At 59.7% G+C, this 57671-nt stretch carries 37 protein-coding genes and 2 pseudogenes (1 of these 39 running past the window's edge); 33 read left to right on the forward strand and 6 right to left on the reverse strand.

Annotated features, from left to right (window positions below; translation table 11 throughout):
• Nucleotides 1–25: 25 nt before the first annotated feature.
• The 8 genes from ODQ19_RS23325 to ODQ19_RS23360 all read left to right on the forward strand — a co-directional run bounded on the left by ODQ19_RS23325 (nucleotide 26) and on the right by ODQ19_RS23360 (nucleotide 18050).
• Nucleotides 26–5917, forward strand: a complete 5892-nt coding sequence (locus ODQ19_RS23325) for an Ig-like domain-containing protein (RefSeq protein WP_330211326.1) — start codon at nucleotides 26–28, stop codon at nucleotides 5915–5917.
• Between the two features lie 59 nt (nucleotides 5918–5976).
• Nucleotides 5977–7476, forward strand: a complete 1500-nt coding sequence (locus tag ODQ19_RS23330) for a TolC family outer membrane protein (protein WP_330211327.1) — start codon at nucleotides 5977–5979, stop codon at nucleotides 7474–7476.
• Nucleotides 7473–9638, forward strand: coding sequence for a type I secretion system permease/ATPase (locus tag ODQ19_RS23335; RefSeq protein WP_330211328.1), 2166 nt, complete (start codon nucleotides 7473–7475; stop codon nucleotides 9636–9638). Before ODQ19_RS23330 ends, ODQ19_RS23335 begins: the two co-directional genes overlap by 4 nt.
• A gap of 61 nt (nucleotides 9639–9699) precedes the next feature.
• On the forward strand, nucleotides 9700–10854 hold the full coding sequence (locus tag ODQ19_RS23340) for an HlyD family type I secretion periplasmic adaptor subunit (protein WP_116668795.1): 1155 nt from the start codon (nucleotides 9700–9702) through the stop codon (nucleotides 10852–10854).
• 70 nt (nucleotides 10855–10924) lie between these two features.
• The gene (locus ODQ19_RS23345; protein ID WP_330211329.1) at nucleotides 10925–12094 is read left to right on the forward strand and encodes an EAL domain-containing response regulator; all 1170 of its coding nucleotides are present in this window, start codon (nucleotides 10925–10927) and stop codon (nucleotides 12092–12094) included.
• Nucleotides 12095–12227: 133 nt separating this feature from the next.
• Nucleotides 12228–12854: a response regulator transcription factor gene (locus ODQ19_RS23350; RefSeq protein ID WP_065944100.1), complete on the forward strand. Its 627-nt coding sequence runs from the start codon at nucleotides 12228–12230 to the stop codon at nucleotides 12852–12854.
• Nucleotides 12855–16496 carry an ATP-binding protein gene (locus ODQ19_RS23355; RefSeq protein WP_330211330.1) on the forward strand — a complete coding sequence of 1214 codons (3642 nt, stop codon included), beginning with the start codon at nucleotides 12855–12857 and terminating at the stop codon, nucleotides 16494–16496.
• 348 nt (nucleotides 16497–16844) lie between these two features.
• A complete protein-coding gene (locus ODQ19_RS23360; protein ID WP_330211331.1) occupies nucleotides 16845–18050 on the forward strand; it encodes an EAL domain-containing response regulator in 1206 nt (401 codons plus the stop codon).
• A gap of 47 nt (nucleotides 18051–18097) precedes the next feature.
• On the opposite strand, the gene ODQ19_RS23365 is transcribed toward ODQ19_RS23360, so the two are convergent.
• Nucleotides 18098–18226 (reverse strand): hypothetical protein, encoded by a 129-nt coding sequence (locus ODQ19_RS23365; RefSeq protein ID WP_330211332.1) that lies wholly within the window; start codon nucleotides 18224–18226, stop codon nucleotides 18098–18100.
• On the opposite strand from ODQ19_RS23365, the gene ODQ19_RS23370 reads away from it, so the two are divergent.
• Nucleotides 18215–18508: a hypothetical protein gene (locus tag ODQ19_RS23370; protein WP_330211333.1), complete on the forward strand. Its 294-nt coding sequence runs from the start codon at nucleotides 18215–18217 to the stop codon at nucleotides 18506–18508. The two genes, ODQ19_RS23365 and ODQ19_RS23370, sit on opposite strands and share 12 nt — an antisense overlap.
• 71 nt (nucleotides 18509–18579) lie before the next feature.
• Here ODQ19_RS23370 and ODQ19_RS23375 read toward each other — a convergent pair whose 3' ends face one another.
• The 3 genes and pseudogenes from ODQ19_RS23375 to ODQ19_RS28260 all read right to left on the reverse strand — a co-directional run.
• On the reverse strand, nucleotides 18580–19461 hold the full coding sequence (locus ODQ19_RS23375; protein ID WP_116668770.1) for a hypothetical protein: 882 nt from the start codon (nucleotides 19459–19461) through the stop codon (nucleotides 18580–18582).
• Nucleotides 19462–19718: 257 nt separating this feature from the next.
• Nucleotides 19719–25229, reverse strand: coding sequence for a YadA-like family protein (locus tag ODQ19_RS23380; RefSeq protein WP_330211334.1), 5511 nt, complete (start codon nucleotides 25227–25229; stop codon nucleotides 19719–19721).
• Nucleotides 25230–25442: 213 nt separating this feature from the next.
• A pseudogene (locus ODQ19_RS28260) lies at nucleotides 25443–25559 on the reverse strand (ESPR-type extended signal peptide-containing protein); the annotation flags it as partial.
• 1351 nt (nucleotides 25560–26910) lie between these two features.
• On the opposite strand from ODQ19_RS28260, the gene tssB reads away from it, so the two are divergent.
• From tssB to ODQ19_RS23495, 23 genes are all read left to right on the forward strand, one after another.
• Nucleotides 26911–27414 carry a type VI secretion system contractile sheath small subunit gene (gene tssB / locus ODQ19_RS23385; protein WP_330211335.1) on the forward strand — a complete coding sequence of 168 codons (504 nt, stop codon included), beginning with the start codon at nucleotides 26911–26913 and terminating at the stop codon, nucleotides 27412–27414.
• 33 nt (nucleotides 27415–27447) lie between these two features.
• Entirely contained in the window at nucleotides 27448–28989 is a 1542-nt protein-coding gene (tssC, locus tag ODQ19_RS23390; protein ID WP_065944093.1) for a type VI secretion system contractile sheath large subunit, read from the forward strand.
• Between the two features lie 24 nt (nucleotides 28990–29013).
• Complete coding sequence (gene tssK, locus ODQ19_RS23395; RefSeq protein WP_330211336.1) at nucleotides 29014–30369, forward strand: type VI secretion system baseplate subunit TssK; 1356 nt, start codon at nucleotides 29014–29016, stop codon at nucleotides 30367–30369.
• Nucleotides 30366–31046, forward strand: coding sequence for a type VI secretion system protein TssL, short form (gene tssL, locus ODQ19_RS23400; RefSeq protein WP_330211337.1), 681 nt, complete (start codon nucleotides 30366–30368; stop codon nucleotides 31044–31046). Before tssK ends, tssL begins: the two co-directional genes overlap by 4 nt.
• Before the next feature lie 7 nt (nucleotides 31047–31053).
• Nucleotides 31054–32814: an OmpA family protein gene (locus ODQ19_RS23405; RefSeq protein WP_330211338.1), complete on the forward strand. Its 1761-nt coding sequence runs from the start codon at nucleotides 31054–31056 to the stop codon at nucleotides 32812–32814.
• Complete coding sequence (locus tag ODQ19_RS23410; RefSeq protein WP_116668776.1) at nucleotides 32780–33271, forward strand: Hcp family type VI secretion system effector; 492 nt, start codon at nucleotides 32780–32782, stop codon at nucleotides 33269–33271. The genes ODQ19_RS23405 and ODQ19_RS23410 overlap by 35 nt, the downstream gene beginning before the upstream one ends.
• Nucleotides 33272–33405: 134 nt before the next feature.
• Entirely contained in the window at nucleotides 33406–36063 is a 2658-nt protein-coding gene (gene tssH, locus ODQ19_RS23415; protein WP_330211339.1) for a type VI secretion system ATPase TssH, read from the forward strand.
• A 2-nt stretch (nucleotides 36064–36065) separates the two neighbouring features.
• A complete protein-coding gene (locus tag ODQ19_RS23420) occupies nucleotides 36066–38828 on the forward strand; it encodes a type VI secretion system Vgr family protein (RefSeq protein ID WP_330211340.1) in 2763 nt (920 codons plus the stop codon).
• Nucleotides 38825–39214, forward strand: coding sequence for a hypothetical protein (locus ODQ19_RS23425; RefSeq protein ID WP_330211341.1), 390 nt, complete (start codon nucleotides 38825–38827; stop codon nucleotides 39212–39214). Before ODQ19_RS23420 ends, ODQ19_RS23425 begins: the two co-directional genes overlap by 4 nt.
• 81 nt (nucleotides 39215–39295) lie before the next feature.
• Nucleotides 39296–40069 (forward strand): hypothetical protein, encoded by a 774-nt coding sequence (locus ODQ19_RS23430; RefSeq protein ID WP_330211342.1) that lies wholly within the window; start codon nucleotides 39296–39298, stop codon nucleotides 40067–40069.
• Between the two features lie 59 nt (nucleotides 40070–40128).
• Nucleotides 40129–42273, forward strand: coding sequence for a lipase family protein (locus ODQ19_RS23435; protein WP_330211343.1), 2145 nt, complete (start codon nucleotides 40129–40131; stop codon nucleotides 42271–42273).
• The gene (locus ODQ19_RS23440) at nucleotides 42270–43169 is read left to right on the forward strand and encodes a hypothetical protein (RefSeq protein WP_330211344.1); all 900 of its coding nucleotides are present in this window, start codon (nucleotides 42270–42272) and stop codon (nucleotides 43167–43169) included. The genes ODQ19_RS23435 and ODQ19_RS23440 overlap by 4 nt, the downstream gene beginning before the upstream one ends.
• Nucleotides 43170–43416: 247 nt before the next feature.
• A complete protein-coding gene (locus ODQ19_RS23445) occupies nucleotides 43417–44034 on the forward strand; it encodes a hypothetical protein (RefSeq protein WP_330211345.1) in 618 nt (205 codons plus the stop codon).
• 190 nt (nucleotides 44035–44224) lie between these two features.
• Nucleotides 44225–44509, forward strand: a complete 285-nt coding sequence (locus tag ODQ19_RS23450) for a YceK/YidQ family lipoprotein (RefSeq protein ID WP_330211346.1) — start codon at nucleotides 44225–44227, stop codon at nucleotides 44507–44509.
• A 115-nt stretch (nucleotides 44510–44624) separates the two neighbouring features.
• Nucleotides 44625–44891 (forward strand): PAAR domain-containing protein, encoded by a 267-nt coding sequence (locus ODQ19_RS23455; protein WP_330211347.1) that lies wholly within the window; start codon nucleotides 44625–44627, stop codon nucleotides 44889–44891.
• Nucleotides 44892–44893: 2 nt separating this feature from the next.
• Nucleotides 44894–46054: a hypothetical protein gene (locus ODQ19_RS23460; RefSeq protein WP_330211348.1), complete on the forward strand. Its 1161-nt coding sequence runs from the start codon at nucleotides 44894–44896 to the stop codon at nucleotides 46052–46054.
• 260 nt (nucleotides 46055–46314) lie between these two features.
• Nucleotides 46315–49407 carry an ImcF-related family protein gene (locus ODQ19_RS23465; protein ID WP_330211349.1) on the forward strand — a complete coding sequence of 1031 codons (3093 nt, stop codon included), beginning with the start codon at nucleotides 46315–46317 and terminating at the stop codon, nucleotides 49405–49407.
• The gene (tssA, locus tag ODQ19_RS23470; RefSeq protein WP_330211350.1) at nucleotides 49404–50990 is read left to right on the forward strand and encodes a type VI secretion system protein TssA; all 1587 of its coding nucleotides are present in this window, start codon (nucleotides 49404–49406) and stop codon (nucleotides 50988–50990) included. Before ODQ19_RS23465 ends, tssA begins: the two co-directional genes overlap by 4 nt.
• Nucleotides 50991–51014: 24 nt before the next feature.
• Nucleotides 51015–52784: a type VI secretion system baseplate subunit TssF gene (gene tssF / locus ODQ19_RS23475; protein WP_330211351.1), complete on the forward strand. Its 1770-nt coding sequence runs from the start codon at nucleotides 51015–51017 to the stop codon at nucleotides 52782–52784.
• A complete protein-coding gene (gene tssG / locus ODQ19_RS23480; RefSeq protein ID WP_330211352.1) occupies nucleotides 52748–53845 on the forward strand; it encodes a type VI secretion system baseplate subunit TssG in 1098 nt (365 codons plus the stop codon). The genes tssF and tssG overlap by 37 nt, the downstream gene beginning before the upstream one ends.
• On the forward strand, nucleotides 53826–54362 hold the full coding sequence (gene tssJ / locus ODQ19_RS23485) for a type VI secretion system lipoprotein TssJ (RefSeq protein ID WP_065944078.1): 537 nt from the start codon (nucleotides 53826–53828) through the stop codon (nucleotides 54360–54362). The genes tssG and tssJ overlap by 20 nt, the downstream gene beginning before the upstream one ends.
• A gap of 3 nt (nucleotides 54363–54365) precedes the next feature.
• Nucleotides 54366–54806 carry a type VI secretion system baseplate subunit TssE gene (tssE, locus tag ODQ19_RS23490; RefSeq protein WP_330211353.1) on the forward strand — a complete coding sequence of 147 codons (441 nt, stop codon included), beginning with the start codon at nucleotides 54366–54368 and terminating at the stop codon, nucleotides 54804–54806.
• Nucleotides 54807–54823: 17 nt separating this feature from the next.
• Entirely contained in the window at nucleotides 54824–55555 is a 732-nt protein-coding gene (locus tag ODQ19_RS23495) for a type VI secretion system ImpA family N-terminal domain-containing protein (RefSeq protein ID WP_330211354.1), read from the forward strand.
• 60 nt (nucleotides 55556–55615) lie between these two features.
• Here the strand turns inward: ODQ19_RS23495 and ODQ19_RS23500 are convergent.
• Nucleotides 55616–55853, reverse strand: a pseudogene (locus ODQ19_RS23500) (integrase); the annotation flags it as partial.
• Nucleotides 55854–55954: 101 nt separating this feature from the next.
• On the reverse strand, nucleotides 55955–56869 hold the full coding sequence (locus tag ODQ19_RS23505; protein WP_057702989.1) for a LysR family transcriptional regulator: 915 nt from the start codon (nucleotides 56867–56869) through the stop codon (nucleotides 55955–55957).
• A 268-nt stretch (nucleotides 56870–57137) separates the two neighbouring features.
• Between ODQ19_RS23505 and ODQ19_RS23510 the strand changes: the two genes are divergently transcribed.
• Nucleotides 57138–57671, forward strand: the 5' portion of a protein-coding gene (locus tag ODQ19_RS23510; RefSeq protein ID WP_116668005.1) for a zinc-dependent alcohol dehydrogenase family protein. It continues 489 nt past the right edge of the window; only the first 534 of its 1023 coding nucleotides appear in the window; it begins with the start codon at nucleotides 57138–57140; its stop codon lies off the right edge, out of view.

Consider the following 57671-nt stretch of genomic DNA (forward strand, 5'->3'; position numbering starts at 1 on the left):
CGAAGTACCGTTGCTGGCTCCGCAGTTGGGCACTGTCGATCCAGCCACCGGCAACGTAGTAGTCACAGGCAAGCCAGGCGCGACCGTGCAGGCGCAGGACGCAAACGGCAAGCCAATTGGCAAACCAGTCACTTTGGACGATAAAGGCGAGGGCACTCTCACACTGCCTGGCAATGCCAGTGACCAAAAGGTCGGCGTGGTGCTCAATGACGGCACCAACCCGCCGCTCACAACCAACCTTGACGTGCCGTTGCTGGCACCACAGTTGGGTCCTGTCGATCCTGCCACCGGTCTGTTGCCGGTCATCGGCAAGCCAGGGGCCAGCGTTCAGCTGCAAGACAGTACTGGCGCCCCGATTGGTAATCCTGTCGTCCTGGACACCCAGGGCAACGGCACGTTGACGCTGCCTGCAAACACCGCTGGCGAAAGCGTGCAGGCTGTGCAGACGTTGGACACCATCACATCGCCGACCAGCCCAACGCTGGCCATCCCCACATTGACCCCTACCGTGGGCACAATCGACCCGCAAACCGGCATCCTCGAAGTGACGGGCAAACCAGGCGCGACCGTGCAGTTGAAAGACAGCACGGGCAAAACCGTGGGTACTCCGGTCACCCTGGACGCCGACGGCAAAGGCACGTTGCAAATCCCGACCACCCTGAGCGAGCAGCCTGTGGCGGTCACCCAGACCGTGAACAACAACGAGTCCCAGGCCACCGCTCCACAGAGCGTGCCGTTGTTGAAGCCAGAGCTGGGTGATGTCAACGCCGCCACCGGCGGGTTGACGGTTACCGGCAAACCAGGTGCCACCGTGCAGTTGCAAGACAGCACTGGCCAACCGATCGGTACTCCAATCGTCCTGAGTGACGAGGGCGAAGGCGTGCTGACGTTGCCTGCAAACACCTCAGGCGAAAGCGTGAAGGCCGTGCAAACGTCGGGTACAGCCACATCGCCCGCCAGCGACTTGCTGACCGTCCCCGTATTGACCCCCGTCGTGGGCACAATCGATCCGGAAGGCACCCTCCTGGTGCAGGGGAAACCGGGTGCCACCGTGCAGTTGAAGGACAGCACAGGCAGCACCGTGGGTACGCCAGTCACGCTGGACGCGCAAGGCCAGGGCTCACTGCAAGTGCCGACGACCCTGAGCGAGCAGCCTGTGGCGGTCACCCAGACCGTGGACAACATCGAGTCACCACCCACCACCGCGCTGACCGCGCCGTTGTTGAAACCCGAACTGGGTGATGTCAACGCCTCCGGCCAACTGCTGGTTACCGGTAAGCCGGGCGCTAGCGTGCAATTGCAGGACAGCGAAGGAGCACCGATCGGCGCGCCAGTGATCCTGGATGAGCAGGGCCAGTTCCTGATCACGCTGCCCAAGGAAGCCAGCGGCGAAAATCTGCAGGCCGTTCAAACCTCGGGCACTGTGCAATCGCCCGTCAGCAATACCGTGTTGGCGCCAGTGCTTGCGCCGGTTGTGGGCGCTGTCGATGACGCGAACAATCTAGTGAATGTTCAAGGCAAGCCGAACGCGACCGTGCAGTTGAAAGACAGCACTGGCCTGCCGATAGGCAACCCCGTGACCCTGAATGACCAAGGCGAAGGCCAGATCCCATTGCGCCCGCAATTGAGCAACCTGGATCTGACCGTCACCCAATTGGTCGACAGTGTCGAGTCCGGCCCTTCCGGCGTGGCGGTACCTATGCTGACACCGATACTGGGTCAGGTTGACGGAGGAACGCGAAGTGTCACCCTGGATGGTAAACCTGGGGCCGTGTTCCAGGTATTTAACGACGTAACAGGCGAGGTCTACGTTCGAGGTGTTTTCGATCCGGACGGTAAGGCAACGGTAACGCTACCCTTCAACGCCAGCGGGCAAAGCATCACCGCCAGCCAGGAAGACGCTGCTACCACCAGCCGCACGGGTGCGCTTGACGCACAGTTTGACAACCCGGCGCTGCAAACGGTCGAACCGGCCAAGCCGGCCAAGCGCTCAGAAAAGGCCCCATCGATTGAGGTTCCGCTGTTCGAGCCGAAATTGACTTTCAACGAAGACGGCACCGCCCTGGAAATCGTCGGTATGCCGGGTGGGCAGGTAGAGGTCAAGAACGCTGCGGGTGAAGTGGTTGAACGCCTCACATTGGGCAATGATGGCAAGGGCAATCTGGTCCTTTCTCCGGCATTGCGTGGAGAGTCGGTTAGCGTAACCATCAAGGATGGGCAGGAAGAATCGGCGACGGTACAGACTGCCATTCCTTTGCTCAAAGTGGTGTTGGGCCCGGTTGATCCAAAAACCGGCCTGACGGCGGTCGAAGGCAAAGCGGGCGCCAGCGTGCAGTTGCAGGACAAGGACGGCAAGCCGGTGGGGTCACCTGTGACGTTGGATGCCCAAGGCAAAGGCGTGATCTCGATCCCGGCCTCCCTTGGCGCAGAGACTCTGCAGGCGGTTCAAACCTTCAAGGAGGCCAAGTCGCCTGTCAGCGATGCCCTGGTGGTTCCGCTGCTTGCGCCAACGCTGGCATTTGATGCGGCTAAAGAGGAGTTGTCGGTCACTGGCAAACCGAACGCTACTGTTCAGTTGCAGGACAAAGACGGCAATCCGGTTGGTGCGCCGGTACAGCTGGACGCACAAGGCCAGGCCGTGATCAAGCTGCCCCAGGCTCTGGGCGGTGGGGAAGTGGGCGTGGTTGCCCAAGCGGCAGGTATTACGTCGCAGGCCGCGACGCTCGAGGTGCCGTTGCTGGCGCCGGTGTTCGGTGCTGTCGATGCGGTCACCGGGCAGGTGAGCGTAGAAGGTAAGCCCAACGCTGTTGTGCAAATCAACACCCCGGACGGCACAATCGTTCGTGTGCCTCTGGATGCAAATGGTAAGGGCAATGTGCTGTTGCCTTCCGGCGCGAGCGGTGAAGACCTCAAGGCGACGGTCAGCCTGGGCAGCCTGGAGTCGGCGCCTGCCACCCTGTCGGTGCCTGTGCTGGCGCCCCGTGACGCGGTGATCAATGACACCGGCAGCGCGGTAACGGTCAAGGGCAAGCCGGGCGAAATCATCAAGGTCATGGATGCCAGCGGCAAGGAGCTGGGCAGTGGCGTGGTCAACAAGACCGGTTCTGTCGAGATTGCCTTGAGCACTCCTCAGAAGACCGGCGCCATCTTGAGCGTGACGGCCTACGACGAGGGGAAGGCATCGCCAAGCGTTTCTGTCGTGGCGCCGTTTATCGATGCGGACCTGCCATTGCCACCTACCGACCTGAATATCAACCCCAGCGGCACTCGCGTGTTGGGCAAGGTCAAGCCAGGTGAAACGGTCAAGATCGTCAACCTCGAGACCCAACAGGATCTGGGCACGTTCGCAGCTGGGCCTGACGGTATGTTTTCGGCCAATATCCCCGCGCAGAATGGCGGTGACAGGCTTGCCATCAGTGCGGTCAAGGGTGACAAGGTGTCGGAGCCTGCGCTGTTGCTGGTACCCCTGAGCGCCGAAGACACGCCAGCCAAGCCTTTCGATGTGAGTGTGGACGCCACCGGCACCAACGTGCAGGGCAAGGGTGCGCCGAACACCATCGTATTGATCAAAGCGGCGGACGACACAACCGTGATCGCCAAGGGCATCGTCGGGCCGGACGGCACTTTTGAGGTCACTATCCCCGTACAGCCGGGCGGTCAACTGTTGAATGTCGCGTTGCAGAACAAAGATAAGGTGTCCGCTTCTGAATCGGTCATGACGCCGCACATTGCCTCCAATACGCCGACGGAGGTGCAAGTCGACGAAGCCGGCACCCAGGTGACGGGCAAGGGCAACACGGGCGAAACCATTCGCGTCAAGGATGCCCAGGGCAAAGAGATCGGTTCCGGGGTTGTCCAGCAGGATGGGACCTTTGTGGTCAACATCCCGAAACAGCCCAACGGCACCACCCTGGCGGTGACGGCACAAGGGCAGGGCGTGGAGTCCGCACCGGCCTATGTGAAAACACCGGTCACTGAGGTTGATCGACCTGCACAACCGGAAGCTCACCTGGATGCTGCTGGCACCCAGATCACTGGCAAGACCCTGCCGGGTGCGAGTGTGTCGGTCAAGGACGCCAACGGCCAGTTGCTGGCCGGGCCAATCGTGGCTGGCGAGGACGGGACGTTCGCCGCAACCATCACCAAGCAGCCTGCGGGCAGCAAGGTTTCGGTGGTGGCTGAATTGGCAGGCAAGGAGTCGCTGCCAACCGAACTGATTGCACCTCAGGTAGCAGGTGAGGCAATCCCGGCGCCGCTGAGCGCGATGATCAGTGCCGATGGCAAACTCGTTTCCGGCAAGGCCACGCCCAATACCAAGGTAGTGGTGAAAAATGCCGCAAGCGAGACCCTGGGCGAACAACCTGTCGATGCCGATGGCAACTATGAGGTGCCGGTAAAAGCACAGATGGGCGGGACAGTGTTGCAGGTGACTTCAGCGTCCTTGGATAACCAGTCCACCTCCACAGGCTCAGTGTCGGTAACGGCGCCTTATCAATTGGTGGCGGAACACAATGAGGTCACCGTCAGCCAGTTTATTGATCCAAACATCGCCAATCTGGAGCAGAACAAATCCTCTACCTTCGTCACACCGGTCAGCTCGGGCGTCAACAGCGTTCTTAACTGGTTCTCTAATACGTTGGGTGGCGGGGATCTCTTGCCTACTTCCGCCACTTATCACTTCGTTGTCAGTGACAGTGAGAAGGTCGACATTACGGTCAATAGCTCGGCACCGGTAAACGTTGATGTGGGCAACTTCAATGGCGTGAAGCTGGAGAAGTTGATCGATGGTAAGTGGGTTGACGTGCGCAGCAGCAGCGCAGGCGGCTTGGGCAACCTGTCGGTTCTGCCGATCCTGGCGACCAAGTCGGGTATTTCCCTGGCCTACGAAATGCCGGGTGAGTACCGGGTGACGGTCAATAACTTCGACATTTTGGGGGTCGGGGCCAAAACCTATACCACCAGCATTGTTCATACTTCGTTCATTGGTGGTTTTGCCAACAGTGCGATAAAGAGTGATCTGATTCTGCCAGCAGGTGCAACGTTGTTGAAGGTCAACGACACGACACTTGCCAATGAAGTGCGCACGGTGGTCAAAGGCCAGTTTGGTGACCTGAGCATCGGCGCCGATGGTCAAGCCACCTACAGGCAGAACAGCAATGCCACCCCTTCGGACCAGACCGAGACGTTCTCGTATGAGGCCAGGACTGCTGGGGGAGCCATTCTCACCTCGACCTTCCAAATTGATATCAAGGCGTATTCCGTCTCGGGTGATTTGATCGACAGTGATGATGCCAGCATCGTCAGCGTCGATGGCAAATCGGTGCCTTCGATCAATCAGGAAACCATTGCCGGTAAATACGGTGATTTGAAAGTCGCGGCGAACGGTGACTACACCTACACGCCAAAACTCAGCCTGACGGGTCTGAATGAAGTCGAGACCTTCTCGTATCAGGTACGGCACACGAACGGCGAGACGGTGACCTCCACCCTGGCGGTGAAGATTGCCGACTCCAAGCTCGTCACTGAGCTCAACGAGGTGTCGACCAGTGTGGCCCCCGCGCCTGATCTGGCGGCGCAACTCGCTCAGCCGGAAAGCCAGGTGGAGGCAGACGTCGACAGCGACACTGCACTGCCGTCGTTCAACCTGGGCCAGGGGCCAAACCTGGACGTCAACAAGCTGGTCAGCCTGCAAGCCAAGGACGATCCGGCCAAGCCTGCGTTGACGGTGACCTTGAACGACATCTTGCAAGCCGATGGCACGGTGTCGAAGTCGACATCTGCCTCGACCCTGGACTTGCCGGATTCGTGGAAACCCGATGGCGTCAAGGCGCCGCTGGATGGCCATGAGTATGTGCACTACATCGATGAAACGTCGAAGAAAGACCTCTGGGTCGAGAGTGGTGTTTCCGTCGTTTAAGTCGTAATGACAGAGCCCTGGGCCGTATGGCCCAGGGTTATTTTCCCTGAGTGTCAATTATGTTCCGGATATTCCATCCCCGGCGTGATATTGCCTGCCTGACGATAGCCTTATCGTTCAGTTCGGGCGGTGTGGTCGGGCAGGTCAATGCACCTTCTGTGCATGGCCAACCCCAAGATCAGGTTGCGCCTACCGTGCAACCGATCAAGAACAGTCAAGTGCAAGAAACGGTGCCCGCGCCATCCTTGGTTTCATTGATTGAAGCCGGGCAGTTTCTTCCACCTTCCGCTCCCCAACTGAGCGTGAGCAATTTGGCCACTGCGGGCACCGCGGCGCTGGATATGCGTGCGGCCGTGCGCCAGGCCATAACCTCGTACCCGGATATCCTGCGGGCGCGGGAAGGGGTCAATGAGCAAGTGCAGCGGGTAGAAGTGGCGCAGGCCGGCTACTACCCCAGGATCAGCGGTGGCGTGCGCAGCGGCTACCAAAGTGGTGTGCCTGGCAGTCACAGTGCCCAGGTCTTCGACGTCAGTGCCTCGCAGATGCTGTATGACTTCGGCAAGGTGTCCAGCGCCGTCGAGGCCAGCCAGGCCGGTGTCACCGAGCGCGAGGCAGACGTGCGCCTGAGTGTTGAACAGGTTGCCCTGAATACCGCACTGGCCTTTCTTGACGGCCAGTATTACCAGCGGTTGATTGCGATCACCCAGGACCAGATCGACAGCCTGGAAAAAGTCTCCGACCTGGCGCGCCAGCGTCTGGACATGGGCGCCAGTACCCGTTCGGACTATGTGCAAACCATGTCGCGTATTGAAGCTGCCAAGGTCACGGGCTTCCAGCATCAAGCCAGCCTGGCGCGCACGTTCGCCACATTGTCGAACCTGATCGGGCAACCTCGGGTCGAGGGCGTGTCCGACCATTTCCCGCGGGAACTGGAGCAGTCGTGCCAGCAGGTCGATGCCAAGATGCAGGACAACCCTGAGGTGCAGTCCGCCCAAGCGCGGGTGGCCCGGGCCGAGGCCGAAGTGAGCGCCGCCAAGGCTGCCGGGCTACCGACCCTGTCCCTGGAGCCAACATTCAGCCAACAGCTGGATGGCAGCCCTGGAACGGACCAGGACCGCAGCCGCTACAGCGTCTTCCTCAACGCGAGCATGCCGATCTATCAGGGTAATGCGATCCAGGCCGGCAAGGCGGCCAGCGAGCGGGCCCTGGCGTCCTCCCAGGCCGGCCTCGATACTGCCCGTTTGCGCGCGCGCCAGGAAATGCAGCAGTCGCAAAGCCAGGTGCTGAAGTTGCATGCCAGCCTGGGTGCCCAAACCGTGCGCGAAAGCACGATCAATGAAACGCGCGTGCTCTACCGCCAGCAATACCTTGAGTTGGGCACCCGGCCCTTGCTGGACCTGCTCAATGCCGAGCAAGAGGCCTATTTGTCGCGGGTCGAGCAGCAGACCACGCTCAATAGCCTGCGTCGGTTACAGATCAACTGCCTGTATAGCGCAGGCCATCTCAGTCAGGCGTTTGGTGCTGCCAACGACGCCACTTATCGTGAGCGTTTGCCATGAACCGCCGTGCCCAAGAACCCCTGCAAGCCAGCCCGCCATCTGTTTCCCCGCCCTGGCTGGAAATGTTGTTGCTCGTTGCTGGTCATTACAACCTGAGCTTCTCCCCCGAGGATGCGCGGCTGGCCGCCGCCTGGCAGGGCAGTGCACATTCCGATGACCAGCTGTACGCCATTGCCAAGCACTTGGGACTGTCGGTCAAGATTGATGACGAGTTACAGGCCGAAGACCTGACTCAATGGCGTTTACCGTTGCTGGTGCAATTGGCCGACGGCCAGTTGGCGCTGATCGAAGGCTTGCGCGCCGAGGACTCGCTGCAAGTGCGGCTCAGCGGCGACCATGGCCTGGCCACGGTGTTGTCGCGCCAGGAACTGCTGGAGCAGTGCCGCCGGGTCATCCTGCTGCGCCCGCTGGGTAATCGCGCCGACGTGCGAGTGGACGACTACATCAAGCCGTATGACAAAAACTGGTTCAAGGGCATCGTCCTGCAGGACTTGAAGTCCTATCGCTATGTGCTGTTCGCCTCGCTGGTTGCCAACCTGATGGGGTTGGCCGGGGTGCTGTTTTCCATGCAGACCTACGACCGGGTGATTCCTGCCGGTTCCATGCCGACCTTGTACGTCCTGTTTATCGGGGTACTGCTGGCAGCGGGTATTGATTTCACCATCCGCAACGCCCGTTCCCATGTCACCGACCTGCTGGGCAAGCGTGCGGACACGCGCCTGTCGGACAGGGTCTTTGGCCACGCCATCCGGTTGCGCAACTCGGCCCGGCCGCGCTCCACTGGTACCTTCATTTCCCAGGTTCGCGAGCTGGAACAGATTCGCGAGCTGATCACCTCCAGCACCATCACGGCGCTGGCGGACTTGCCGTTTTTCCTGCTGTTCCTCGGCGTATTCTGGCTGCTGGTCGGCCCGCTGGTGCTGGTGCCGCTGTGCGCGCTGGTGTTGATGGTCACCCCGGGTCTGTTGTGCCAGGCCAAGTTGGGGCGTCTGGCCAATGAAGCGTTGCGCGAATCCAGCCTGCGCAATGCCTTGCTGGTGGAAACCATCCAGGGCATGGAGGACGTCAAGGCGCTGCAAGCCGAGCAGAAATTCCAGCTGAGCTGGAACCACTACAACGCAACCACCGCCTCGGCGAACCTGCGGCTCAAGGCCTTGACCCATCGCTTGCAGTACTGGTCGCAATCGATGCAGACCCTGGTGTTTGCCGTGGTGATTTTCTTCGGCGCGCCGATGGTGATGGCCGGTGACCTGACCACCGGCGCACTGGTGGCGGCATCGATCCTCGGCTCACGCATGATGGCGCCGATGGCGCAATTGACCCAGGTGATCATTCGCTGGCAGCAGGCCAAGACCGCCCTGGCTGGCTTGGACAAACTGATGCAGTTGCCCACCGACCACCCCGAACACAGCCACAAAGTCCACCGTGCCCACCTGTACGGTGACTATGTGCTGGACCAGGCGGTATTCGCCTATGGCGACGACAGCCCGGTGCTGCAAGTCAGCCAACTGAAGATTCGGGCCGGCGAACGTATTGCCGTGCTGGGCCGCAACGGCGCAGGTAAGTCCACGCTGCTGCAGGCGTTGGTCGGGGGCGTGGATTCACGCTCTGGCCTGGTCAGCCTCGATGGCGTGGCGTTGCAACACCTGGACCCGGCAGACGTGCGCCGGGATGTGGCCTTGTTGACCCAGGACTCGCACCTGTTCCACGGCACCATCCGCGAGAACCTGAAACTGGGCGCGCCGTTGGCCGCTGACCAGGAAATGCTCTCGGCACTGGCCCTGACCGGCGCCGATGGGTTTATCAAAAAGCTGCCGACGGGCCTGGATCATTTGATTCTGGAAGGAGGGCTTGGGCTCTCCGGCGGCCAGAAACAATCGCTGTTGCTGGCTCGCCTGTTGTTGCGCCAACCCAACGTGCTGTTGCTGGACGAACCGACCTCTTCACTGGATGAAGGGGCAGAGCGCCTGTTTCTGCAAAACCTCGACCAATGGGCCCAGGGCAAGACCTTGCTGATTGCCACCCACCGCCTGGCGTTGTTGGAGTTGGTCGAGCGAATCATCGTCGTCGATGACGGCAAAATCGTGCTGGATGAACCCAAGGAGGAAGCGATCCGTCGACTCAGCGCCACTCATTCCAATGGAGCGTCTCAGCATGGCTGATGTTCACGAAAAACTGGCGCGGTTACGTGCCTATATACGCAATAGAAAACCACTGGAGGCCATGGACCCGGCCGATGACGCTGCGCTGCATCGCTCGACGCGGATCATCGGCAGCCTGGTGTTGATCGTGCTGATCCTGGGCACCTGGGCGTGGCTGGGGCGGCTCGATGAAGTGTCCAAGGGCGACGGCAAGGTAATTCCCAGTTCCCATGAGCAAGTCATTCAATCACTGGAAGGCGGCATCCTGGCAGAGCTTAACGTTGCCGAAGGTGACCTGGTGGAGCAGGGGCAGGTGTTGGCCCAGCTCGACCCGACGAAATCCGAATCGAATGTCGAGGAGAGTGCTGCGCGCTACCGGGCTGTCCTGGCCAGCGCCACACGGTTGCAGGCGGAGGTGGACGGTAAACCACTGAGTTTTCCTGACGAACTGCAGGCCTACCCCGAGCTGATCAAACGCGAAACTAGGCTGCATCAGGAGCGTATCAGCCGGCTCAAGGAATCCCTGGCTGGGGTGAACGATTCGCTCAGGTTGGTCGACCGTGAGCTGAAAATCACCCAGTCACTGGCCAAGACCGGCGCTGCCAGCAACGTCGAAGTGATTCGCCTGCAGCGTCAGCGCAGTGAGTTGCAACTCAAGGCTACTGAACTGCGTTCTTCCTATCAGGTGCAGGCGGGGGAGGAGTTGGCCAAGGCGCGCTCCGAGGTCAGTTCGTTGAGTTCGGTGATTCGTGGGCGGGAAGATTCGTTGACGCGCCTGACCGTCCTGTCGCCGGTTCGCGGCATCGTCAAGGGCATCGAGGTGACGACCATTGGCGGTGTCATTTCGCCTAACGGCAAGTTGATGCAGATCGTGCCGCTGGATGATCAGTTGCTCATCGAGACGCGCATTTCACCCAGGGATATCGCCTTCATCCACCCGGACCAGGCCGCCAAGGTGAAACTCACCGCGTATGACTATTCGATCTATGGCGGGCTGGACGGCAAGGTGGTGACGATTTCTCCGGACACCATCCAGGACAAGGTCAAGCCGGAGAACTACTACTACCGAGTGTTCATCCAGACGGACTCCAACGTGCTGACCAACAAGGCCGGTGAGCGCTTCGCCATTGTGCCGGGGATGATCGCAACGGTGGACATCAAGACCGGCTCCAAGACCGTGCTGGAATATCTGATCAAGCCGTTCAACAAGGCCCAGGAGGCCATGCGGGAACGCTGAGCCTGGCGTGGCTATTCAAACCTCTCCTTTAAAGTCGAATCGGTTGAAGAATATGTTTCCTGATTGTGTTGTGGTCATTGAACATCATGCGTTCCAGCGTGCCGTGCTGGTCAAGGCCCTCGGCAATCTGGGGGTTGGCAATGTGCTATCGGCCAGCGATGCCGAGCAGGCTATTGGCCTGCTGAAACAGCTGCCCAAGGTCGATATCGTTTTTTTCGACCTGGCCGACGGTTCGATCAACCACTCTGCGTTCCTGAAAGTGGCCGGCGAGTTGGGAAACGTCCAGACATTGGTAGCCTACAGCGAGTTGCAGGCTGATCTTTATCGCACCGTGAAGCAGATGAAGACGCTGTCGGGCCTGAAGTTGTTGGGCATTCTGGACAAGCCGCTGGACATGCAGGATTTGCAGCGGTTATTGGAAAATTTCAAGCTGCGCCATCATGTCTTGACGGCGCCCGACCTGTCGGTACCTGAACTGATCCCTGAAGACCAGGTGCGACACGGTTTGGCGATGGGGGCATTCGAGGCCTGGTACCAACCAAAATTCGATCTTGTCGAGCGTCGGCTGTTTGGCGTTGAAGCGCTGGTACGCTGGCGTCACCCCACACGGGGGATGTTGCTGCCCCGTGATCTGTTAGGCGCCGTACTGGCCTATGACTTGATTGATGAGATGCTCAAGCAACTGCTCGACCAGGGTATTGCATTGCTGCTGCAGTTGCGCGCGCAAGGTATTGACCTGGGAATGGCGTTCAACCTGACAGCCTCCCAACTGGTTCGAAATGACTTGGTTGACTACATTATTCAATGCTTGCAAGGGTATGGCCTGCCAGGTTCGGGCCTGACATTCGAAGTCGCTGAAAGCAGCTTGCTGGATCTGCCGGCATCGGCATTGGCAAACCTTCTGCGCTTGCGCGAGGCGGGGTGTGGGTTATCGATTGATGACTTTGGCCTGGGTTTTTCCTCCCTACGGTTGCTGGCACAGCTGCCCTTCAACCAGATCAAGCTCGACGGCGTGTTCGTTCAGGACCTTGCCAACCCGGGTAACCGGGCCGTCGTCGCCAGCAGTCTCGCGCTGACCCGAGCATTGCAGATGGACCTGATTATCGAGGGGGTTGGCAGCCAACCGGCGCTCGATACACTAATTGACCTGGGCTGTCATTTTGGCCAGGGTTTTCACTTGGCGGTGCCCATGCCCGGTGCTGACTTTTGCTGTTGGTTGGAACACTACCGAAACGGGTAGGGCTTGCTGGCGCAGTCAGGCCATTAAAATATTTCAGGCCTGTGTTTTGTCGACGTGAAACTGAGCTACCTTAATAGTTTGACGTGCCGGTCTCGCAGATGCTGTTCCTTATGCTGATGAAAAAGAGGTTTGTATGTTGAAAGCATTAATCGTCGACGACCATCCGTTTATTCGCTCGTCTGTAAAAATGCTCCTCAAGGCCGGGCAGGTGGAAGTGGTGGCCGAAGCCGAGAATGGTGTCGAGGCGGTTTATCTGGCTCGCAAGCACGTGCCGGACTTGATCGTGCTGGATATTTCGATGCCGCTGCTCGACGGCTTGGAGGTCATCAGTCGCATTTGCGCCTTGGACCTGCCGATCAGAATCCTCGTGCTGACCTCGCTGGACGCGACCTTTTATGCCCATCGCTGCATGACCATCGGCGCGTCCGGTTATGTCTCCAAAAGCGATGATCTTGAGGAACTCATGCGTGCAGTCAAAGTGATTCGCGAGGGCTTCAGTTATTTTCCGGTGCTCTCCAACAGCTCGGTGCGCCCGGTCGATAACCAGACGCCTGAGCATGAGCTGATTCAGCAGTTGTCCAATCGCGAACTTGCCATTCTGCAGCAGCTTGCCCGTGGTTACAGTAACAAGGAGATCGGTGACGCTATGTTGTTGAGCAACAAGACGATCAGCACCTATAAAACTCGGTTGATTGAAAAGCTCAAGGTCAAGTCCGTGGTCTATCTGGCCGACTTTGCCAAACGTCATCACCTGATCTGAATGAGGCGCCTGTCGGGTTACTTCATTTTTTTTCTTTGTTTGGGAGTACTCGGCCAGTCCCATGCCGCCCCGCAGGCCTTTGAGTCGTTGACCTTGCTGGGGCGCGAGCCTACCGCTGATTTTGACGTTGAACTGCAGAACCATGACTGGCGGTGGCTACGCACTAAAAAGGTCTTGGTGATCGGTACAGCGCGCAGCGATCCAGCACCCTTGGTGGTGTCGTCCGACCCTGCCGATTTCGAGGGGGTTACGGCTGATTATGTCGGGCTGCTGGCTGCTGTGTTAGGCGTTGATGTTCAGATCCGGCGTTATGACAACAGGGACCTGGCCCTGCAGGCACTCAAGGCTGGTGAGCTGGACTTGCTGGGCTCGGCCCGGGAGTATGAAGCCGCGCAAGCAGGGTTAGTCATGTCGCGTGCCTACATCCTCGATCAGATGATGCTGGCAACCAATCGCGGCTCGGTCAGCGATGTGCAGCAAGACCTTGCCGGCGAGCGGCTGGCCATGTCCAAACACTACGTTGAGCCTTCCGCTATCCGGGCGCTTTATCCAAAAGCAAAGATCGAACTCTACCCCTCGGCGCTGGAGGGTATCAGTGCGGTTGCCTTTGGTCAGGCGGATGCATTCGTGGGCGCGGGGATCACATCCAGCTACCTGATTGGGCAAAACTTCTACACCGATCTGCATCTGAGACCATCAGCCGATAAAAAGGTCAGCGGTGTCGGTTTTGTCTTGAATGCCGACAACAAGCAGTTGCTGCGAGTGCTCAATCAGGCGCTGAACGCGATTCCCGCTGCCGAGAAGCAGTCGATTGCGCGGCGCTGGAGGTTGCGCTCCACAGCCGGAGAGGGCTTTGACCTTGGCTTTACCCCGCAAGAGGAACAATGGCTGGCAGAGCATCCTAAACTGCGGGTGGCGTTGATTGATGGCAACCCGCCATTAACCTTTTTTGATCAGAATGACCTGCTGTGTGGCCTCAATGCCGACCTGTTGGAGAAAATCAGCCAGCGAACCCACCTACAGTTCGAGGTGGTTCGTGCTGGCTCGTTTGATGAGCAGGCTGACCTGTTGAGCAAAGGCAAGGCTGATTTTTCGCCCACGTTCCAGCATGACCAGCGCCTGGGAGAACTGCGCTATACCCGGCCGTACATGAGCAACCCAGATGTATTCGTCAGCCGTGTTGGCGAGGCAGAGCCCAAAAGCCTGGAAGAGATGTCAGGCAAGCGCCTGGTCGTCAGTCCCGGCAGCTATTGGGCCGCCTATGTTCGCCAGAATTACCCGGACATTACGCTGATGGAGGCCGGCAGCCGTGCTGACCAGATGGCGCTGGTTGCACAAAACAAGGCGGATGCCACGCTCAGCATCCTGCTGGCTTCGCGGTATATGATCTCCACGTTCTACCGTGACCGGTTGCGCATCACACGTACTATGGGTGGTGAACACCCGGCTCAATTGCGACTGGCGACTGATCGCAGATCTTTTGAACTTCACTCCATCCTCGACAAAACACTGCGCAGTTTTTCCCGCGAAGAGCTCGACGACCTGTCCGATCGCTGGCGTGGCGAAGTCATGCTGGACAATCGCGGTACCCAGGCCAGCCAGCGGGCTTTTCTCAAGTGGCTGGCAGTGGCTATAGGCCTGTTGCTCGCGGCGGCGGGCTGGATCATTTACCTGCGCCGCCTGATTCAGCGACGTGCCGCTGCCGAACATGCGTTGAAGGAACAGATGGACTTCCTGCATGTACTGATCGACAGCTTGCCTCACCCCATCTACGTTCGAGACCGACAGGCCCGAATGCTGCTGTGCAATACGCGTTACCTTAAAGCGGTTGGGCGTACCGATGAGGAGGTGATCGGCACTGTGCTCACTGCTGACGTGGGCATCATGCCAACGGACAACCTTACGTTCGAACAGCAATACCGCGAGGTGATGGAGGCTGGTCAGGAGCAGATTCAGGACCGTCAGTTGGTGCTGGCCAACGGGCAGACGATCGACGCTTATCACTGGGTGCTGCCATTTTGCGATAGCAGCGGAGAAGTCAAAGGGATCATTGCCGGGTGGATCGATATCAGTGAGCGCGCACGCTTGCTCAGCGAACTCAAGGAAGCCAAGCACGAGGCCGATGGCGCCAACCGGGCGAAAACCACGTTCCTGGCAACCATGAGCCATGAGCTGCGCACGCCGATAAACGCGGTGGTCGGAATGCTGGAATTGGCGATGAAAAAGGCTGATCAAGGCATTCTCGACCGGTTTGCCATTGAAGTGGCCTCCAGCGCCGCACGTGCGTTGCTGGAGCTGATTGGCGACATTCTGGATGTGGCGCGCATCGAATCCGGGCGTTTGACCTTGACCCCTAAGAGGGCTGCCCTCAAGGAAATGGTGGAGGAGGTGGTGCGAGTGCAGGGCGCCAGTGCTCGGCTAAAGCAACTGCCGCTGGTTCTGGAGTTCGATGAGAGTGCCAACCGCGATGTGTTGATCGACCCGATGCGGTTCAAACAGGTGCTGGCAAACCTGCTGAGCAATGCTATCAAATTTACCGAAAAAGGCGAGGTGCTGGTCAGCGTCAAGGCGACACTCGACGAAGAAAATCAGCAGATGAATATTCAGTTGCGCGTACGCGATACTGGCATCGGCATCAGCGCCGACGACCAGTTGAAACTGTTTGCACCCTTCACCCAGGTTGGCAGTCAGAGCCAGTTGACTGTCGGCGGATCGGGGTTGGGCCTGACCATCAGCCGTACGTTATGCACGATGATGGACGGTGAGTTGAAGCTGAGCAGTGTGCCCGGTCTTGGCACGCAAACCGAGGTGCTGTTGACGTTACCCATCCTGGCCCCATTGCCCCGCAGCCAGCCTGAGCCAACCGAGCTGTTGCCTGCCAGCGAGTTGAGCATTCTGGTAGTTGATGACTACCCCGCCAACCGCTTGCTGCTGCTGCAACAACTGAGCTATCTGGGGCACAGCGTTAAAGACGAGCAAGATGGCGCCCACGGCTTGCGCACCTGGCGCAGCCATCCCTTTGATGTGGTGATCACCGACTGCAATATGCCAGTGATGAATGGCTATGAACTGGCCAAGGCGATCCGTGACGACGAGGCGGCCTCGGGCAAGCCGCCGTGTCTGATCCTGGGCTTCACCGCCAACGCGCAACCCGACGAGGTCGACCGCTGTCTTGCTGCGGGCATGGATGACTGCCTGTTCAAACCCATCAGCATGAAGGATCTGGCCGCACGCTTGTCGGGGGTTGAGTCGTCATTTGAACCGTTGCCCGATAACGATGACGTGACGCACTTGGACGACGAGATCGACCTGGTCAGCCTTGAGCAACTGACCTACGGGGATCAGGCGTCAATCCGCAGCTTGTTGCAGGACCTGCTCAGCAGTAACGAGGAGGATCAAGTACGGCTGCTCAAACTCTTCAGCCAGAACGACCTGACCGGGCTGGCCGACCTGGCCCATCGGGTCAAGGGTGGCGCGCGCATCGTCAAGGCAAAGCGCTTGATTCACTGTTGCGAGCAGCTGCAGATAGATTGCGACGGGCACGATGCCGCACGTTTGACCCAATCAGTGGATGCACTGCACCAAACGATGGACGCGCTGAGGCAGGTGTTGACGCAACGGATCGCCCAATCCGTCGACTGACTGATTTTGGGCGCGGAGACAGGACTGTAAGGTCTCTGACCTAAATTGCTCTCCGGGAAATTTCCTACATTTCGGTCAGGAAAATCCCAGGATAATTTCGGCTCAAAGAACAGAGATGACCTCCCGCCTACCGAATCCGCTAGGGAGCGACCCCATCTTTCATTGACGGTGCCGAAGCAATGCACCCGCAACGTTAATGAGTTTGCGTCATGGATGACCTGAATACACCTGCTCCCTTGGGGAGCAGGCGTTGAGGTCCATCAACATTGTTTGAGTGGGCGTCGGCTACCACCAGCAATCAGGGCGTATCGGGCGTTCGTGCTGCAACCCAATTGTGGAGAATCAGTGATGCAAGTGTTGCCCCTGCGAGTGCTGGTGCTGGAGGACCATCTGTTCCAGCAAACCGTCGCCGTCAACCTGCTGAAGAAGCTTGGCTGTCAGGATGTGTTCAGTGCTTCAAACGGCACCCAGGCCCTGGAGACCCTGCAACGGGTCGGTCCGGTGGACATTGTGGTGTGTGACCTGCGCATGGAAGGCATGGATGGACTGGAGTTCCTGCAACGCGTGGCTCGCGTTGGCCTGGTGGGCGCGGTGATTCTCAGCAGTTCCCTCTCGGGAGACGTACGCCAGGCGGCTCGGCAATTGGTGACGCTACTGGGGCTGCCGCTATTGGGCGACCTCGGCAAGCCGCTGCACGCTGAAGCCTTGAACGAGCTGCTGCATAAACACTTGAGCGATCCCAGGATCGCGCCGATGAGCCTCAAGCCCTTGGAGCTGGCGCAAGCCGGCGAAGTTCGCTCGGCCATGCATCAAAAGCAAATGGAAACGTACTTCCAGCCCAAGGTCAATTTGCTCAATGGTGATGTGATTGGCGTCGAGGCGCTGACACGATGGAACCACCCGACCCAAGGGGTGGTTTCTCCGGCGGTGTTCATGCCTGCCATTGAAAGTTGCGGGTTGCTCAATGAGTTACTGTTCAGCCAGATCAGGCACGGCCTGGCGTTGGCCCGCGAGGCTTCGAGTCGTGGGCACGTGTTGAATATTGCGTTCAACCTGGAGCCGGTACAGCTCTCCAATCCCGAGCTGGTTTCCATCATCCGCAGCATTTTGTGCAGCTTCGGACTACCGGCTTCCAGTCTGACATTTGAATTGACTGAAAGCGGTTTGCTCGAAGCGTCGGCCACCTGCCTGGAAAGCCTCGTGCGGTTGCGCATGATGGGTTGCCGGTTATCCATCGATGATTTTGGCGTGGGGTTTTCCTCCCTGCAGCGCTTGTGCCAGTTGCCCTTCAACGAGATCAAACTCGATCGCGAGTTCGTTCGGGGGCTGGACCACGACCCAAGATGTGTTGCGGTGATCAAGTGCACGCTCGAGTTGGGCAAGGCGCTTGGCATGTCGGTGGTCGTCGAGGGCATTGAAAAACAAGAGCAATATCAACAGTTGCTGGAGCTTGGGTGTGTGCAGGGGCAGGGCTATTTCTTTGCAAAACCCATGACCGAGCAAGATTTTTTGACTTGGCTGGGAGCGCGCGCCCCCTCTGGAAAGCGCGTCTGACGGTCTGCTGGCTGGTTTGGAAGGATATATAAATGCCCACATGTTCTTTACGCATCTTGATTGCCGATCACGTCCACCTGCAGCGCTTGAACCTCGAACGGATGCTCAATCACTGCGGTTACCATCGAGTGGCGCCCGTCTCTTCGTTGGAGGAGTTGCTGGCGATGATCGACCATGCCATTGATCCCTTCGATTTGTTGCTCATCAACAGCGCATTTGTCGGTGGCGCCATGCTTGACCTTGAAGCGTTCTGCCATGATTGCCCGCGTGTACACCATGCGTTGATTTACGAAGGGCTGCCCCTGATGGAGCCAAAGGCCGAAGGAAAGCCGCCGGCAAGGGTGATCAAAAAGTTGCCGGGCGTTCCGGATACCGCTGCCATCAAAGGTTTTATGGACCAGATCGACCCCGCACGACCGACACCTTCACGGTATTTTTTCCGCACGCCTGCCCGCTGAACGGGCGGCGCGCGCATTCGCTACGTGCTTACCTCCCTAAGTTGCTCTACTGCTCAACCCACGCAACGCCCCTAAGGCGTTGGTGTGTTCTTCAGCTGTTTGGCGGTGCTGGGAAGGTAGGCCACCTTCAAAAAGTAATCCTTGCCCAACAGCTTGCCCTCGCCAAACCAGGTCATGCCGTTCTGCTGCAGTTTCAACCCAGAAAAATCATACTCGAACAGGGTACGGGTACTGCTGACGAACATGAACTGGTCCGCGTCCAGCTTCAGTACTTTATATTCGGTACCGGGCGGGGGCGTCTGTTCTTTCAGACGCAGCAGATAGTCGGCTGCCAGGCCCACGAACATCTCCATGGATAACTGACGGTATTGTTCCAGCGTCAGCCCTGGACGCTGTTGCAATTCGGTGGCGATCAGCGCGAAAAAATCAGCGTTGGTTTGTGCAATGGCCAACTTGCTCGGCAGACTTGCCAGCAGTTTTGCCTGATCGATCTGAGGCTCACGTTTTTCTACAGGTTTGTTCTTGTCCTGAGGCGGGGCACTTGCCTGCTCGACCAGCAAGCCGTTCAAGCTCAGGGGCGACAGCACGCTGATTGCCAGGTACGCCGCGCAGGCGCGGGTCTGAGCCTGGCGGTCACCGTTTACCAGCAACGACAATGGGTGGCCCTGTGGGGGAATGCTTTGTGCATTGCCGCCTTGCTGCTGGATGAAGTGGTTGACGTTTGCCTGCTGGGTCTCGCCTTTGGCCAGGGCGCAGATCTGTTCCATGGCCAAGGGGTTTTTATGTGGGGCGAGGGCATCAGCCAGGCTGAATACTGCACTTTGCAGGATGGGCAGGGCGGGCACGGCGAGCCACTCGGGCTGGCTGGCAGTAGGGGGAGAGGTTTTTTCCTGGCACCCGGCCAGGCCCAGGCAAGCAATCAAACCAAAGCATAGCGGCAGTTGGGTTTTCATTCAGGGGATCCTGTCGTGGGCAATCCGTAGGTGGGCATAGGGATGTAACTCAGCGTAGAAGAAAAATGCCCTGCGCGAGCCTGATGCAAATCTGAAGGCAGGTGAACCAAATGTGGGAGGGGGCTTGCCCCCGATAGCGCCGGATCAGTCACTGATGCTGTGAATGACACACTGCTATCGGGGGCAAGCCCCCTCCCACATTGGATACCTGCATTAAGCGCAGGCCGGGCTTTTTTCGTTATCGGTTCGGTCTGCAATCACCACTGATAACCAACCCCCACGGCCACGCCAGTGTCATTCTGGCTGCTCGTGGTGCCCATGAAGTTGGTCGACCAGCGGCCATTCTCGGACACGTGCGAAACGCCAATAGCCAGTGCCGATTGCCCGCGGTAATTACCCATCGCCACCGACGTCATGCTGCCGCCGGCAACCGACGAGCGCGGCAGGCTGGCCATTGCCATGGCTCCGGCGATACCAGCGCTCAGGGTGTCGTCCTGCTGCTTGAGGTTGTGTTTGAGATCGGCAAAGCGCTGATCGGTGTAAGCCTTGGAATTGATGTTGGCATTCATGATGCCGCGGCTCACTTGGTCAATGTTGGCGGCATCCGTGCCACGGGTGCCGGCTGCGACATTGGTGATTTGGCGTTCGCCACCCGCGCTACCTACCGAGACGCTGTTCTCGCGATCCGCCACCGAGTTGGCGCCCAAGGCCACGCTGTTTTGTGCCGTTGCCTGAGCGCCGTTACCCGTTGCCGTGGCATTTTCAGCGCTGGCCACGGTGTTGCTGCCTACGGCCATGCTGTTGTTACCCGAGGCTTGCGAGCCCATGCCACCGGCTACCGCGTTGGTACCGCTTGCCTTGGGTTGCGCTGCGGCGCGGGTGTTGTTGACCTGGAATGCACCGCTGGTGCCGTTCTGCACACTGGTCACCGCTGCTTCGACTTTGGTCACGCTGCTGGTGACGTTGGCAATCGCGCCGTCCACATTTTTGATCGAGCCTTGAATCTGATTCAGGCTGGTATCGGTGTAGGCCTTGGACTCGGCCACCGCACCATCGAGCTGACGCACATTGACCGCGTCGGTAGCCCGGCTGCCATCAGCCACGTTGCTCAATACACGCGTTTCGCCGGTGGTCGCGTTGCCTACCGATACGACGCCGGCCGTGGTGTTGCTTGCATTCGAATATTTGCCGGTATAGGTCTCGGTGCCGCGCTGGTCGTCACTGGCGCCCTTGCCTATGGCGACACTGCCGGCAGCGGTGGCTTTCGCGCCATCACCAATAGCCACCGAGCTGCTGCCACTGGCAACGGTTTCATTGCCCACGGCAATGGCCGCCGTACCGCTGGCTTGGGCATTGGGGCCTACTGCCATGGCATCGGTGCCGGTGGCTAGCGAATCGGCCTTGGATGAACTGGCGTGGAAGTACTTGATGCTTGAACCGCTGTTCACGATGTTGTTGAGCTGAGTCGTCAGGCCGACAACGGTGTTATTGGTCAAGAAAAGCTGACTGCCATTGACTGCGTCGGTGCTGGTAGCACTGAGGCTGCCGGCGGCGACGTTGGTCAGGGTGGTCGCAGCACCACCTGGGTTGAAGGTCACTCGCGTTTTACTGTTCACGTCATCGTACTTGACGCCCACGGCAGCGGTATTGGCCAGGCTGTTGCTGAGGCCGGTCAAGGCATCGCCGACAGTCGCACTGGTGGTGGCGGTGGTGGTATTACCGGCGGCGTCGATGGTGGTGGTGTTGAAGCTTGGCGCAGTCACGGCACCCGTTACCGGATCCACTTGGGCGCCACCGCCCAACGCGTTGACGACGAACTGGCTCTGGTTGCCGGAATTGGCAATCAGGGTATTGAGCTGTGCGGTGGTGTTGAACAATTGGCTGCCGTTGACTGCGTCGGTACTGGTAGCGCTCAGGCTGCCGGAGGCGACATTGCTCAGAGTGGTCGCAGCGCCGCCCTGGTTGAACGTCACACGGGTCTTGCTGTTCACGTCATCGTACTTGACGCCTACCGCGGCGGTAGTGGCCAAATTGCTGATCTGCGTGCTCAGGTTGTTGACCGAGGTGTTGACGTTGGTACTCAGGTCGGTGACCGAGGTGTTGGTGGCGTTCAATTGACTGCCATTGACGGCGTCGGTGCTGGTAGCCGACACCTGCCCAGCCGCGACATTACTGATCTGCCGCTCGGCACCAACGGCACCAACGCTGAGCACGCCCACAGGCGCAGTACCGGCGTAATTGTAAGTGGTGCCATTGATCACGCCGCTGGCAGTTGCCGCGGCCACAGCGGTGGTGGCGCCGTTACCCAGGGCCAGGGAGTTGGCGATGCTGGCGTTGGCACCGTTGCCCAAGGCAATGGCGTTGTCGGCCGAAGCGGTTGCCACCGGGCCGATGGCTACGCTGTCGGTGCCGGTGGCCGTGCTGTCGCCCAGGGCCGAGTTGCTGTGGAAATACTTGATGCCAGCGCCGTTGGTGACGATGTTGCCCAACTGGGTGCTGAAGCTGTTACCCAGGTTGGTAATGGACGTGTTGAGGCTGGTGCCCAGGTCGGTGACCGAAGTGTTGGTGGCATTCAACTGGCTACCGTTGACCGCCTCGGTGCTGGTGGCGCTCAAGGTGCCGGCGGCGACGTTGCTCAGGGTGGTGGCGGTGCCACCTGGGTTGAAGGTCACCGAGGTTTTAGTACTCACATCATCGTACTTGACGCCCACGGCGGCGCTATTGGCCAGGCTGTTGCTGAGGCCGGTCAAGGCAGCGCCCACGTTGTTACTGGTGGTGGCGGTGGTGGCATTGCCAGCGGTATCGATGGTGGTGGTGCTGTAGCTTGGCGCGGTCATGGCGCCAGTCGTCGGGTCCACTTGTGCGCCGCCGCCGAAGGCCGCGCTGACGCCTTGGCCGAGTTGGCCCATCTGGTTGCCGGCGCTGTTGGCGAGGTTGCTGATCTGCGTGCTGAGGTTGGTGCTCAGGTCGCTCACCGAGGTATTGGTGGCATTCAACTGACTGCCGTTGACCGCGTCGGTGCTGGTGGCCGAAACCCGCCCAGCCGCGACATTGCTGATCTGCCGCTCGGCACCGACGGCACCAACGCTGAGCACGCCCACAGGCGCAGTACCGGCGTAATTGTAAGTGGTGCCATTGATCACACCGTTGGCAGTTGCAGTGGCCGCAGCGGTGGTGGCGCCATTACCCAGGGCCAGGGAGTTGGCGATGCTGGCGTTGGCACCGTTGCCCAAGGCAATGGCGTTGTCGGCCGAAGCGGTTGCCACCGGGCCGATGGCTACGCTGTCGGTGCCGGTGGCCGTGCTGTCGCCCAGGGCCGAGTTGCTGTGGAAGTACTTGATGCCGGCGCCGTTGGTGACGATGTTGCCCAACTGGGTGCTGAAGCTGTTGCCCAGGTTGGTAATGGACGTGTTGAGACTGGTGCCCAGGTCGGTGACCGAGGTATTGGTGGCGTTCAACTGGCTACCGTTGACCGCGTCGGTGCTGGTGGCACTCAAGGTGCCGGCGGCGACGTTGGTCAAGGTCGTTGCAGTACCGCCCTGGTTGAAGGTCACCGAGGTTTTGGTGTTCACATCATCGTACTTGACCCCCTCGGCAGTGGTGTTGGCCAGGTTGCTGATCTGCGTGCTCAGGTTGTTCACCGAGGTATTCACGTTAGTGCTCAGATCGGTCACCGAGGTATTGGTGGCGTTCAACTGGCTGCCATTGACCGCATCAGTGCTGGTGGCCGACACTCGCCCAGCCGCGACATTGCTGATCTGCCGCTCGGCACCGACGGCACCGACACTGAGCACGCCCACAGGTGCAGTACCGGCGTAATTGTAGGTGGTGCCATTGATCACGCCGCTGGCAGTTGCAGTGGCCGCAGCGGTGGTGGCGCCATTACCCAGGGCCAGGGAGTTGGCGATGCTGGCGTTGGCGCCGTTGCCCATCGCGATGGCGTTGTCGGCCGAAGCGGTTGCCACCGGGCCGATGGCTACGCTGTCGAGGCCGGTAGCCGTGCTGTCGCCCAGGCCAGATTCGCTGTGGAAATACTTGATGCCGTCGCCATTGTTGATGATGTTGCCCAACTGGGTGCTGAAGCTGTTGCCCAGGTTGGTAATGGACGTGTTGAGACTGGTGCCCAGGTCGGTGACCGAGGTGTTGGTGGCATTCAACTGGCTACCGTTGACCGCGTCCGTGCTGGTGGCGCTCAAGGTGCCGGCGGCGACGTTGTTCAAGGTCGTTGCAGTACCGCCCTGGTTGAAGGTCACCGAGGTTTTGGTGTTCACGTCATCGTACTTGACGCCCACGGCGGCGGTATTGGCCAGGCTGGTGCTGAGGCCGGTCAAGGCAGTGCCCACGTTGTTGCTGATGGCAGGGGCGCTGGCATTGCCAGCGGTATCGATGGTGGTGGTGCTGTAGCTCGGTGCGACCCAGGCCCCCGTGGTCGGGTCCAACTGCGCGCCGCCACCCAGAGCGGTGGTGAATTGTTGATCCTGGGCGCCCAAGGCATTGACTGCCGTGTTGGTCGCGTTCAATTGGCTGCCATTGATCGCATTGGTGCTGGTAGCCGAAACCTCGCCTGCGGCGACGTTGGTGATCTGCCGCTGCTGGGTTGCATTGCCAACACTGAGCACACCCACAGGCGCAGTACCGGCGTAGGTGTAAGTGGTGCCGTTGATCACGCCATTGGTCGTCGCAGTAGCAGCAGTGGTGGTGGCGAAAGAGCCCAACGCCATGGAGTTTGCGACCGTAGCACTGGCGTTGTTGCCCAGGGCGACACTGTTATTGCCTGACGCAGCGGCCTCACCGCCAAGCGCGACGGCGCCGGCTGCCAGCGCCTGGGCCTGCCAGCCCAACGCAAGACCGTCAATGCCGGAGGCGGTGGATTCAGAGCCGATCGCGACGGAACCGTTACTCTGGGCGCTTGATAAGTTCCCCAAGGCGATCGCTCGACCACCCGTTGCAGTGGTGGTGGCACCGTTACCAAGGCTGATGGATCCGCCGCCGGCAGCTGTGGCCAACGGGCCGATGGCCACACTGTCGAGACCGGTGGCGCTGCTGTCACCTTTGGTTGAAGCGCTGTGGAAGTACTTGATGCCCGTACCGTCATTGACCATACCGCTCAGTTGGGCGCCCTGGGCGCTGACGGTGGTATTGGTAGCGTTCAACTGAGTGCCATTGACCGCCTCGGTGCTGGTGGCACTCAAGGTGCCGGCGGCAACATTCGCCAGCGTGGTTGCAGCGCCAGTCGGGTTGAACGTCACGCGGGCCTTGGTGGCCGCGTCGTCATAGTTGACACCCACGTTAGCGCTGTTGGCCAGGCTGGTGCTCAGGTTGGTCAGTGCATCACCGACATTGGCGCTGGTGGTGGCGGTGGTGACATTGCCCGCTGCATTGACGGTGGTGGTGCTATAGCTTGGGGCGGAAATCTGCCCGGTAGTGCCGGTGACTTGAGCGCCACCACCCAGCGCGGTGGCCGTTGAAGTTGCGGTGTTGAACAGTTCGGCGCCGTTCACGGCGTCCTGCGAGGTGGCCGACACCGTGCCGTTCGCAAGTTGCAGGACTTTAGTGCCGCGCATGTCGAGGGTATTGATATGCGCGCCGGCGGTCACCGGGGCCAAAAGTGTTGCGGTGGAACCGCCATTGACAAAGAGTTCGTTACCCAGCGTCAACGACGTTGAACCCAGGCCTACCAGCCCCAGTGGGTTATAGAACAACGAGTGATCAGTTTGAGTGTCCTTATTGGTAGGTGTACACGCCGCGGCGTTAGTTACGCCGGTCATCGAGCCCGAGTCACCTACACGGCTGCACCCGGAGTCAGTGCCGTCGTTGACGTAAATACCATCGCCTGGCCCTGCAACAGCGATGGATACCGTCCCGAGCGTCAACACCATCGGAATAAGAGCAGTGCGTACTGTGCGCAAGCTGAGTGAAACAGCATTGATAGAACCAGGCAGTTGTTGTACGCGCAGTGACGTTTGCGCCTTGGCCAAACCACTTCGATCAATGACCGCGCGACGGCTGCTTCGCCCGCCACCGCTGCTTGCGTGTTCAGAGACGACCAACCAACAGTGTTTTGAAACGCTCCAAATCACAGCATGTATTTTGTTCATGTCGATGGCGTAAGCCGTCTCCGCAAAAATAATTAAGTTGGGATTCCGTTAATCATTCGCGCTGAAACTCGCTGGATAACAGAATTGAATTTAGCAGGGTTTTTAAAATGAGCGACTTCCCACTCGTATGGATTGAAAGTGCCAATTTTTAATGCTTATTGAGTGTGTTTGTTCATGGGAACATCCGGGCCGTTCACGTCTCATGGAACAAACTGACGTTCGTATCGGCCTGGCCTAGTCGCTCTTGTCGACGCTCAGGCGGGGTCTGCCTCAAGCACCTACAAGCGATGCATATTCAAGCAATCTGAATACTATGGCTCTGTAGGAAATTTCCTGCCGACCGCGAACGGACATAGCGCCAGAAAATCGCTTTTCGCCAGAGTCAATACGATAGTTATCAAAGAGATAGGCGGGCTTCTGACGCACGTAACATTCATTGTTGATACGGGTAGGGCGTCTTGATCGGGAAAATTTCCCGCGCCTGCGCTGGGGCGGTACTGGCGCGGTGCTACCTCAATCGGCCTTTTTAGCTCGATGCAGCAAGCCTCCTGCTGCCTTTCGCGCAGATGCTGCTCACGGCGCTCAGACAGCGGGGCGTTGCCTGGTGTGTTAAGCGCTGCCACATCCAAACCTTTTGAAGAGAAGTTTTTTTGCAGCCTTTGAAATGTTTAGTAACGGAGTTTTGTTTCGCTATCCAGAAAAAATACTCGGGTTTTTGCTTCTTGGAAACGGCTTGAGGTGTAGGACGTTTAATAGAGTTTTTTAACCCTACAGCCAAAGATTCCCCCTCCCCAAATGTAGGAAAAAAGATTTAGCGAGATAATTTCTCGGTTCGGCTAAGTGTCTAGCGGTAGTTTCGAATTATTGATGTAGGAAATTTCCGAGCGTGATGTGCTCATATAGGTGTGCTGTGTTGAGTGTTCATGCAAATGTGAACAAAGGTGACGTATTGATATTTTTTCAAGCTGGATGTAATACTCTTTAAACGTTATGTTTATCGGGTGGGTTCTCACATAAACCAGCAGTGGCTCCCGGACAGGAATTGCTATTTTCTTGTGCGCTGTTTTGGTGCGGGCAGGCGCAGCGAGCTATTTGAAAAGGAGCAAATCCTGAAGCAGGGCACCCACTTGTCCGCTGCTCGCTGAAGGTAAAACCATCGCAGGTTGAAGTACCACTCTATTGGTGTGGGTATTCAGTTATTACACGAAAGTGCGCTGCTTGTTGCAGCTCTCAGCGGAGTTTATATGCCAGGACGGCAACCCTTTAGAGGCTGTCGGCCAAGCATTAACTCCAGTTTCAGTTGTTGTTCGTGACGCAATGGCGTGTCGCGCAAAGAGTGTCTGGAGGGTGTATGGCTTCAAATAGCTTTCAAAACGAAGTACCCAAGGCTCGGGTAAATATCAAGCTCGATTTGCACACCGGCGGCGCGCAGAAAAAGATAGAGCTGCCACTCAAACTCATGGTCATGGGTGATTACAGCAACGGTCAGGAACAGCGTCCGTTATCTGAACGAAACAAGGTAGACATCAACAAGAACAACTTCGACAGCGTGCTGGCCGAGTTTTCCCCCAGTGTGAAACTGGCGGTGGAAAACACCCTGGTCGAGGGCGACGCCGAAGCGTCCATCGCACTGACCTTCCGCAACATGAAGGACTTCGAACCCGAGCAAGTCGCCCGGCAAATGCCGCAGCTGCGCGCCCTGCTGGCGATGCGCAACCTGTTGCGCGACCTCAAATCCAACCTGCTGGATAACGCCACCTTCCGCCATGAACTGGAGCGCATCCTCAAGGACGACACGCTGAGCGACGAACTGCGCGCTGAACTGGCCGCCCTGGCGCCACCGTCCGCTCGTTGATTGCCCTTGGCTCGCTGATAAGGAATTTTGATCATGTCCGTAGAACACCCATCCTCACAACCGCAACAAACCCAGACCTATGCCGCCGAAGTCGGCCAGGGCGTGTACAACGCGTTGTTCGCCAAGATCAACCTCAACCCGGTATCGGAATTGGGCGCGATCGAGCCCTTCCAGAATGCCGAAGTGCTGTCTGAGGCTTCGCCCGATGAGCGAGTGACCGCAGCGGTCAGCGTGTTCCTCAACCTGCTCAAGCAGTCGTCGCAGAAAGTCGAACGCCTGGACAAGACCCTGCTGGACGAGCACATCGCCGCGCTGGACACGCAGATCAGCCGTCAACTCGATGCGATCATGCACCACCCGGATTTCCAGCGCGTCGAGTCCACCTGGCGCGGCGTGAAGTCGCTGATCGACCAGACCGATTTTCGCCAGAACGTGCGCATCGAACTGCTGGATATCAGCAAGGATCACCTGATCCAGGACTTCGAAGACGTACCCGAAATTGCCCAGAGCGGCCTGTACCAGCACACCTACACCCAGGAATACGACACCCCGGGCGGCGAGCCGATTGCGGCGGCCATTTCCAACTATGAGTTCGGCCGCGGCCCGCAGGATATTGCGCTGCTGCGCAACATTTCCAAAGTCGCTGCTGCCGCCCATATGCCGTTCATTGGCGCGGTGGGGCCGGCGTTCTTCGGTAAACAGTCGATGGAAGAGGTCGCGGCGATCAAGGACATCGGTAACTACTTCGACCGCGCCGAATACATCAAGTGGAAGTCGTTCCGCGACAGCGATGACTCGCGTTATATCGGCCTGCTCATGCCGCGTGTACTGGGGCGTCTGCCCTATGGCCCGGACACCATCCCGGTGCGCAGCTTCAACTACATCGAAAGCGTCAAGGGCCCGGACCACGAGAAGTATCTGTGGACCAACGCCTCGTTTGCCTTCGCGGCCAACATGGTCAAGAGCTTTATCACCAACGGCTGGTGCGTGCAGATTCGCGGCCCGCAGTCGGGCGGTGCGGTCACCGACCTGCCGATTCACCTCTACGACCTGGGCACGGGCAACCAGGTGAAGATCCCGTCCGAAGTGATGATCCCGGAAACCCGCGAATTCGAATTCGCCAACCTCGGTTTCATCCCGTTGTCGTACTACAAGAACCGCGACTACGCGTGCTTCTTCTCGGCCAACTCCACCCAGAAACCCGCGCTGTACGACACCGCCGATGCCACGGCCAACAGCCGCATCAATGCGCGCCTGCCTTACATCTTCCTGCTGTCGCGCATCGCCCATTACCTCAAATTGATCCAGCGCGAAAACATCGGTACCACCAAGGACCGCCGCTTGCTTGAACTGGAACTGAACAAATGGGTGGGTGGCCTCGTCACCGAAATGACCGACCCGGGTGATGACCTGCAAGCGTCCCACCCCTTGCGCGATGCGCGAGTGACAGTCGAGGACATCGAGGACAACCCTGGGTTCTTCCGCGTCAAGTTGTATGCGATTCCGCACTTTCAGGTCGAAGGCATGGACGTCAACTTGTCGCTGGTTTCGCAGATGCCCAAGGCCAAAGCCTGATCCCCTTCGCAAGGACACGATGTGATGAAGATCGACCGCCCCCTGTGGGCCGCGGGCGCCTTGCTGTCGCCGCAACAGTTCCAGCAGCAGGCGCGTTGGGAGGCGTGGGCCGACGACCGTCTGGCCCATCTCTGCCTCGTACACCCCTGGGGGGTTTGGGGGGTGGCCTTCGACTTGCAGGCCTTGCACCTGGGCAAGCTCAAGGCCACGCAGTTACGCGTGCGGCTGCCCGATGGCACCTTGATCGACACCGACCATGTGGATCGCCTGCCACCGGCGCTGGAGCTGGCGGGGCTGCTGTCCGATTCCCGCCGCAGCGCCACCTTGGTGCTGGCGTTGCCGCTGGAACAGGCCAACGGCAATAACTGTGTGTTCGAGGGCGCACGGGTCGACCGGCCTGTGCGCTATCGCCAGGACTGGCGCCAGGTACAGGATGTGTATGGCGATGAGGTGCAATCGATTGGTGTACTCGAACATGTGCTGACTCTGCGCCTGGCCGACGACGACAACGCCGACTACCTGACCTGTCCCGTCGCGCGGTTGATGCGTGACGGACAGGGCGCCTGGCACCTGGACCCTGATTTTGTCCCGCCCTTGCTCAGCTTCGCCGCCCACCCAGGGTTGGTGACCCAACTGGACAACCTGCTGACCCAACTGGCCGCCAAGCGCCAACGGCTGATGGGCATGCGCCGCGAAAGCAACCAGCGCATGGCCGATTTTGCCGTGGCCGACGTGTCGCTGTTCTGGTTGCTCAACGCCTTGAACACCTATCAACCCGTGCTGGCCGACCTCAAGGCTCACCCGGCGCGGCATCCCGAGCAGGTGTACCAGGCGCTGATCAAACTGGCCGGTGGCCTGCTGACGTTTTCTTTGGAACACGATATCGACCAGATTCCAGCCTACCGGCATGAGCAACTGGAAACCGTGTTCCCACCCTTGATGCAGACCATTTCCACCTTGCTTGAGGCCAGCCTGCCGTCGCGTGTGGTGGCGCTGGTGCTGGAGGAGGTGGCCGCCAATCGCTGGCAGGTCACGCTCAACGATGCCCGCCTGCGTGAGCGCGACGGTGCCGATTTCTACCTGTCGGTGCGCTGCCGAATGCCGGCCGCGCAGTTGCAAAAACACTTCCCGCGTCTGTGCAAAGTTGGCACGCCTGACGACGTCAACCAATTGGTCAACGCGGCGCTCGACGGCATTCCGCTGCAGCCGCTCAGCCATGTACCGGCGGCGATTCCACTGCGCCTGGAAAACCAGTATTTCGCCCTCGACCTTGGGCACCCCAAGGGCCAGGCCATGCTCGCCGAAGGGGTCTGTGCGCTGTACGTCCCCAGCACGCTGATTGACATCAAACTTGAACTCTTCGCGGTACTGCGCGCATGAACCTGACGGCCTCGAAAAAGAACCCGGCCTCTGCGCTGGATATCGACAAACTCTTGCAAGACAGCTACCTGCTGGTGGTCGAACTGCGCCAGGGCGCAGAGGTGCAAGACACCTCCGAGCTGTGGCGTTGCTGCGTGCGGCAGGTCAAGCAGGTGTATCAAGCCTTGCAGGCGGCCGGTGTGAGCAACAAAAGCACAGCGCTGATCTGCCATGCCCAGAGCGCGCTGTTCGATGAAACCGTGCTGAACCGTGCCACGGGGCCGGCCCATGCGCGCTGGGCGAGCAAGCCTCTGCAGGCCCACTTGTTCAACCGTCACCAGGCGGGAGAGTTCCTGTATGAGGACATGCGCCAGGCCCTGCGCCAGCCAATGCCCGATCTGTTGGTGCTGACGGTGTTCCAGCGCGTGATGCTCCTGGGTTTTCGCGGGCGCTACCCGGACCTCAACCATCCAGAGCGCCAGCGGCTGATGGACGCCCTGAATGCGCACGTTCCGCCCCTGAAGCTCAACCCGATGCTCACCACCCAGGGCAGCGGCCCACGCAACGAGCGGCTTGGCACCTTGCGCTCGCCCTGGGTTCGCCTGGTCCTGGCGGGTGTGCTGCTGGTCGGCGTCTGGTGGGGGCTGGACCAGATGCTCGGTGGCCTGGTCGCCACGCTTGCCCCTGGCCAGGCGTGAGGCCGCGATGACACTCAACTTGATGCGAGGGCTCTGGCTGTGGGCCGGGGTGCTGGTTGTGACGCTGGCACTGATCATTCCGGCCTCGGGCTGGGTGCGAGCGGCAGCGATTTTGACGGTCGTGCTGGCCTGGGTCTGGGCAGAGCGTCGTTTCGCAAAGCGCGGCGCGCAGTTGCTGCCGCCGGGTGAGACGCCCCTGCCGGCGGAAACTTATCGCCAGCCCGTGGTGCTGGTGTGTGGCGATGGGCTCACGGGCCTGTTCGGTGCCGTTCCCGCCGACCAGCTGGCGTTGCGGGTGACTGCGCAAGGGTGCTATGTGCGGGTGCCTGCGCTGGACCAACTGGGGACGGCAGTGGCGGGCGTGTTGACGCAACGCCCGGACTGGGGTGGGCAACTGAACGTGATGTTTTGCGTCAACCCCGTTGAACATACGGATGACGGCGAGTTGGCGGGGCGCATACGTGCTTTTCGCCACCAACTCACGCTGGCGCGAAAACGCGGCCTCGCGTTGCCCTTGATGCTGGTCAGTTATGGGCAGACCACCACTGACGAAGACGCCTGGTTCAGTTGCGAGAGCGGCGAGCCCGACCTGTGGGTGCGCAGTGCCGGTGCCTGTGCCAGCTTGAGCGATTGGCAGCGCCAGGCCGTCGACAGCGCCCACGGTACGGAGCGTCTGGCCATGGGCGTACAGGTCGGCAGCTTGGCCGCGTGGCTCAAAGACAAGGTGCTGTCGCACTTTACCGGGCGTGACGGGCGTGTGCCGCTGGTGTGGGCGATGACGCTGGTGCCGGCCGTGCCTCAGCGCGTGCCCGGCAACCTGTGGCAGCAATGGCTGCGCGTCAGGGTCGCCCTCGGCGCGTCCGAACCCTCGGTGGCCGGTGCGAGCCTGCCATTTCCCGATCCTTTGCTCAACCTGCTGCCCCTGCGCATTCGGCGTTCTGCGCGGTTGCGTGCGGGCATCCTGGCGGTGTGGCTGTTCACCCTGGCGGGCGTGGTGGCACTGGCCAGTTCGGCCTGGCAGAACAACCTGCTGCTGCGTCAGGTCAGTGATGACCTGCGCCGCTACCACGCCATCCCGCTGGCCGAGCGCCGCGACCAGCCGCAATTCCTCCTGCGCGAAAACGCAGTGGCCGTGTTGCGCGAGGATGCTGCGCGACTGGACGACTACTACCGCCAGGGTGAGCCGCTGGCCTTGGGCTTGGGCCTGTATCGCGGCGAACGCCTGCGCCTGCCGTTGCTGGCGACCATCGCCGCCCACCGGCAACCACCTGAGGCACCGCCGCCGGTGAAGATTCCCGACCCGGTGCGCCTGGACAGCCTCTCGCTGTTCGATCCCGGCCGGGCTGAACTCAAGGCCGGCTCCACCAAGGTGCTGATCGACGCGCTGGTCAATATCAAGGCCCAGGCCGGTTGGCTGATCGTCATCGCCGGGCATACCGACATCACCGGCAGCCCCGGCCAGAACCTTGAGCTGTCCCGCGCTCGCGCCGCCTCGGTGCGCGACTGGATGCAGCGCATGGGCGACATTCCCGACAGTTGCTTCGCGGTCCAGGGCTTCGGTGCCCAGCAACCCGTGGCGAGCAACGACACCGACGCCGGGCGCGCCGCCAACCGTCGCGTCGATATTCGTCTGGTACCGGAAGCGGGGGCCTGTGCGCTGCCCGCTGCGGGGCCGGGCAAGACCCCGCCTGTCGCATTCCGCGACATGCAAACCCCGAGAAAAGGAGCTTCAAATGGCAATTCCCGTTTACCTCTGGCTGCAAGATGATGGCGGCGCGGAAATTAAAGGTTCCGTGAACGTGCAGAAACGCGAAGGCAGTATCGAGGTCATCGCGCAGGACCACAGCCTGTACATCCCCACCGACAACAACACCGGCAAGTTGACCGGCACGCGGGTGCACACCCCGTTCCTGTTCAGCAAGGAAATCGATGCGTCCAGCCCTTACCTCTACAAGGCTGTGACCACGGGCCAGACGCTCAAAAGCGCCGAGTTCAAGTGGTACCGCATCGACGACGCCGGCCAGGAAGTCGAGTACTTCATCACCAAGCTGGAAAACGTCAAGGTCGTCAAAGTCGCGCCAAAAATGCACGACATCAAAGACCAGGGCAAGGAGAAGCACAACCACATGGAACAGGTCGAGCTGCGCTACGAGAAGGTCACCTGGACCTACAAGGACGGCAACATCATCCACTCTGACGCCTGGAACGAACGCCAGAGCGCCTGACGCGTAAAAGCCGGCAGGCGCCTGTGCGCTTGTCGGTTCGCGGTGTGCAGGGTTGAGCGCCCGTTCGCGGACGCTCAGCCAAACACATCGAGCTTTGATGACACGCCGAGCCACCAGACCAGAGATAGCCGCCCATGGCCCAGAATTCCGCACTTTTGCTTCGCCGCCTCAACCCGTACTGCGCTCAGGCCCTGAGTGCCGCGGCGACCCTGTGCCAGAGCCGCGCCCACGGAGTGATCAGCATCGAGCACTGGCTGCTCAAATTGCTGGAGCAGGGCGAGGGCGACCTGACCGTGATTGCCCGGCGCTATGAATGGGACATGGACACCCTGTGGCGCGGCCTGCTCGAACACCTCGACGGCCTGCCACGCAGCGTGCACAGCAAGCCGCAGTTGTGCGACAAGCTGCACCACCTGATCAAATGCGCCTGGTTGTATGCATCGCTGGACAGCCGCAACGAATCCATCCGCTCGGCGCACCTGCTCGCGGCCTTGCTGGAAAACCCCGGCTTGCTCGCCTGCGAGGCTGCCTGGCCGCTACTCAGCCTCAGCGACAGCCAGTTGCAACGCTTGTTCGGGCTGCTCGACCAACAATCGATCGAGCGTCCGCAACCGAACCAGCACTTCGCACTGGAACCCGTCGATGACGCTCCGGTCGACAACGTCTCGCTCCCTGAGCTGCAGGAGGCTTTGCAGGGCATCCTCGACCGGTTCACCCAGAATGTGACCGCCAAGGCCAGGGCAGGGCTGATCGACCCGGTGTTCGGGCGTGACGATGAAATTCGCCAGGTCATCGACATCCTCAGCCGCCGGCGCAAGAACAATCCGATCCTGGTGGGCGAGCCCGGTGTGGGCAAGACCGCGCTGGTCGAAGGGTTGGCGCTGCGCATCGCCGAAGGCAACGTACCCGACAGCCTCAAATCGGTCAGCGTGCGCACCCTGGACCTGGGCTTGTTACAGGCGGGCGCCGGGGTCAAGGGTGAGTTCGAGCAACGCCTGAAAAACGTAATCGACGCCGTGCAGCAATCGCCGCTGCCGGTGCTGTTGTTCATCGACGAAGCCCACACCCTGATCGGCGCGGGCAACCAGGCGGGTGGCGCCGACGCGGCCAACCTGCTCAAACCAGCCCTGGCCCGTGGCGAATTGCGCACCATCGCCGCCACCACCTGGAGCGAGTACAAACAGTATTTCGAGCGGGACGCGGCCCTGGAGCGGCGCTTCCAGGTAGTCAAGGTCGACGAGCCAAACGATGCCAACGCCAGCCTCATGTTGCGCGGCCTCAAGGCGCGCTACGCCAGCCACCATGGCGTACACATCCAGGACGCGGCGGTGCAGGCGGCGGTCAGCCTGTCGCGGCGCTACCTCACCGGGCGCCAACTGCCGGACAAAGCTGTCGACCTGCTCGACACCGCCAGCGCCAGGGTGCGTATGAGCCTGGACTGCGAGCCGCAGCCGCTGGTGCGTCTAAAAGCCCAACAGGCGGCCCTGGAACTGGAGCACCTGGCTCTGGAAGAAGACCGCAAACTCAATGGCGCCAATACCGAGGAGCGCCTGGAGGCCATCGCCGGCCAGCACGCCGAACTGCAGCGTCGGCAAGTGGCCCTGGAAGATCAATACCGTCGTGAACTCCTGCTCACCCAGCAACTGCTCGCAGCACGCCTGGGCGAATCATCGACCCGTGACGCTTGCCTGCACCTGCAGCAACAGTTGCATGAGGTTCAGGGCCACCAGCCGTTGCTGTCGTTGGACGTGGATGTGCGCAGCGTGGCCGAAGTGATCGCCGACTGGACCGGCGTGCCCCTGGGCAGCCTGCTCAAGGACGAACAGGCCAACCTGCTGGAACTGGAGCGTCAACTGGGCGAGCAGGTGATCGGCCAGGAACACGCCCTGAGCGCCCTGGCCCAACGCCTGCGTGCGGCCAAGACCGGCCTGACCGACGACAAGGCGCCGCTGGGTGTGTTCCTGCTGGTGGGCACCAGCGGCGTCGGCAAAACCGAAACCGCCCTGGCCCTGGCCAACACCTTGTTCGGTGGCGAACAAGCGCTGATCACCCTCAACCTCTCGGAGTACCAGGAAGCCCACACCGTCAGCCAGCTTAAAGGCTCGCCCCCCGGCTATGTGGGTTACGGCCAGGGCGGCGTGCTCACCGAAGCCGTGCGCCAACGCCCCTACAGCGTGGTGCTGCTCGATGAAGTGGAAAAAGCCCACCGCGACGTGATCAACCTGTTCTACCAGGTATTCGACCGTGGCTTTATGCGCGATGGCGAAGGGCGCGAAATCGACTTTCGCAACACCGTCATTCTCATGACCTCCAACCTGGGCAGCGACGAACTGCAAGCCTGCCTGCAAGAGTTCCCCGGCGCGCCCGACAGCACCCTGCAAGAACTGCTGCGCCCGATCCTGCGCGAGCATTTCCAGCCGGCCTTGCTCGCACGCTTCCAGACCCTGATCTACCGCCCGTTGCTGGCCGATGCCCTGCAACGCATCGTCGCCATCAAGCTGGGCCAGGTTGCCAAGCGCTTGCAGCGTCACTACGGCGTGCACTGCCGCATCGACCTGGCACTCAACCAGGCACTGGTTGCCGCGTGCCTGCTGCCCGACACCGGCGCACGCAACATCGACAGCCTGCTCAATCAACAGATCCTGCCGGTACTCAGCCAACAGTTGCTGCGACGCCAGGCCGCCCACGAAAAAACCACCGAGGTGACCCTGGGCTACAGCGAGGAGGAGGGCGTCGTCCTGCACTTCAACGACGGCCAAGACCACCACACGCCGGTCGCCCTGGAGGCCTGAACATGCTCAATGAACTGCGCACCTTCTTCGACCACAGCCGGCACAAACTCACGGTCTACGGTCTGGATTCGGTATTGGACGTGCTGGCCTTCGAGGGCCACGAAGGCCTGAGCCAGCCGTTCAACTACCGCGTGGAATTCACCTGCATCGACGGCGACATCGGTGCCGACAGCGTGCTGGGCCAAGACGCCAACTTCAGCCTGCACGGCCCCGGCCTGAACTCTGGCATGGCGGCGCTCAAAGCCGTGGGTATTGAAGTACCGGCGGTCAAGCCACTGCGCACCTTGCACGGCGTGGTCACCGGCTTCAAACGCCTGTCCGGCTCCCTCGACGAAGCCCGCTACGAAGTCACCCTCGAACCGCGCCTGGCCTTGCTCGCCCGCGGCAAACAATTTCGCATCTACCAACACCAATCGGCGCCGCAGATCGTCGAAAGCATCCTGCGCAGCCGCCATGATTTCGAAGGCCAGGACTTCCTCTTCAACCTGGTGCGCGAATACCCCAAGCGCGAACAAGTCATGCAGTACGACGAAAGCGACCTGGCCTTCATCTCGCGCCTGCTGGCCGAAGTCGGCATCTGGTACCGCTTCACCCGCGACGAACGCCTGAACATAGACGTGGTGGAATTCCACGACGATCAACGCCACTACCAGTTCGACGTGCAACTGCCATACCGCCCGCAATCGGGCATGAACAGCAGTGGCGAAGACGGTGTATGGCGCCTGCAATCGAACCACAAGGTGGTGGAGCAACACGTCAACATCCGCGCCTACCACCACCGCGTCGCCAACGCCTACCTCGACGGTGACATTGACCAAAGCCGTGGCGCCAAAGGCACCTACGGCGAGGCCTACCACTACGCCGAGCCCTACAACCTCATCGGCGACCGCTACGACCAGGACGAAGACCTGCAAAGTGAAAGCGGCTACTTCTACGCACGCCTGCGCCACGAACGCTACCTCAACGGCCAGACCCACCTCAGCGGCATCAGCAGCAGCCCGAGCCTGACCCCCGGCCAAGTCCTGAAAATCTCCGGCGGCGCCCCCAACGCCTTCACCCCCGGCGCGGTCATCACCCAAGTCACCACCCACGCCGCCCGCGACCGCAGTTTTGAAGCCAGCTTCCAGGCCATCCCGTATTCGGAAACCGTGTGCTACCGCCCGGCATTGCTGCCCAAACCCCAAATCGCCGGCACCGTCCCGGCCCGCGTCACCAGCCCCAAGGAACACGACCCCTACGGCCACATCGACCTGGAAGGCCGCTACAAAGTCCACTTCCTGTTCGACCGCGACACCTGGAAACCCGGCGAAGAAAGCCTCTGGCTACGCCTGGCCCGGCCCTACGCCGGCGACACCCACGGCCTGCACCTGCCACTGCTGGCCGGCACCGAAGTGGCCATCGCCTTTGAGCAGGGCGACCCCGACCGGCCTTATATCGCCCACGCGTTGCACGACAGCCAACACGTCGACCACGTGACGTTGGGTAAACGCGACTACACGCGCAACGTGCTGCGCACGCCAGCCAACAATAAGCTGCGCATGGAAGACTTGCGCGGGCAGGAGCACGTCAAGCTCAGTACTGAGCACAGTGGCAAGAGCCAGTTGAATCTGGGGCATTTGGTGGATGCCGAGAAGAAAAAACGCGGGGAGGGCTTTGAACTGCGCACTGATGGTTGGGGCGCGATTCGGGGTGGGAAGGGGTTGTTTATCAGTGCCGATGAGCAGGTTAAAGCACGCGGAGAACAGTTGGATATGGAAGCGGCGATTGAGCAGCTTCAGAGCGCGTTGTCGCTCGCTCGCTCCATGGCCCAAGCTGCGCGAAGTGCGAACGCCAACCCCAGCGATACAGACAGCCAGGAAGGTTTGCTCGACCGACTGACCGGGTTGGCGCACCCCGGTGTACTGCTGCACGCCCCAGCGGGGATTGGCGTACTCAGCCCCAAGGCGGTATGCCTGTCTTCTGGTGCAGAAAGTGTCGGCATCATGGCTGCGCACAACACGGACATCAGCGCCGGACGTGACATCACCGCCACGGCTGAGAGTGGTGTCAGCGTATTTGCGCAACGTGCAGACCTGCAACTCAAGGCGGCGCAGGGCAAAGTCGAACTGCATGCACAGGGCAACGATCTCCACGCATTGGCAAAGAACGACATCAAGATCGAAAGCGTTGAAGGCCGCATAGAAATCAGCGCGCCGCAGGAATTGGTCCTTAGCTGTGGTGGTGCGTACATCCGAATCAGTGGCGGCGAAATAGAGCTGGGTGCACCCGGCAATATCTATCTCAAGGCTGCGAATGTGCAAAAGCTTGGAAGCGCCAATCTTGATACTCCGGTGCCGCCGTTGCCGGCGGGTTATGCCGGGGGGTACACCTTGAAAGATGAAGCTCAGGTGCCGATGTCATTTTCCCGCTATCGGATAACGACCGCGTCGGGCGAGGTATTCAATGGGGCAACTGACAAGGATGGTCAGACCATGAGTGTTCATACAGCCATGCCGGGGGAGTTGAAGTTTGACCTACCCGAGTCCGAAAAGTGGATCAGCTTTTCTGCGCCGGCTGGATTGGATTATGCAGGTAAGAAATGTACTGCGACTATGGATGACGGAACAGTGTTGCAGGGTACGTTTGATAGTGACAACAAAGCAGGCTTTTATTCTTTTTCTGGAGGCTCTTGCGTAAAACTTGAGATAGAGTCTTTGGACTATCAACAAATTTTATCTAGCGGTGCGGAACGAATATTAAACAAGATATCGGAGCGAAAAACATGATTTTTTTGAAGATTTTTTTCCTGTTTCTTCTTCCGGCTTTACTGTTTTTCGTGTCTGTAGGGGTGAATATTTATATGGTGTATCGTGATCTGGCCAAGGTGTTGGATAATTTTAAGGGTAGTATTATTGTAAGTTCTTATGGCGATATATGGGGGGGAGGTTCGCTCTATGCGAAATTCACACTGGTTTCCATTATCTCTGGTGGTCTGGTGTTCCCTCAAAAACATCTTCGCAATGGTACGCTTGATCCTGAAGAGTTTGATCGCTTACCGAGTGCTATCAGGTTTCGCATGAGGTTGTATATTGGGTTTTTGGTGGGTTCGGTTTTTTGTTTTCTCCTGACGGCTATGATTTTAGCGGTGTTGAAGGAGACTAAATGTTGTTGACTTTAATTTGGTCGGCTAGAGCTGGTTGAAGGGCTTTTTATTTGCTCGAAATAGTTGTTAACTCGATTCGCGGGGTGCGTTATGGATGTTTTTTATCGAGATTATTTGGCTGGCATAGACCACCCAGTTGACGATGAGGTTCTATATCAAGCCCTAGAGTCACTTGAGGGAGCCGCTCTCAAGTTTTCTGCAGACGCGATAAGCGATGCGAAACAGAGAGGAAATTACAATCGCAATGCCAAACGGGTCAAAGATGAAGTGCTGGCTCAGGTGAAAGCCGGAAATATTTCGATAAAGGAAGCGGTAGAGTTTTGCTATGAAGCTCGCAATAAGATTATGGCGGAAATTAGAGCCAAAACATCAGTGCAGGGAAAGGCTGTGGTCGAGGCTAAAAAGGCAGCGCCACCCAGTCTTGATAGCCTTTTAAATAAAAACTCTATTAAAAGATTTGGTCGCGATTTTGCAGAGTTAAATCCTGGTGAAAGGAATGTTGCATACTACGAGGTTATAGAATCATCAGCTAGGGCTGATGCAAAGTTTAATACTACAAATAAGGTGCTTAGGGTTTCGGGTAAGGTGTTAATTGTGGTTACCATAGTGTACGCAGCCTATGATATTGCTAATGCTGATAATAAGCCCAAAGAGGCCTTTAAGCAGGGGGCTGTTATTGGTGGTGGGGTTGTGGGAACGGTGCTTGGGAGTGCGGCGGCAATTTCGTTGTGTGGTCCAGGCGCACCGATTTGCACTATCGGGCTCATGTTGGGGGCCGGAATTGCAGCTGGTTGGGCGGCTTTAGAAGCTACGGAATATTTTGATGACGAAATAGAGGAATTCACTAAGTGGGGAGTGAATTAAATGGTTGATCTGAGTTTTTTTCCGTTCTCCCCAATAACACTCTATTTGTGAGGAACGTCATGAACGACACCCTTCACCGTACGGACACCCTCAACCCGCGTAAAGACGTTGTCGGGGGCAAGCAGAAACAGCATTGGGTCGAATTCCAACTGCTGGACGAGCAGGGCGAGCCCCTGGCGAACATGCCCTATCGTGCGGTGAACGACGCCACACGCGCAGGGTGTGCTGCTGAGTGTTCGGGCCAAAGTGATTCCGAAGGCGTAATTCGTCTCGACGGGCTGCACCCGATACCCATCACGTTGTTAATGACGGTCAAACCTTTCGCCGAGCAACTACAAACCCGGCGCCTGCGTGCGCTGCGGCCAGAGCCGCCGCGGCCTGTCATTGGTGACCGGTCGCCACTGTATGGTCCGCAGCGTTCGGGATTCTCACCCATTGAGAAACAGGCCCGCGAGGCAGGTCACGACTATCATTACCTGCGCATCGGTCAACTGTGCGATGAGGCCCCTGTTTTCGACCCTCCGTTGGCAGACTCGGACCAACTTCCGGCTTTCCATTTTCCGGACCCCACCTTCGGTGGCTTTACGGTGGCCTATGAGGAGCTCAATCGCCGTCACGTACTGGAAATTTGCCCGTATCGTGCCTGGTCATTGCTACTCCATCATCAGCCTGAATACAGCATGGCCAATGCCTATAACCTTGGGCTGATGTCCACCCTGACCTACAGCATCGTGGCCCAGGAGGCGTTAAAAAAACGACCGGGCACCGACCCCAGCACCGTCTCCGGTTCGGTAGAGGAGTTCTTTTATCGCCAGTGCCTCGACCTGTCCCGCGCGCCGGTAATAATCGACGTGCCGGCACTGGTGGTGGACGTACCCTTTGACCAGCGCTACATCACGGCTGTCATGCTTGATTCTTCAGCGGCCGAAGTACCCCCGGGTGAGGCGGGAATTCCGTGGTACATCATCGAAAACACCCAGCTGTTCTATTGCGTCAACTCGACCCAAGTGGTCGTGGCTTGGCGCGGGACCCAGGAACCCATGGACTGGGCGACTGATGCGCTGTACCGCCCAATGCCGACCGATGGCAGTGGTTGCGACTTGAAGTCGGCGTGTACGCCGCTGACTGATGCGGGCAGTGTTCATTATGGGTTTTTGCATGCGTTTGAGGTGGCTAAGAAGCTGTTTCCTCAACGGTTCATTGATATTGAAGACGCATTAGAAGGTCGGGATTTATTTACTTGTGGTCATAGTTTGGGGGGCGCGTTAGCCCTAATTCACTCTGCGGAGTTGAAAAATTCTAACCCACGGCTCTACACGTACGGTATGCCCCGCACCTTCACCGCCAAGGCGCTGGAGCGTCTGAAAGCGGTGACGCACTTCCGCCATGTCAATGATGCGGACCTCATCACCAGCCTGCCGCCCGAGGCGGCGTTGGATAACTGGCTGTACGGCGTCCTGGGCCCGCTGGGCTCCACCCTGGGTTATACCTGGTCCGTGGGCCAGTTGGTGGCCGGGAAAATTGTCAGCTTTGGAGACCCCTACTGGCATCACGGCAAGATCGCCATGTTCTACCGAGCCGACCAGCATGTGGAAACGAGGGGTTCCAACTCCCCGGCCGAGCGCGGTAAAGAAGGACTTGGCGCTCCCTATCACACCACCGTTCTTAAGCGACTACCGCATCGCACACGCATTTATTTGGTACCGAGCCTGAGCGATGAGTTCAGTCGCTTCGCCCATGAAGATCAGAAAATCCTGATCCGTTCATTGAACCGGCAAAACCTGGCGGATCTGTTTCCATCGCACACCAACCCCGAGCGAAGTTCCAGCCGCACCAGTCCAAAAGACCACAAGATGAACGACGCCTATCTACCGTTCTTGCATAACCAATTGTTGGAGCTGATCGATCCCGAACGACCGCTGAAGCGCAAGGAGGATCGAGTGAAGTTCGAGGAGCAAATGCACACGCTGGGTGTTCCCGAGACGGAAAGGCATCGCAACCAACAGTTCCTTGCTCTGCAAACGTTACTGCCTATGGCGTTGCGCGCGACTGAAGAGCTGGAAGGTGGGCCCGAAGCCCTGAAGCGGTTTGCCCGCAAACGGGAGTTCGGCGTAATGATCGAGATCACCCAAGCCCGAAGGAACCCTTCGGGACGTCACAACGAACCAAGCGCCTCAATCGCAGGGGAAACGCTTATCTCATGAACATTTCGACTACTGAAAAAAACGAAACCGTGTGCGATTTCGTCGACCACCACATTGCGCCGCAGGAGCAAAAAATGAGCATCGACGGCGCCAACTGTCACCGAGGAACTCAGCGTTTGAATACACGCCTATGCCGCATGAGCGGTGTTCTGTTGTTGCTGTTCAGCGTTAGCGGTTGCGCCCAGAACCAAACCTTGGCGCCACCACCGGGAGGAGAGCAGGTCAGCATTACGGTAAAGGTTCCCCCGAATCTTGCAGCGGAACCCATGCAGGTGATGTACCGCTCTGAAAAATGCCCGATCAAGCGCTCCGGAGCGGATTGGTCCAGTTATGAGGAGGATGGCTACCTGTCTACTACGGTCCAGCCGCAGCAGCAGGGGCAGAGCGATATATATGAGGCGAAGCTAGCCATCAATGGTGGTACCCGATGTCAGTGGCAACTGAGCAACGTCACTTTTGGCGTTACCTATGCCAACACGACGCACTTCGGAGAGAACGTTAAAGCGGGCCCAGGGGGGGGCGTTATTGTGATGTTTGATCAGCATCTACCACAACAGCGCTCTGCTTTTGAGCCGACGATAACGGTCAGCGGTGATCTGCTGATTAGGAAGGACTATTACCCACGAATTAGTGAGCATTTTATTAATGGCCATAAAAAGCTCGCTTGGCTTGTTGGCGAAGGAGAAATGTATTTGTACTATCGCGCGCTGAACACTCGAAAGGTGGCGTTTGAGCCTTTGCTACATGCTGGCTACGTCGTTTATTCGGTTGGGCCGAAGGTGCAGAAGACCGGTGATTATCCCCAACTAACCTACCCCGATGGCAGTGTTACAGCGGATGGCAAGAAACCAAGCTTTAAGAAGCTGCAAGCCATCCGGTTGGGAACGCCGCAGTGACCATCAAGCTTCCAGGCCGACTCTCCGTAACTTGGGGTGAGATCGAGATATGGACACATTCATCCGCCATGCAATGGGCAGCTTGTTGCTGCTCACTCTCACTGCCTGCACCCAGAGCCAGTTTTCCTTAAGAGTAGGCCAGCATCACATGTCCCATGATTGCCGATGAGTGCGCCCAAAGCTTCAAGAAACGGTATTCCGTTTGATTGGCTATAAAGAATAAGTTGAAATAAGAATGAGGTGATAAATGAGTAAAATACCGCTGATTGTAATTTTTCTATTTTTATCTGGTTGTGTTCGAGGATTTAATTACACGCAGGTTCCGGTCAGCCAGGTACTGAGTGATCAACCTCAAGTGATTTATGTTCAAGTGCGTGTTGAGGATAATTATGAAAGCGACATGAGTAGCGTTATTCAAGAGGTCAAGATGATTGAAGGTGTTAAAGAGGTGAAATATGTTCAATCTGAGGAAGCTGATTATATGACTTTTTGGATTCCAATAACGTTTGGATATGATGGTGAAAGCCCGAGGGTGGCTTCCATTTATAGCCATCGCGAAGCGTCGGTTTCAGATATTGGATGGGAAGTAAATAAAAAGTGGGCTGAACTCTTTCCCAAGACTTTCTTGATTCATGGGGCGATGATTGAGTTGTGCAATGATACGGTTGAAGAGTTTGTTAGTGTATCGTCGCAGGAGGCCGTTTTTGACGGTTGGCCCTCTTCTTTCATGAGGGCTAGACTTTCGCCCGGGAAGTGTACCAAGGCTATGATAATTTTGAAGCTAAATACGCCTTTTATGCGACAGGATGTAGAGCGAACAAAATTTAATGTGTTTTTGCGTAGTGCTGATAAATATAAAAAATGAAATCACGTTAAGCGTTGATGGGGCGAGTTTTTAATTGAAGTGAAGGCTTTGCTTTCTTGTTGGTGTTCGACTAATTGAGCGGGCGGGTTGGGGGAGAGGCAGATTTTTTGGCGAAGTGATTTAGGTCTGGTCTCAAGTTGAAAGGCTGAGTTCTCTGTTTTTTGTGTGGGCTTATTTTTAAAGGAATGGTATGAAACATTTTAAATATAGCCTCTTAGGAGTCGCTGCTATTTCTATTTCCGGCTGTGGCTCATTCGCAGCAGTGACCATGAATGGCCCATTTTGCCCCTATCAAGGTGTGCATTTGGATCTGTATGTGGCAACCAATTGGAACATGATTAAGGGATCTGCTGGCTTTATTATTCCTTTAGCTATCATCGACTTGCCTTTCTCTTTTGTGGCTGACACGTTGACGCTTGGAAGTGCTTTAAATGCTAGCAATGGAACGGCGCAGTGTCCCCGGGAATTTAATTAGTTGTGGCGTGAGGTGGGGTTTAAGGAGGAGTTCGTTTGGGTTTTGTTCCACGAACAAACCTGATTTTTTTGTGAACGCCTAGCTTGTTGCGGGCTGGTTATTGGAAGTTATAAATATGTCCCAAGGTTTTGTTTTATTGGGTGATAAAACCACCCACGGTGGAGAGGTTATATCAGCCTCATCCACCACCACCGTGCATGGCAAACCCGTCGCGCTGGTCGGTGATCTAGTGCGTTGCCCACTGCCAGGCCATGGCGTCAACCGCATCGTCGAAGGCTGCCCGGATTGGACCGAAGGTGGCCGGGCCATGGTGATCAACGGTTGCCGCAGTGAGTGCGGCTGCCAGTTGATTTCCAGCGCTCCCGATTGCGGGGTGGGCTAGTCATGGGTTGGGATCGTCGGGTACCCGAGGGGGTGGAAGCTCCGAAACCTCCTGTGATGATGCGTTGGCTGTTGGCGGCCATCGTGGCAGTGCTGGTCGGCGTGTTGCTGTTTGTGCTGCATGCCTCCGAACGTCTGCCGTGGCTGCAGGTGTTGAACATCTGGGCGCTCGCCGGTTTCCCATTGCTGGTGTGGGTACTGGCGTTCGGCGCTCGTGCCCATCTGTACGGCGGTGCCCTGAGCCATTATCAGTTTCTTGAGGCGCAAGCCCGAGAGGCGGAGCAGTCCTGGCAGGGGTGGGCGCAGCGTAGCCTGGCCGTGGCTGCCAGTTGTGTGCTGTTGCCTGATCAGGTGTCCGCCAGTGTGCTGGTTCAAAACCCCTCTGCAATACCTTTGCGTACAGATACGGTGCGGCGCTTGGCAGCTTTGCCTGCGCGAGAGGCGCGTGCAGCGGCTGGGTTGCAGATGCTGATCCAGGCGCTGGCGCCGAGCCTGCAAACGCTGCCCGTGGGCCAGGATCTGCGGATCACCCTGTTGAGCGATGTCGCTCCAGACCACTACCAGGCCTTGCGCGACGACGTACAGAAGACCTGGTCCGCCGGTCCGAACCTATCCCAACCGGTGATGATCAGCGTCGTGAATGAGCTGTCCTTTCAGTGGGTCGATGACGTCTTTAAAACGGTGAGTACGACCATCGAGTTGGTCCTGGTGCTACAGGTCTGTGGCAAGGACACCTATTCCGACGGCCTGGCTGCCTTGTTGCTATGCCCCGACGCTCTGGCGCAGGCCTTGAAGCTGCCTGTGACGGCCGGCCTCTTACGGCCAATGCCTTTGAGCATCGACGCACTGGACAGCGAATTTTCACTGTTTCTGCAAACCCAGACCAGCGCTGGCAAGGCGACAGGGCTTTTAGCCGATGGGGCGGATTGGCAGCCAATCACCGGAAGAATCCTCGCCATAGCAGCCGAGCACGGCTCGTCGCTGCAGGCCGAGCAGCAGTGGCTTCTGGAGGGTTTGTGCGGCCGCCCGGGGCCGCTGGGTCACTGGCTGGTAACCGCGCTTGGCGTGGAGATAGTCCGGCATCAACGCCAGCCTTTATTGGTATTGGCCCGAGAAAAATCACAGCGCTGGATCAGCACGGTTACCACAGGAGAGTTGGCATGAACATGGGGAGCAATTCATGGCGCCGCGCGGGGACTGCGGTGTGGGTCATTGCGCTGGCGACTGCTGTGGGCTGGGCTATCTGGACGTACGGCGATCAGTTGGGGCTCGTTGAGAACCACCACAAGTTTTTTGCTTTTTTACTGATCATCATCTTCGCGATGATGGTCTATTCAGTACCGCGTCTATTGACGTATCTCAAGCGCCAAAACCATCGAGAACAAGGGCTAGCGGATAAGGTTTATCCTGAGACAGATAAACAGATGGCCTTGCCTCAAAAGCCGAGTGCGCATCTGCCAGAGCTGAAGGCTCACCTACGCGAATACTACGGCCCCCTCTGGCGCCAAAAAGTCCGCCTCCTCCTTATCATCGGCGACCCTGACACCGTCAACGCCATCGCCCCCAACCTCACCACCCAACACTGGCTGGAAGGCCAGGGCACAGTCCTGCTGTGGGGCGGCAACGCCCATGAATCCCTGGAACAAACCTTCACCGCACACTGGTCCGGCCTGAGCCGCTGGCGCTCCCTGGACGGCGTAGTCTGGGCCTTGGACAACACCCAGGCCGCCGACGATGCCGCGATGGCCACCGGCGTGCGCCTGTTAAAACGCTTGGCGCATCACGTAGGTTGGCAGTTGCCCTTGTACCTGTGGCAAGTGTGCGCCAGCACCTGGGAGCAAACTGGCCGTGCGGTGCAACCGGTGGGCTGTGTATTGCCCGAGCGTTTCAGTGCGCAGGAACTGCAGGAGCAGTTGACCGAGTTGCTCACGCCGTTGCGCCGCGCCGGGCTGGGGCAGATGAATGAGACGTTGGCCCACGATTTTCTGCTGCGGTTGTCGCGGGATTTGCAGGCCAAGGGGATCGCCCGTTGGCGGCAGGTGTTGGAGCCGCTGACGCCCGAGTTTTCCCGGGGCGTGCCGTTGCGTGGGTTATGGTTCAGCCTGCCGGTGGCGCCGCTAAAGTCTGCTTCAAAAACCCACGACTGGTCCGCGCCTACCCCGTGGCAGGGTGTGCTTGACGATAACCGCACGGCTCGGCGTTTGGGCTGGGGCGTGGTGCGCGTCGGCTATGCGTTGGTGCTGGGGTTGGCGTTGATGTGGGGCGCGGGGTTGTTGCTGTCGTTCGTGACCAACCGCGTGCAGATTGGCGAGGTCGAGCGTTCGGTAGCGGCCTTGCAGCAGCCCGGCAGCGGCGACGTGCAGTTGACCGCGCTCAACGATCTGACCCGTGAACTGGCGCGTCTGGATTACCGTGCTAAAAACGGTGTGCCTTGGTATCAGCGCTTCGGCCTGGAGCAGAACCAGAACCTGCTGGCAGCGGTGTGGCCGCACTACGTTGAGGCCAATAATCGCCTGATGCGCGACCCTGTGGTGGCCAACCTGCAAGGCCGGCTCAAGGCGTTTATTGCCTTGCCACCCGGTAGCGAACAGCGCGCCGCGCAGGCGCCGGGGGCTTATGAAAATCTAAAGGCGTACCTGATGCTGGCCCGGCCGCAAAAGGCTGACGCGACCTTTTTGCGCAAGGCCCTGGGCAACGCCGAGCCGACGCGCAACGGCGTGACAAATGGGCTTTGGCAAGGGTTGTCGCCGGGCCTGTGGGGCTTCTATGGCGAGCAGTTGGCGGCGCACCCGGACTGGGCGATCAAGGCCGACCCGGCGTTGGTGGCCCAGGCCCGTCAGGTGTTGCTCAGCCAGTTGGGCCAGCGTAATGCGCAGGCCACGCTGTACCGTAAGGTGCTCGACGTCGCGGCCAATCAATACCCGGCTTTGAGCCTGCACAGCATGGTCGGTGAAACCGATGCCTCGGCGCTGTTTGCCACCACCGCCAGCGTCCCGGGCGTCTTTACCCGGCAGGCATGGGAAGGCCAGGTGCGCCAGGCCATCGATGAGATCGCCGAAGCGCGTCGCGAGGAGATCGACTGGGTGCTCAGCGACAGTCAAACCGAGATTGCCGCCGAACTCACGCCGCAAATGCTCAAGGCGCAACTCACCGAGCGTTACTTCCAGGACTACGCCAGTGCCTGGCTGGACTTTCTCAACAGCCTGCGCTGGCGCAAGGCCGAGGGCATGGGCGATGTGATCGACCAGTTGACCCTGATGACCGACGTGCGCCAGTCACCGCTGATCGCGCTGATGAACACCCTGGCCTACCAGGGCCAAGCCGGTAAGCGCACCCAAGCCTTGGCTGATTCGCTGATGAAGTCAGCGAAGGACTTGCTCGACCAGGACAAGGTGCCGGTGATTGACCAACAAAGCCAGGTGCCGCGCAGCCCACTGGAAGGTACGTTCGGGCCGTTGCTGACCCTGCTTGGCAAAGACGCCGAAGGCCAGGCCGACAGCGAGCGCCTGAGCCTGCAGGCCTTCCTCACCCGCGTGACACGGGTGCGCCTGAAGCTGCAACAAGTGAGCAGCGCCTCCGACCCGCGGGAAATGACCCAGGCCCTGGCGCAAACCGTGTTCCAGGGCAAGAGTGTCGACCTCACCGACACCCAGTCCTACGGCAGCCTGATCGCCGCCAGCCTGGGCGCGGAGTGGGGTGTAGTCGGCCAGACGCTGTTTGTGCAGCCACTGGCGCAAGCCTGGCAACGGGTGCTGCAACCTTCGGCGGCAGGGCTCAACAACCAGTGGCGGCGGGCGATTGTCACCGACTGGCAGGGCGCTTTCGCCGGGCGTTATCCGTTTGCCAACACCACCAGCGACGCCTCGCTGCCGATGCTGGGGCAGATGATCCGCGCCGACTCCGGGCGCATCGAGCAGTTTTTGCAGAACCAACTGGGCGGCGTGCTGCGCAAGGAAGGCAGCCGCTGGGTGGCCGACCCGCGCCATAGCCAGGGGCTGCGCTTCAATCCGCAATTCCTGGCGGCGATCAACCAGCTCAGCCAATTGGCCGACGTGATGTACACCGACGGCGGCATGGGCATGAGCTTCGAATTGCAGGGGAGGCCGTCGCGCAATGTGGTGCAGACCAACTTCATTCTCAACGGCGAGGAACATCAATATTTCAACCAGCGCCAGGCATGGCAGCGCTTCAACTGGCCGGGCTTTAGCGACGATCCGGGAGCGAGTTTGAGCTGGACCAGCGTGCAGAGCGGCGAGCGCCTATTCGGGGATTTTGAAGGCACTTGGGGCCTGATCCGCCTGCTGGAAAAAGCCACGCTCACACCGCTGGACGACGGCGACAGCCGCTTTCGCATGGTGCTCAAGGCCCCAGATGGCCTGGACCTGACCTGGAACCTGCGCACCGAAATGAGCACCGGGCCGCTGGCGTTGCTGGCGCTGCGCAACTTCACCTTGCCGCAGCAGATTTTTCTGGCTGAGGGCACCACGGCCACAGCGCAAAACGGGAGCCTTGAATGACCCTGCACACCCTAGTCACCCAATGCCTGGGCGAACGTGACGCCGTGGCCCTGGCCCGTCAGCAGGCCGGGCCCTGGCAAGCGTGGCTGCAGCCGATCAGCAGCGACGCGCCCGCCGGCCACGACCCCGGTTATGACGACGACTTCCAGCGTATGCGCGAAGAGGTCAACAAGCTCTCCGGCGCCGATGCCGAGCAGGTGGTGCAGTGGGCGCAGAAACTGCTGGAGCACACCTGCAAGGATTTGCGCGTCGCTACCTATTACCTGTGGGCGCGCCTGCAAAAAGACGGTGAGGCCGGGTTGGCCGATGGTCTGACTTTGTTGGCGGCGTTGGTCGAGCGCTATGCTGCACAGGTGCTGCCGACGCGGCCCAACACCCGCAAGATGGCCTTGGAGTGGCTGGCCAGTGGCAAGGTGTTGGACAGCCTGTCGCTGTACCCGGAGGTGGTGCGCGGCGAGGCCGAGCGTACGGTGGCGGCGCTGGCCTGGCTGGAGCATGGGCTGCAAGCCTGGCCGGCGGATCAGCGTCCGGCGTTGGGGGCGCTGTATGACGCGTTGTCGGCGCGGCTGGCGCAGTCGGGCGGGGTGGATGCGTTGGTGCCGCAGCACAGCGCCAGTCATGAAACCAATCTGCATACGGCGGCGCCCGGCGTTACGACGATCAAGTCCGGGCGTGACCTGCTGGACAACGGTCGTGCGCTGGCCGGTTATTTGCGCGAGCAACCCCTGGGGTGGCTGGCGGCGCACCGGCTGATGAAAAGCCTGCGCTGGGACACCGTGCACCAGGCGCCGCCAGAGGAGGCCAGCGGCACCACGCGCCTGGCGCCACCGCGTGGCGATTATCGTGCGCAGCTCAAGCGCCTGTACCTGCAACAGGGCTGGTCGGAACTGCTCGACCAGATCGAACGTATGTACGCCGAAGGGGTGAACCATTTCTGGCTGGATTTGCAGTGGTACTTGTACCAGGCGCTGAGCAAGCAACCGGCGCCGCAGGACAGTTGGGCAGACATCGTCAAGCGTGATCTGGGCATGTTCCTCGAACGTTTGCCGGGCCTGGAACTGTTGCACTGGAGCGACGGCACACCCTTCGCCGACGAGACCACCCGTGACTGGATCACCCAGCACGTCAGCGGCAATCGCCCACAACAATGGCTGCCCGCGCCACGGGCGGTGCTGACCTCCGGCGACGCCGACATCCTCTCGCTGGAAAGTGAAGCGGTGGCCCAGGCTGACAGTGATGGCGTCGAGGCGGCGCTGGCCTGGTTGGCGGCACGCCCAGGTGCGCAGACCGGTCGTCAACGCTGGCTGTTGCGGTTGTTGATGGCACGGGTTGCCGAGCAATACGGCAAGAGTGACCTGGCGATGCACCTGCTTGGCGAGCTGGATGCCACGGCGCAGCAGCATGGCCTGGCGACCTGGGAGCCGGAACTGAATTTCGAGGTCAAGGCGCGTCTGCTCAAGCTGCTGCGCTTGAAAACCCAGCGCAACGATGCCGACAAACCCGGCCTGGCCCGCCGCACCGAAGCGCTGCTGGCCTCGCTGGTGGCGATCGACCCGGTACGCGCCGCCGTGCTGTGCGGCTAACCCTTATTGAGCAGGAGTGTGTTTGTGAGCATGGATAATTTGACACTGCGTTACTTCGACGCCGAGATGCGCTACCTGCGCGAAGCCGGCAAGGAGTTCGCGCAGGCGTTCCCCGACCGGGCGGCGCAACTCAACCTGGATAAAGCCGGTGCCCAAGACCCTTACGTAGAGCGCCTGTTCGAGGGCTTCGCGTTCCTGATGGGGCGCCTGCGCGAAAAGCTCGACGATGACTTGCCGGAACTGACCGAAGGGCTGGTCAGCCTGCTGTGGCCGCACTACTTGCGCACCATTCCGTCGCTGTCGATCATCGAGCTGGCGCCAGACCTCAAGCAAATGAAGCACAGCGAACCGATCGCGAAAGGCTTCGAGGTGCTGTCCCAGCCCATCGGTGCGCACGGAACACGCTGCTGCTACACCACCACCCAGGCGCTGACCCTGCAACCTTTGGCGTTGGAGCAGGTGCGCCTGGCCTACGAGCCGGACGGCCGCTCGGTGTTGCGCCTGCGCTTTGCCTGCGGCGCCTTGACCGACTGGGGCGAGATCGACCTGAGCCGCCTGCCGCTGTACCTCAATGCCGACGCGCCACTGGCCAGCGCCTTGCATCAGGCGCTGACCTTGAACACCCAGGCGGTGTATGCGCGCCTGCCAGGGCAAACCGAGCGCCAGGCGCTGCAGGCGCATTTTGCGCCCAAGGGCTTTGCCGATGAAGACCGCCTGTGGCCCAAGGGCGACAGCGCCTTCAGCGGATATCAGTTGCTGCTGGAATATTTCACCTTCCGCGAGAAGTTCATGTTCGTGACCCTGTGCGGGCTGGAGCGCCTGGCGTTGGCTGCCGGCACGCCCTGGTTTGAACTGGACGTGGTACTGCGCGAGGCGTGGCCCCACGAATTCAGCCTCAACCACGAGCACATTCGCCTGCATGCGGTGCCGGTGATCAACCTGTTCCCGCTGGAGGCCGACCCCTTGACCCTGGCGCCGTTGCAGACTGACTACCTGCTGCGGCCGATGCGCTTGCAGGACGGCCATACAGAGATCTATTCGGTCGACCGGGTCACCTCGTCGAAAAACGCCGAACGCCACGACTATGTGCCGTTCACCAGCTTCCGCCACAAGGGCGGGATGCTGCGCGACGACGCGCCGGAGCGCTACTTCCACACCCGCTTGAAGCGCTCGGCCAAGGGCCTGCACGACACCTGGCTGATCCTGGGGGGCGAGGGCTTCGACGTGGACCGTTTGAACACCACCGAAAGCCTGTCCCTGCGCTTGACCGGCACCAACGGCCTGTTGCCGCGCAAGGCGTTGCAAAGCACCTTGCTCGACACCGCCGTGCAATCGACCCAGGCCGGCCTGCGGGTGCGCAACCTGTGCGCGCCGAGCCTGCCGCAGTACCCGCCCAACCGCGATCGTTTCCATTGGCGGGTACTCAGCCACCTGGGCTCCAACTTCCTGCCGATGCTCGACAGCGCCGAGGTACTGCGCGGCACGTTGGCGCTGTACGACTGGACCGGCAGCGAGTTGAACCGTCGTCGCCTGGAGGCGATTGTCGATGTTCGCCACCATCTGGTTCAGCGCTTCGAAAAGGGCTTTTTACTGCGCGGCGTAGACATCGAAGTCACCCTGGATGCCAACGGGTTTTCGGGGGAGGGCGATATCAGCCTGTTCGGTGAGATGCTCCACCGCTTCTTTGGCCTGTATGCCGACATTCATTTATTCAACCAGCTCACGCTGATCCTGCAACCTACTGGAAAGTGCCTGCGATGGAACGAGAACCACAGTCAGCGTATTCCCGGCTGAAAGCCTCCGGTTTGCTGGACGCACTGGGCGGGCGGGTCGCGGAGGCCAACCTGTACCGGTTCTGCCAGTTGCTGGAACAGGCGTTGCCCGGTCACCCCTTGTTGGGCAGCACCGCCCACCCGGCGGATGACCCGGTGCGCTTTCGCCCCGACCCCGGCATGGGCTTTCCCGCCGGAGAGCTGCGGGCCATCGAAACCGATGAGTACCATCCCGAGCGCCCGGCCACGGTGCGCACGCGCCTGCTGGGGCTGTACGGCGTTGATTCGCCGATGCCCACCAGCTTCCTGGATGACATCGCCCAACGCCGCGAAGGCCATGAAGCCCTGGAGGCGTTTCTGGATATCTTCAATCACCGGATCTTTACCCAGTTCTACCGGATCTGGCGCAAGTACTCTTACCCTGCGGCGTTTGAAAGCGGTGGCCGCGACGCCACTTCGCAATGCCTGCTGGGGCTGGTGGGCCTGGGCATTCCCGGTACGGCGCAACAGGTGGCCACACCGATCTCGCGTTTTTTGGCGCTGCTGGGCGTGATGCGCCTGCCCACGCGCAACGCCGAAGGCATTACCGCGCTGGTCAAGCTGTTGGCGCCCAATACCCAACCCAAGGTGACACCGCACTGGCCGCGCAAGATTCCGTTGGCACAGCCGGCCAGTCTGTCCTCCAGCCGCCCGGTGGGCTTGTCCCAGGGCACGCCGCTGGGCAGCGCCGGCTTTGATGCCAACAGCCAGTTGCACCTGGCGCTGTACACCGAAGACCTGGCCGAAGCCCACGGTTGGCTGCCGGGCGGCCAGTTGTACACGGACCTGCTGGTGCTGTTGCGGGTGTACCTGGGTTGGCGTTGCACCGCGAAATTGCAGTTGTCGCTGCCGGTGCGCAGCTTGCCCAAACCGGTATTGGGCGGCCCACCGGTGCTGCTGGGCATGACCGGCGTGCTGGGCCTGGGCGGCACGGCCTGGCAGATCGGCGCCGACGACACCATCACCATCAATCTGGGCCGCTATCAGGGCCTGCAAGGTAACCCCCAGTTCAGAGAGGCACAGCATGTCGCGTACCGTTTTTAATGCAGTAACAGTGGCGGTGCTCGGGGCACTGCTGGGCGGCTGTGGGCTGACCCAGAAGGTGACGGACGCCACGGTGTCCACGACCCAGTCGATCTTTTACAAGCAAGTGACGACCCTGCACCTGGACTTCACTGGCCGGGCGGCGATGAACACTGACGTGACCGACATGAGCGGCCTGTCGGTGCCCACGCTCGTGCGTGTGTATCAGTTGCGTGACGACACGCTGATCAACAAGGCGACTTATGAACGCGTGCTGAGCGATGCGGACAACCTGTTGAGTGCCGATCTGCTGGACCAGCGAGCCCAGGTAGTGAAGCCCGGAGAGGGCGCGCAACTGAACATGCCCATGCATAAGGACGCGAAGTTTGTCACGGTGGTGGCGTTATTTCGCAACCCGGATACCGTCAAAAACACCTGGCGCCTCACGCTGTCCCGCGAAGACTTGGACCCGGACCAGGCGCGAGTGATCGAGTTGGGTAACAACCGATTGACGCTGCAAACGCCGGTGGAGAAATAGCGCATGGGAGAGCTGAACCCCTCGCTCTACGAAATACTCCTGCAGAATTTCGACGGTGAACTGGACCTGCATCGCGTGCGCGAAGAGGACCAGCAAACCCTGTCGGTGCTGGACAACCTGCAACGCATCCTCAACAGCCGCGCGGGCTCTTTGAGCCACCTGCCGGATTACGGTTTGCCGGACATGGGCCAGATCCTGCAAGGCTTGCCCGCTTCGGCGCACGGGCTGATGAACACCCTGGTGCACACGCTGCTCAAGTACGAGCCTCGTTTGGCGGCGGTGCAGATCGAGCTGCTGCCGCAAGCCATGCCTGGCCATCTGGAATACGCTCTCGACGTGCAGCTCAAAGCGGGTGAGCAGGTAACTTTTGCTGCCACCCTGGCACCCGAAGGCAAGGTGTTGGTACGCCACCTGAGGCGGCAGAACTATCTGTCGAACCCATGAACCCTGAAGGAAGCGCAATGACGGCGTTATTGGAAAGACCGCTGCGAGTGGGCGGCGACCCGAGTGGCTTGCGTGAGTTTGCCTTGCTGCGTAATGAGCTGGCCAAATTGGCGCATCCGGCCTGTCCGGATGTGGACTGGGCCCAGGTGGAGCAATTAAGCCTGACCCTGTTCGAAAAAAATGGCGCCGACCTGCAAACCACCGCCTGTTTTGCCCTGGCTTGCAGTCACCTGCGGGGGCTGGAAGGCATGGCCCAGGGTGTAGAGATGATCGATGCCTTGTGCCGCGCAGACGGTAGTGTGTGGCCTCCCAAGGTGTCGGCACGCCTGGATATATTGGGTTGGTTGTTCGGCCAATGGCAGCGGGTACTGCGCAGCCTGGAAATCCCACGCTCGGCATTAGCCGCTCTGGCCAACATGGACAAAAAGCTGGAGGGGCTGGCAAGGCTGTTGGTTAGCCAGAGGCATGAGCCTCCGGTCATGCTGCAAGCGTTACGTCAGCAGCTCGGTGGATTGATGCAGCGCTTGGCGCGTCGTACCGAGCCGGATGGGCGATCGCCGGTCACCAGCCCAACGCCGGCGTTGCCGCCGTCAGTGCCCGTGGTGATTGTGCCAATTGAACCGTCGCCTGAGGGGCCACCTGAATGCCTGCCTGCGGGTGCGCAAGTGCGTAAGCGCACCCTGTACTGGTGGCTGCTGGGAGTGGGCGCGGTCATTGCCCTGACGTGTGGGGGCTGGTGGTGGATATAGCCGGTATCCACCGTTCTTTTTTTCGTGTTTGAACCCCGTAATAAACAAGTACACCGTCAAGAGCAATTGAGCCCGTGCGTACATTGCCACGAGCGCACCCGGCATTCGGTGGGATGAAGACAGTTCAAGCACGATAGGATCTATACCCAAATGCTCGTGTGCAATGGTCCGGTAGGGCGCGAAAGCCATGGGCCGTAATGTTGTACCCCGGCCAGATGCGCTGAAAGGACTAGAGCATAGAGGTCGGGTTTATGGGACGTCCCGGATAGACCGGAGAGACGAACACCCAGCCTTTGCCTACTGACGGCGCAACCGTTGGATTTAGACAGACGTCGATGGACTGAAGTAACCAATAACTTATTGTTATGAAACGGTTTTATGGAATTTAGTGGAATTCCATTACAGGCTATCCGGATCCCCAAAAAACATCTGAATCCGCGACCTCAACCACCGCTCCCCCGGATCATTATCCTGCGACCCCCGCCACGCCATATGCAGCTCAAACGAGCGCACCGGCAACGGCGGGTCTTCGGCACGCAACCCACCCGCCGAGGTCAACGCTTCCGCCGCATAATCTGGCACAGTGGCCAGAATGTCAGTGCCCGCCAGCAAGGTGCCCAGCCCGTTGAACTGCGGCACGGCCAGTACTACGTGGCGTTTGCGGTCGAGTTTCTCCAGCTCTTCATCAATAAACCCGCTCAGGTCGCCCGCGAATGACACCAAGGCGTGGGGCCGCGAGCAGAAGTCATCCAGGCTCAGCGAGCCGGGCACGCTGTCGGCGCGCAGCAGTTTGGGCAGGCTACGGCGCAGGACCTTGCGCTTGGCGTTGGCGGGCAGGTCGGCGGTGTAGCTGACGCCGATGGAGATTTCACCGGAGGCCAGCAGGCTTGGCATCAGGATGTAATTGACGCGGCGTACCACCAGCACAATGCCGGGGGCTTCGGAGCGCAGGCGTTTGAGCAGTTGCGGGAGCAGGGCGAATTCCACGTCGTCGGACAGCCCAATGCGAAATACGGCGGTGCTGGTGGCCGGGTCGAATTCGGCGGCGCGGCTGACGGCGGTGGAGATCGAGTCCAGGGCCGGGGAGAGCAGGGCGAAGATTTCCACGGCGCGGGCCGAGGGTTCCATGCTGCGCCCGGTGCGCACGAACAGGGGGTCATCGAACAACCCGCGCAGGCGTGACAACGCCGCGCTGATGGCCGGCTGGCCGAGGAACAATTTCTCGGCGGCGCGGGTCACACTGCGCTCATGCATCAAGGTTTCGAATACGATCAAGAGGTTAAGGTCGACACGACGCAGGTCGTTACGGTTCATCTTGTGTCCTGGAAGAGTCAGCAAACTTGATGTGAGCGGTCACGTAGCAACCCCTGAGGTTCGATTCAGAAGGATGACCGGCATGAATCTTACGGGGAAAGGCTGGTACTCTGCACCGGCTAATTGATTTTTCCTACGATAGTTGAGGTGTGCTCCTCCTTCGCGGAATCAATGACAGGCATGTCGACTATTAATGGTGACCGGTGGTCTTACCCCCAAAGCCCAGATAAAGTTCATGGCATTAGAGGTTACTTTGACGAGGTTTGCGATGTCCCGCACGATCCGTTTTCACAAGTTTGGTCCGGCCGAGGTGCTCAAATGCGAAGAGCATGCGGCCGCGCAGCCCGCACCGGGCGAAGTGCAGGTGCGTGTCGACGCGATCGGCATCAGTTGGTACGACATTCTGTGGCGCCAGAACCTGGCGTCTTCCCATGCACGCCTGCCTTCTGGCCTGGGCCATGAGATGGCCGGGGTTGTGGTTGCCCTCGGCGACGGCGTGGATGACTTGGCGGTGGGCGATAAGGTGGCCAGTTTTCCGGCCGAGAGCCCTAATGATTACCCGGTGTATGGCGAGCAGATTGTCTTGCCCCGTTCGGCCCTGACCCGTTATCCGGATGTCTTGAGTCCGATTGAAGCGAGCGTGCACTACACACCACTGCTGATTGCGTACTTTGCCTACATGGACCTGGCGCGGGTCAAGCCCGGCCAGTTCGCTTTGGTGACCGATGCCAGCCACTGTTCCGGTCCGTCGTTTGTGCAGCTGGGCAAGGCCCTGGGTGTGCGGGTGATTGCCGCCACCAAA

It is taken from the genome of Pseudomonas sp. AM4(2022) (assembly GCF_036346515.1).
Classification (GTDB): domain Bacteria; phylum Pseudomonadota; class Gammaproteobacteria; order Pseudomonadales; family Pseudomonadaceae; genus Aquipseudomonas; species Aquipseudomonas paracarnis.

Excerpts from the sequence above, each read along its gene's own strand:
- tssK (WP_330211336.1), top strand. The coding sequence starts at position 29,014 with ATGAAGATCGACCGCCCCCTGTGGGCCGCGGGCGCCTTGCTGTCGCCG.
- tssL (WP_330211337.1), top strand. The coding sequence starts at position 30,366 with ATGAACCTGACGGCCTCGAAAAAGAACCCGGCCTCTGCGCTGGATATC.
- tssB (WP_330211335.1), top strand. The coding sequence starts at position 26,911 with ATGGCTTCAAATAGCTTTCAAAACGAAGTACCCAAGGCTCGGGTAAAT.
- ODQ19_RS23440 (WP_330211344.1), top strand. The coding sequence starts at position 42,270 with ATGAACATTTCGACTACTGAAAAAAACGAAACCGTGTGCGATTTCGTC.
- tssA (WP_330211350.1), top strand. The coding sequence starts at position 49,404 with ATGACCCTGCACACCCTAGTCACCCAATGCCTGGGCGAACGTGACGCC.
- ODQ19_RS23335 (WP_330211328.1), top strand. The coding sequence starts at position 7,473 with ATGAACCGCCGTGCCCAAGAACCCCTGCAAGCCAGCCCGCCATCTGTT.
- ODQ19_RS23435 (WP_330211343.1), top strand. The coding sequence starts at position 40,129 with ATGAACGACACCCTTCACCGTACGGACACCCTCAACCCGCGTAAAGAC.
- ODQ19_RS23340 (WP_116668795.1), top strand. The coding sequence starts at position 9,700 with ATGGACCCGGCCGATGACGCTGCGCTGCATCGCTCGACGCGGATCATC.
- ODQ19_RS23445 (WP_330211345.1), top strand. The coding sequence starts at position 43,417 with ATGAGTAAAATACCGCTGATTGTAATTTTTCTATTTTTATCTGGTTGT.
- tssJ (WP_065944078.1), top strand. The coding sequence starts at position 53,826 with ATGTCGCGTACCGTTTTTAATGCAGTAACAGTGGCGGTGCTCGGGGCA.
- ODQ19_RS23460 (WP_330211348.1), top strand. The coding sequence starts at position 44,894 with ATGGGTTGGGATCGTCGGGTACCCGAGGGGGTGGAAGCTCCGAAACCT.
- ODQ19_RS23425 (WP_330211341.1), top strand. The coding sequence starts at position 38,825 with ATGATTTTTTTGAAGATTTTTTTCCTGTTTCTTCTTCCGGCTTTACTG.
- ODQ19_RS23465 (WP_330211349.1), top strand. The coding sequence starts at position 46,315 with ATGGCCTTGCCTCAAAAGCCGAGTGCGCATCTGCCAGAGCTGAAGGCT.
- ODQ19_RS23375 (WP_116668770.1), bottom strand. The coding sequence starts at position 19,461 with ATGAAAACCCAACTGCCGCTATGCTTTGGTTTGATTGCTTGCCTGGGC.
- ODQ19_RS23455 (WP_330211347.1), top strand. The coding sequence starts at position 44,625 with ATGTCCCAAGGTTTTGTTTTATTGGGTGATAAAACCACCCACGGTGGA.
- tssE (WP_330211353.1), top strand. The coding sequence starts at position 54,366 with ATGGGAGAGCTGAACCCCTCGCTCTACGAAATACTCCTGCAGAATTTC.
- ODQ19_RS23380 (WP_330211334.1), bottom strand. The coding sequence starts at position 25,229 with ATGACCGGCGTAACTAACGCCGCGGCGTGTACACCTACCAATAAGGAC.
- ODQ19_RS23360 (WP_330211331.1), top strand. The coding sequence starts at position 16,845 with ATGCAAGTGTTGCCCCTGCGAGTGCTGGTGCTGGAGGACCATCTGTTC.
- ODQ19_RS23370 (WP_330211333.1), top strand. The coding sequence starts at position 18,215 with ATGATCGACCATGCCATTGATCCCTTCGATTTGTTGCTCATCAACAGC.
- ODQ19_RS23365 (WP_330211332.1), bottom strand. The coding sequence starts at position 18,226 with ATGGTCGATCATCGCCAGCAACTCCTCCAACGAAGAGACGGGCGCCAC.
- ODQ19_RS23355 (WP_330211330.1), top strand. The coding sequence starts at position 12,855 with ATGAGGCGCCTGTCGGGTTACTTCATTTTTTTTCTTTGTTTGGGAGTA.
- tssH (WP_330211339.1), top strand. The coding sequence starts at position 33,406 with ATGGCCCAGAATTCCGCACTTTTGCTTCGCCGCCTCAACCCGTACTGC.
- ODQ19_RS23410 (WP_116668776.1), top strand. The coding sequence starts at position 32,780 with ATGGCAATTCCCGTTTACCTCTGGCTGCAAGATGATGGCGGCGCGGAA.
- ODQ19_RS23430 (WP_330211342.1), top strand. The coding sequence starts at position 39,296 with ATGGATGTTTTTTATCGAGATTATTTGGCTGGCATAGACCACCCAGTT.
- ODQ19_RS23505 (WP_057702989.1), bottom strand. The coding sequence starts at position 56,869 with ATGAACCGTAACGACCTGCGTCGTGTCGACCTTAACCTCTTGATCGTA.
- ODQ19_RS23450 (WP_330211346.1), top strand. The coding sequence starts at position 44,225 with ATGAAACATTTTAAATATAGCCTCTTAGGAGTCGCTGCTATTTCTATT.
- ODQ19_RS23330 (WP_330211327.1), top strand. The coding sequence starts at position 5,977 with ATGTTCCGGATATTCCATCCCCGGCGTGATATTGCCTGCCTGACGATA.
- ODQ19_RS23405 (WP_330211338.1), top strand. The coding sequence starts at position 31,054 with ATGACACTCAACTTGATGCGAGGGCTCTGGCTGTGGGCCGGGGTGCTG.
- ODQ19_RS23420 (WP_330211340.1), top strand. The coding sequence starts at position 36,066 with ATGCTCAATGAACTGCGCACCTTCTTCGACCACAGCCGGCACAAACTC.
- ODQ19_RS23495 (WP_330211354.1), top strand. The coding sequence starts at position 54,824 with ATGACGGCGTTATTGGAAAGACCGCTGCGAGTGGGCGGCGACCCGAGT.
- tssG (WP_330211352.1), top strand. The coding sequence starts at position 52,748 with ATGGAACGAGAACCACAGTCAGCGTATTCCCGGCTGAAAGCCTCCGGT.
- ODQ19_RS23350 (WP_065944100.1), top strand. The coding sequence starts at position 12,228 with ATGTTGAAAGCATTAATCGTCGACGACCATCCGTTTATTCGCTCGTCT.
- tssC (WP_065944093.1), top strand. The coding sequence starts at position 27,448 with ATGTCCGTAGAACACCCATCCTCACAACCGCAACAAACCCAGACCTAT.